Here is a 57,671-nt window from a genome sequence, read left to right on the forward strand (position 1 = left end):
GTCAGTATTGATGGCTAAAGCCATGAATAGACCATTATCGTCTGTGCTTCTCGGTGGCTTTGGTGACACAGGAACCGACAGAGGATCGGGTGAGGGCTCTCAAGGCACTATGCGCGAAACAACTGCTGATGATGTCGCTGTACAGCTTGTATACGCAGATAAGGTTGTTTTTGTACCAGGATTTGGGCTTGCTCAGGCTCAAGCGCAACGTGAGCTAGCAGATTTGGGACAATTACTTGAAGAACGAGGAATTGAAGTATCCTATGCGATTCATCCTGTTGCCGGTCGAATGCCTGGACATATGAATGTGCTTCTTGCTGAGGCGAATGTGCCATATGAGCAACTAGTAGATCTTGATGATATTAATCCTCAATTCCCATCAACATCAGTGTCTCTTGTCGTAGGTGCAAATGATGTCACAAATCCTGCAGCCCGCAAACCGGGAACAGCAGTTTCAGGTATGCCTATTCTTGATGTTGATAAATCTCAAAGCACAGTTGTTATAAAGCGAGGTCGTGGTCGCGGTTATGCGGGCATTGATAACGAATTGTATTTCGATCCTAATACTCAGATGCTTTTTGGTGATGCAAAAGCACAGTTGCAAAGCATTATCGCAGCAGTTAAGGAGCTGATTGCTGAGTAAAATCGCTTTGCGAAGTATGTGAAATAATACATGTGTGGTACGAAAATTAAGTTTAATTTCCGTACCACACATGTTATAAATTGCATAAGTGATATCCTGAGTTTTTATGGTATGAGTTGCTGTTGTTGTTTCATAACTTCTTCGCGGTAGTCAGGTAGCTCAGGAGTTGATAAATCACCTGTTAATCTATTGATTGCATGTGATAATGTGGTATCAGCATTCATCGCGGCTTGTGTAGCCTGATTCATATGAGTTTGTATATCTTCGAATTTTTCTCTTAATAATTCTACTCTAGCCATGTCGGGCTCACTCTCGGCTTCAAATCGTAATGAAAGTTGTGTAGCTCTTAAACCACGATTAGTTATGACTGCATCAATCTCTCCAGAAGACAGGTGAGGTAATTGAGCTTTCATTTGATTAATTGCATCGTTAATAGTTGAAAATATATCTGAGTCGATACGATTTTTAAGATTAGTCATGTCGTTGTGTAAGGTACTTACATCGGCGGCAAGTGCTTGACCAACATACTGAGTCTGTACAAAATCCATAACAAACTTCCCCTGAGCTGAAGTGGCTTCATGAGGATGCCTTTGGCGATATTCATCAATAATATTCTTCATCTGATTAAAATCAGGTCTCGTGGTAGCAAGACTTCCATCATCGTTCCACTGGTAACCACCCCACATATGTTGAGCAAATTCTGCCATTTCTATGGGGTTTACCCAGTGAGAATTTACTATGTGAAGTGTACCAACAACAGATAGAGAATTATCATATCCTTGCACGACGATGTCTTTAAAATCAATGTAATTGTGGATTTTATTATTTAATTTCCGTAAATTCTTCCGTTGAGTATCAGTCAAAGAATTGTAAACGTTTGGACCTTCATATACGTGAGCACTGTCGATACGCGAAGGATCAGCAACGTTAGCTAGCGCATATTGAGCATTCATAGATCCGAGCGAATGACCGTATATATCAAAATGTGCTCGAGGATGGTCGCGCATAATCTTATTGAGCTCGTCAGAAGCGGATTTAAGCTGTGGTGTGACTGCTTTCTTATGAGCACTGATATTCTTTGCTATGGGTAAATCGTTATCAATCCAGTCCTTCTTAGCGTTATCTGTAAAAGAGAAAGGATTCTTAGAACCTTGATAGAGTACTGTGTATTGGTTATCGGCAGTTTTAACGACATACATGTCTAAACCGGTTTTGTCATGGACTACTTTATCGAGAGTACCAAGAGTCTTTTTATCAGCACCTTGACCATATCGAACTAGCTTATGAAGTGAGCTCGGATTATCTAGACGACTTTCATATTCTAATCGTGCAATAAGTACATGATCAAATTCTGACACTTGTTTGTCATTTTGTATCAGCATCCTTGAAAACACCAAGATGAACATAAAGATCATCGGCTTTTGATGATAACCCCATTAAACTGATTTGAAGGTTATTGTCAGTTCCATCCTTAGTAAGAATCATATCCACTTGTAGTTCTGAATCATCATTTAACTCGATGGTGAACATAATACCTCCCATCGGATTGTGCTCAATGGTATTTGCTAATACTTTATATGATTTAATTTGTGCATCCTGGCTAAATGCGTTCGACTCAACAGATTTTAAATCTTGTTTTATAAGGCTTGTGCCTCTTGTGGTCCCATGACGATGCTATACATGTATGTCTGCTCGCTGAGTTGGAAGATGCCCACTGTACTGACCAGTCCTATAATGATGAGAATGATAACGGATAAGACGCGATGATGATGCGCGAAATATTTAAAAGACTGCATTATTACTCGCTTCTGTGATTATTTTTTTAACGTTTATATCTAATATTCTTCATTGTGGGATAACCCTGCAAACGGTATCCTCTTCCCACTTCCTTGAACATGACCCGTTAGCTTAAGTTATCAGATCAAAAATGTACATTTCTAGTCGGTTTTAAGTTGCTTATATAATTTTTCTACCTGAGGATATGTGAATGTTTCACGAACATAAAGTTCGCTCGCCTGGTTGTTCTTTTCAAAAGCAATGCCCATTATCAGGTTTGAATCGTTATTGAGCTCAATCCTCGCCATAATTCCTCCCATAGGGTTGTGTTCTATAGTTTTGGTGAGGACTCGGTATGATTTGATTTTTCCTTGCGGGGTGAATGCGTTGGGGTCGTCATTTTTTAACATGTCTTCGATAAGGCTTGTGCCTTGTGGTCCCATGACGATGCTATACATGTATGTTTGCTCGCTGAGTTGGAAGATGCCCACTGTACTGACCAGTCCTATAATGATGAGAATGATAACGGATAAGACGCGATGATGGTGTGCGAAATGTTTGAAAGCTTTCATTACTTACCGCCTATTCCATCAAAATCTGACAGGTATTTATTGATTTGTTGTTCGAGTTCCTGAGAGAATTTTCCATGAACAGCTTCACTAAGATGTGCTTTATCAGATGAGAGCTGATTCTTTGCGTTGTGGGCAAGCAAATGTGCTTCGGATTTGAATTTTCGAACCCGTGAATTGTAGCAGCGTTCAAGTGTATCTAAATAATATTTCAGAAGTTGGTGTTCTGCTTGAGTTAGCCCTGGTGGGATGTACGAGTTAGAATCATGTTCTGAGGAATCGTGGTTAAGATTAAGCGATGACATATTTACTCCCAACTTGTTGTAGCATGACGTGAATATTTAATTTCTTCTATTTCTCTCAATGAATTACGATAATCTCTCGTAATTTCATCTTCTTCGTCGTCAAGCTCATGAAGTGAGATGTGTATTCGCTTGTAGAGTTCATGCTGTGCCTCAGTAATGAGTCGAGAAACACTTCGTACATTATCAGCGCAATCGTTGTCACCGTATTTGTCGTTAAATGCTGTAAACGCCTCGACCGCAACAGTTAAATCATTGTATGTGCGAAAACGTTCAGCTAACAGAGCATCACGTTTTTCTTCGATAATAGCTTTGCGATTGTGATACTCAGCTTGTATATCGTCTTGAGTAAGCACCAAATCATCTCCTGATATAAACTTCATTCAGTTTATATCAATTGGTTTAATTTTTATAATTTAGTTGTCATTATGCGAACCAGGCAATTATTTTGTAAGTTCCGTACCTTTTGTTATGCTTATACACGTTGCTTTGGCGAGGGGAGAACTCCCGTAATCGACTTGGCCCATCAGAGAATTTCTTATGTTTTTCTCCGCTGGTTTTCGAGTGTCCCAAAGCCAGATTTAAGGAGAATATTATGGCAGATATCACTTTAACTGGTGAAGTTCGTGACGAGTTTGGTAAGGGTGCAGCACGCCGTATGCGCGTAGCAAACCTCATCCCTGCAACTGTTTATGCAGGTGGTGCAGAACCTTCCTTCATTAAGCTTCCTGCAAAGGAAACTACTCTTGCACTTCGCCACACTAACGCTTTGTTTGAGATTAAGTTCGGCAATGAGTCCAAGATGGCAGTTGTTAAGGATATTCAGCGCAACCCAGTTAAGCGTACCGTTGAGCACGTTGACTTCTATGAAGTTAAGGCTGGCGAAAAGATTGTTGTTGATGTACCTGTATTCGTAGAAGGTACTCCAAAGGGTGCAGCTGTTGCATTCGTTGATATTCAGGAAATGTCTATCAAGGCTGATGTAGCAAATCTTCCAGAGAAGATTGTTGTATCTGTAGACGGTCTCGTAGATGGCGATAAGGTTCTTGTTAAGGATGTTGTACTTCCTGAAGGTTCCGAACTTGCTATGGAAGATCTTGAAGAGCCTGTAGTGACACTTTCTGTTCCAGAAGGTGAAGGCGAAGCTGAAGAAGCTGAAGCTCCAGCAGCTGATGCTGAGTAATTAACGTAGTTTTTTTACAGGGCTCACATGGTACGATTTGTAACTTGTGAGCCCTTAACATACGTGACGGCTTATAAGAATCTATTCACTATGTGAAATATAGTGGCATTTACGCATGCAATGTGCGAAAGTAGTTACGGGCGTCACAAGCGCAAGAACAATGAAAAGATTTATCGTAATCGAGTGAAAATGACGAATACAAATCATCACGATTCTGAATATGTTAAAGAGTTGGCAAGCAAATTTACTGTTTTGCCTAATGAAAACCGTGCTGCTGATGCAAAGCGTGAGCAGCTGATTGATAAGCCAGCATTTGGACAGATTTTCTCTGATTCCATGGCACACATGACATGGACTGCAGGCGAAGGCTGGTCAGATCGACGCATTGAGCCATATGGTCCTCTCAAGATGGATCCAGGCGCTTCTGTTTTGCACTATGCCCAAACCGTGTTTGAGGGTTTGAAGACATATCGTCATTCTGATGGATCCTTATGGTTGTTCCGTCCAGATGCGAATGCTGAACGCTTCCAAAATTCTGCTACACGTTTGGAATTGCCGACATTATCTGTTGACGATTTTATTGGCTCCGTGGCAGCCGTAGCTCGCGCAGACCATCAGTGGGTTCCAACACGACATGACTATACGCTTTATATGCGCCCATTCATGTTTGCTTCCGAATCCTTCCTCGGCGTACGTCGCGCTAAAGAAGTGGAATACTGCGTTATAGCATCTCCTTCGGGACCGTATTTCCCTAATGGTGTGAAGCCTGTAAGCATTTGGGTTGAAGACACTTACTTCCGTACGGGTCCTGGTGGTACAGGTTTTGCTAAGTGTGGCGGCAATTACTCTGCATCTCTTGTAGGAGAGTATCGCGGTATCGAACAAGGCTGCGAACAGGTTTGCTTCGTTGATGCTGCAACAAAGACATACTTGGAAGAACTTGGTGGAATGAATGTTTTCGCTGTTCATAAGGACGGTCATCTCGAAACCCCAAGTCTCAACGGAAATATACTTCCAGGCGTAACCCGTCGTTCAATCATCCAGATTGCTCAAGATGAGGGACATGATGTCGTAGAAAAGATGATTAAGCTCGACGACCTGCTTGAGGACATCAAGTCCGGTGAAATTACTGAGGTATTTGCCTGTGGTACTGCAGCAATTGTTACACCAATCGGTCGCTTCAAGTCCGAAAAGTTTGACGTGGAAGTTAACAATCAAGCCGTTGGCGAATATACAGCTCATCTTCGTGAGCATCTCATGGGCATCCAATGGGGTGAAGTCGAAGACAAGTACAACTGGATGTGGAAGATTTCTGACTAATGAGTAGGATATTGAAATAGTTCACGTGCAAATATGGCTAGCTTCGTGATGAAGCTAGCCATATGCATATGTGAGTTCGGATTCATTGGTATAGTAATAGACGATATTAATGAGAGATATACAAAAGATATATATAATCTTTGGGAGATTGACAAGAGTGCAAAAAAGTTTCTCGAAAATTTGTCATACAGTTGCACAAGCTTTTTCCATAGCTGCGTGGAGTTTACAGACCTTCATCTTGTCCATCTTATTTTTCTTGTCGATCTGTTTCACGGTTACATTTAAGCGTCGCGGGCTTCAACTCGACCATATTACTGAGCGAGTTCATTATAATTTTCGCTTTCCATCTCAAATGTTTCTTTTAGGAACGATTGTCTTTGGACTTATACTTATCTTTTTTGCTGGGCAACTGTCTAAATTGCCTCGTCGAAAGATGCTCATCGCCTTGCTTATTTACGTTTTTATCGTCCAAATCATATGGATCTGTGCCCTGGGGCTGATTAGTTATGCATATCAAGATACACGAAGTCTTATTGATGCAGCGACTTTCCTCCTTAAGGGTGATGTAGGCAAATTTGATCCTGCATACTGTCCACAAGGCACTGTCGATTCATCCTGCATAGCTCGACATATTCCAAGCCCTCATCGTTATATGTCGTACTATCCTTTCCAAAGCGGGCCATTGCTATGGTTCGTCCTTGTATTTGCGCTTTTTGGCATCAATAACCTCATAGCATTCCAAATTGTTAACGTTATAGCGATTACAGGTCTTGTAGCTATACTGTGGCGTTTAGGTTCTCATCTGAAACTTAAGAATACTGGCTTTGCGGCGTATAGTCTTCTCGTAGCTACATGTGTTCCATTGCTTATGTTCTGTGCTTTTGTCTACCCAAATGCAGTTGGATTCGCGATTACTGTCGCCGGCATAGGAATAATTGCCGAAGCTGTTCGCATGGAGAAGACATGGAAAAGTCTGCTTACTCTTGCTATTGGATTTGCGATTAGCGGAATTGGTATTGTCTTTAAATCGACTTTCCAGATTATTATATTGGCAGCTATCGCGGCTATGGTGATTACGGTTTTGTATAATCATCGATTCTGGCAATTAGGTGCATCAATTATCTTTGCTGCTGGTTCATTTGGAATATCGAAGCTTCCTACTGTAATCGTTGAACACTGGACCGGACAGAACTTTGGTAAGGGATTACCAATGATTTCTTGGATTGCTATCGGTCTGGGGGAGAAAGAAGATCGAGGAGCAGGATGGTGGACTGGCTTTGCATTACGTGCTTTTAAAGAGACAAATAACAATTATGATGCCCAGGTCCATATTTCACGAGATTTCATTCATCAACGAATCGAACAATTTACATCTCACCCTGACGATGGCTTACGCTTCTTTACAGCTAAATTAAGCTCTGAATGGGCTGAACCAACTTTCATGACAGGATTGTATTCCAAGCAAGGCACGTCATGGCTGGGTTTCCACGGTTTAGCAAACTTTATTCTCACTGGTACGGGGACGCCATATGTAATTGCTTTTGAAAATATTTCGCAAACAGTCGTGTATTTATTTTCGATCATTGGTTGCGCTGCTTTTATGCGATCTCATGTACGTGATTTAACTCAAGGGGCTCGCTTTGCACAGAATAGATTTGTACAGAGCAAAACTACCGAAAATAATAGTAGTCTAATTCAACAGCGCTCTAGTTCAGAAGTCTTTACTCAATCCGTACTTTCTATATCATTTATTGGCGGATTTTTGTGCTTCACTTTGTGGGAAGCTAAAGGTATTTATACGTTACCGTTCTACATTCTTCTTTTCCCAATAGCCGCGCGTGGAATTGAATCATGTATTGATTGGGTGTCGAAAGACAAAATTCCTGAAAAGATTAAGATATCAGAGCATGAGTAACATGCGCATTGTTATTTACGTAGGATTTGATTATATAGGTATTTTTGACGGGTACTAATCGATAATTTTATGTAAGACGATTCTAGCAAGACATAAAAGTTGTCCCTCACACGCCGAATAGGCAAGTGAGGGACAACTTAAAAGCTCTAAGAATGAAGCTTACATTGCGTTGATAGCAAGAGCCAAAGCAGATTTGCGGTTTGCTGCTTGATTCTTGTGGATAACACCATGACCAGCTGCTTTGTCAAGCTTCTGAGCAGCTACTGCGAATGCTGCTTGTGCTGCTGCCTTATCGCCAGCTGCAATTGCTTCGCGGGTAGCGCGAACGGTGCGCTTCAACTGGCTCTTTACAGCCACGTTACGCTTATGTGCCTTCTCATTAGTGAGAACGCGCTTCTTCTGCGACTTAATATTTGCCACTTTTATTTCTCCAAACGTTTATTACACGGCATACAAGCCCTTATCATACCATGAGTCATGTAGAATTAAATGCAGCTAAGGAATAAAACATCAAGGAAGGCCCATATGCCGAACAATATGGCTCACAATCAGCCAGGATCAACAGACCAGTCGTTGATACGTAATTTTTGTATTATCGCCCATATCGACCATGGTAAGTCTACTGTCGCTGATCGTATTTTGCAATTGAGCGGAATCGTTGAGCAACGTGAAATGCGCGATCGTTTTCTTGACCGCATGGACATTGAGCAAGAACGCGGTATTACTATTAAATCGCAGGCAGTTCGCGTACCATGGGTTGTGGATGGAACGGAATATACCCTTGGTATGATTGATACTCCGGGACACGTTGACTTCTCTTACGAAGTTTCACGTTCCTTGGCGGCATGTGAGGGTGCTGTTCTACTTGTAGATGCTACACAAGGTATTGAAGCTCAGACATTGTCGAATCTATATATGGCAATGGATAACGACTTGGCTATTATCCCTGTGCTCAACAAAATTGATTTACCAAGTGCAGAGCCAGACAAACATGCTGATGAGATAGCCGGCCTTCTCGGTATTGATGCTAGTGAAGTTCTTCGCGTATCTGGTAAAACTGGTGAAGGTGTTGATGAGCTGCTTAATCGCATAGTTGCAGAAATCCCAGCGCCTACAGGAATTTCTGAAGATCCAGCACGAGCTCTCATTTTTGATTCCGTATATGATTCATACCGTGGAATTGTTACATACATTCGTATGGTCGATGGTGAGCTCAAGAATCGTCAGAAGATTCGGATGATGGGGTTGGGCACAGTTCATGACCCAATCGAACTCGGTGTTATTAGCCCGGAAATGCAACCAACAAAGGCATTAGGAGCTGGTGAGGTTGGCTATATTATCACTGGTGTAAAGGATGTGAGCCAATCAAAAGTTGGTGATACGATCACGGCAGAGAGCGCTTCAGCGCAACAGCCACTCCCTGGTTATCGAGATCCACAGCCTATGGTGTACGCGGGTCTGTTCCCAATTGATAATGCCCAATTCCCAGATCTAAGAGATGCACTGGATAAACTTAAACTAAACGATGCTGCTTTAGTGTATGAACCAGAAACATCGGTGGCCTTGGGCTTTGGGTTCCGTTGTGGGTTCTTGGGATTGCTCCATATGGAAATCGTATCAGAGCGTTTGCGTCGAGAATTCGGCCTTGACCTTATCTCGACAGCTCCTTCGGTAACCTACGACGTTACAATGGAAGATCGAAGTGAACATCATGTCACTAATCCAAGTGAATTCCCAGAAGGAAAAGTCCGCTCAGTTACAGAACCGATGGTTGCTGCCGATATTATCTTGCCAAAAGAATTCATCGGGGCAGTTATGGAACTTTGTCAAGATCATCGTGGAAACATGGGAACGATGGAATACATCTCGCCTGAACGAGTCGAAATGCATTACACCATGCCGCTGGCGGAAATTGTTTTTGACTTCTTTGATCAGCTGAAGAGTCGCACTAAGGGATACGCTAGTTTGGATTATCACGAATCCGGTGAACAAACTGCCGACCTTGTGAAGGTTGATATCCTTATTCAGGGAGAAACTGTTGATGCTTTTAGTGCAATCGTGCATCGTGATAAAGCGTATTCATATGGTGTCATGATGACGAAGAAGTTACGCGAACTCATTCCGCGTCAGCAGTTTGAAATTCCAATTCAGGCTGCTATTGGATCTCGAATCATTGCTCGCGAAACGATTCGTGCTTTGCGCAAGGACGTTTTAGCTAAATGTTATGGTGGCGATATTACGAGAAAGCGCAAACTTCTTGAAAAGCAAAAAGCCGGTAAGAAGCGCATGAAGATGCTGGGGCATGTGGAAGTTCCGCAAGAAGCATTTATTGCAGCGCTGTCTACTGATGAGCCAACAGATCGCGATACCAAAGATAAGATTCGCGCTGCTCAGAAAGCTAATTAATAGTGAACCATTTCCAGCTTCCTATGGAAGAGAAATCATTGTCATATGGTGTAGAGCAGAAAAAATCTACACCATATGAAGTATACGTACATGTACCATTTTGCTTACGTCGCTGCGGCTACTGCGACTTTAACACTTACACTGCAGTCGACCTCGGCGGTGGTGTAAGCCGAACATCGTATGCGGATATAGTCATACGAGAGATGAACATTGTAAAGCGCTGGCAAGAAGAGCACAATATCTTGGAACCACCTGCGCATACCGTATTTTTTGGGGGTGGCACGCCTACGATACTTCCCGCACATGACCTCGTGCGTATTTTACATGCGATTGATCAACTATGGGGGATTGAGCAGGGTGCGGAGATTACAACAGAGGCAAATCCTGATACAGTCGATGCGGATTATCTTAAGGAAATTTATGATGGCGGTTTTAACCGTGTATCTTTTGGTATGCAATCAGCAGTGCCACATGTGCTGAAAACTCTTGATCGCACGCATGATCAGGAAAATGTTATTTCAAATATTGATGTTGCCAAGCGCATTGGTTTACGGTCAAGTATTGATTTGATTTATGGAACTCCTGGCGAAAGTTTAGTCGACTGGAAAACTTCGGTACGAGCTGCGCTTAATCTTGACATTGACCATATCTCTGCTTATGCTTTGTCACTTGAGCCAAATACAAAAATGGGTCGAATGATCGCGGCAGGAAAATTGGAACAGCCCGATGATGACGATGAAGCCGTTAAATACGAAATTGCGGATGATATGTTTGAATCGTCTGGATTATCATGGTATGAGGTGTCAAATTGGAGCACACCGGGAAACGAATCTCAACATAATTTAGGATATTGGCATAATGTCGACTGGGCAGGGCTCGGTCCAGGTGCGCATTCGCATTATAATAAAGCAAAGATTCGATCATGGGATATAGCGCATCCAAAGATGTGGGGAAATTCCATACAAAATGATGAAATTCCTTGGGCAGATAGTGAACACATTGATGATCAAATGAATATTGAAGAGATGGCGATTTTGGGCTTGCGTTTGCGTGATGGTCTCAATATCGAGCAATTCGAAAGAGCTGCAGGTATGAAGATTCCAGAAGTTACTCTTGATGAACTTCTGCGCGAAGGATTAGCAACTCTATCGCATGGACATCTGATAGCTACAAGACGAGGGCGATTGCTTAACGATTCAATGATAAGTCAAATTTTATCGGCAGTTGGAATTTAAAAATCGCGATTCACGCCATTCGTCAAGGATTAACCGCTATACTAGGTGCAGGTTATTCGTGTAGACACTTGCGACTGAAAGAGCAGTTGTCAACAAAAGGGGAGTAAACATGGCTAACAGAGCAGAACGTCGCGCTCAGGCAAAGCGTCAACGTCGTGGTCAGGCAGAGCCACAGCCAGGAACAACACGCTCACGTGAGGGATTGCTTGATGAACAGTCTCTACAGGAGCGATCCGTGCGTTTGCAGAACAAGTCGAAGGGCGCTTGGGTTCCAACTAGTTCAACGTTACAGGCGGAAGATGACTCAGACGTAATTCCATCTGCAGATCCGAAAGTGCGTGCAGCAAGTAATGAACAACGTGCAACAAAGAAAGAACGCAAACTACGTGAGCGCGCCATGAAAGAACTCTTACGCGAGGAAAAAGAACGTGAAAAGGAAGCAGGTCGTTCTGCATTCGCGCGTTCTCCTCGATGGTGGGGATCTTTATGCGCGTGGGTAGTTGCTGGAATTTCCCTTATTGCTGCGATTGCATTCTTTGTTACTAATCATCATGCTCGTGGTGCTGCAAGCATTGTTGTTTTCGTTATAGCTCTCATTGCTTTGGCTATTATCGCCCGTACTGAGCCAGAGAATGAAATTGAGGAATTAGCTCGCCAAGATCGCATGGATGATATCCGTCAGGCTCAAAATGCTGGTCAGCGTAAAGCACAAGCGCATTCGTTGAGCTGGTGGGTACGTGTATTGAACTGGATATTAATTGTGGTGTCCGCTCTTGCATTTATGTCGTTGCTTTTCTGGACGGCATCTGTATGGGTTATTATGGGTATCGCAATAGCGTTTGGCGTAGGCGTGCTTAATCTGTTTATTGTTGCTCGACCATCTGATGAAAATCCTCATCTTGACCAGTACGGTACTGCGTTATAATATAGCGCAAACAAGCTTGGAGGCTGACGATTAACATCGTCAGCCTTATGTTTATATAACTGAGGCTTAAAACTCCTTTTCGATTTCAATTCATGAGTGAGGAACATATGAGCAATCCTTCAATCGTTACTTTCAGAGATGTCATGTTTCGCAGGCAGCGTCGTACGATTATTGCTGATGTCAATATAGATATCAAGCAAGGCGAGAAATGGATAATCTTTGGTCCAAACGGTATCGGTAAATCAACGATGATTTCGATGATGGCAACTCGTCTTTTCCCAAGTAGTGGAACTGTGGATATTCTTGGGAATCGTTTGGGTAAGGTGAATGTTTTCTCCTATCGACAAAAAATCGGTTTAGCATCTAACTCGCTTAATCGTGCTTTTGACCCCTTAGAAGATCCTCAAGATGCCATAGTGTCTGCTGTTAACGGGCATGTGGGAAATTGGCACAACGAATACACTCAAGAGCAGTATAGGAAAGCGCGCGAATTAATGAGTCGATATGATATCGAGTATTTGGCGGGTAAACAGATGTATAAGCTGTCTGAAGGCGAACGAACACGAGTGGGGATTTGTCGTGCATTGATGGCAGATCCAGAACTGCTTATTCTTGATGAGCCGACAACTGGCTTAGACCTAGGAGGTCGCGAATTAGTAGTGGACGCATTGCATGAATTTGCGCGTCTCGATGATGCGCAAAATTCTAGCGTAAGCCAAACTGCTGTACTCGTAACTCACCGATTGGAAGAAATTCCTCAGAGCTTTACTCATATTGCGATTTTGGGACGTTTAGATGATCAACGCACAGCACAGATAAATGCGGAAATAGGAAAGCCGGAGCAGATGAGTGCAGATGGTTATGAAACGTTTAATCCAAATCCGGGAAGTATCATTTTTACTGGTTCTTTAGAAGAAGGATTGACAGATGAACGGCTAAGTTCACTTTTTGATATGGATTTACACGTGGTTCATGAGAATAATCGGTGGGCAGCTTTTGCTCGTTAAGAAGCTTTGAGAAGTAACTATCCTAATACTTTAATTTATTTATTTAGTTGCATATTTGACGAACTAAATAAATAGGAGTATCTTAATGTCAAGTAAAAGAAAACTTAAGATTGCAAAGAAGAATTATGGATAGACGTCAAATATATACAAACTTGTCGCGTCTTGGTCACCAGCCTTCCTTTATCTTCGCAGCACAATTTGGTGTTAATCGCAACAATAGTATTGCAACTTTGCGGCTGCTCAATGAGAAAGGGAAACTGACTGCTGGGCAGATTGCACAGTCTCTGAGTATCACTCCCGCTAGTGTGACAAATATTATTAAGAAATTGGAGGCTGCTCATGTTGCTCAACGTATTAAGTCTGAAGAGGACTCACGAGTGACCTATGTGGTTATTACTGATTCTGGGAAAAAATTGTTGCGTGATACAAGTGAGGCATCACAGTCTATGACTGACGCGCTTTTTGCAGGTTTTAGCGACAGTGAGATTGATCAGTTGAACAGTTTTCTGGACAGGTTGTACGTGAATATAACTGATGAACAGTTTAGTTCGTTCATAAAATCGATTTTTGTTAGCGATGATCAATGGGATGCTATGGCACAATTGAGCACTCATTTTGAACGCGCTCGTGAAATCATGATGTCGTCACAAGATCAAGTTGAGTTTCGACAGAAGTACTATTCTGAGATGAAAAAATGGCATTCTCAGATAGCGCAAGTAGACGAATAGGCATAAACATTTAGTAAAGATAAGAAAGGTGCACGAATGCTTGCACTATGGAAAAAGTATCTGGGCAGTCATTGGATTGAAGTAAGTCTGCTCGTACTAGTTCAAATTATTCAAACAATTTTGAATCTATATTTGCCAAATCTTCAGGCAGATATTATTAATGACGGAGTTACAGCCGGAGACACCGATAAAGTGTGGAGCATCGGCTGGACCATGATGATAGTCGCTACTATACAAATCGTAGCTAATGTGATAGCGGTATATTACTCGACACGTGTCGCGATGCGTATGGGATATGAAATTAGACGAGATTATTTCTCTTCCGTGGAAAAGCTATCATTGCATGAAATTGAAACATTCTCTGCTGGATCATTAATCACACGAGCGACCAATGACGTACAGCAAGTGCAGCAAACTACAATGCAATCGATGCTTATTATTTTGCAGGCGCCGATTATGTTTGTCGGCGGTATCATTATGGCTGCCCGACAAGATGGCCCATTGACATGGTCTTTCGCTGTAATCGTACCAATTATTCTTATTTTCGTCGGTATTGTTATGAGTCAACTTGGGCCGTTGTTCAAGAAATTGCAAACGCAACTCGATAGCGTTAATAAGCTCATACGTGAACAAATTAGTGGTGTACGAGTAATTCGCGCATTTGTACGAGAAAAGACAGAACATGAGCGTTTCGAGGAAAGTAATAACACGTTATACGGCGTTGTACTGAACTTAGGACGTTGGATGGGTGTGGCCATTCCAATTATGTTCTTCATTATCAACGTTTCAAACGTTGCGATAATGTGGTTTGGCGGACATCGAATCGAATCAGGTGAGATGGGAATTGGTTCTCTTCAAGCATTTATTCAATATCTGATGATTATGCTTATGGGACTCATGATGGCAACTATGATGTCTGCTATGCTTCCACGCGCTGCCGTCTCTGCAAAGCGTATTAATGAAGTTCTTAACTCGCACAGCACAATTACGGCACCTGAGCATCCATATGTGAATGAAGATCCACAAGGAGTTCTGGAATTCAAGAATGTTTCATTCTCCTATCCTGGTGCTGAAGATCCAGTACTGAAAGATATTTCTTTTAGCGCTAGACCTGGTCAGACGGTTGCTTTTATAGGTGCTACCGGTTCAGGAAAGTCGACGATTATTCGACTTGCTTCACGTATGTTTGATGTAACTGATGGAGAAATATTACTGGACGGTCATAATGTGAAAGAGTATGATCCGCTGCAATTAGCTCGTCTATTTGCTCCTGTTCCGCAAAAATCGATTCTTTTTGCTGGTACTATTCGCTCGAATTTGCTCTATGGTAATCCAGATGCAAGTGATGACCAATTATGGGAAGCGCTTCGCATTGCGCAAGCAGAAGACTTCGTCAAAGAAATTCCTGAAGGTCTTGACGCACACGTTGCACAAGGCGGAACGAATTTCTCGGGTGGACAAAAACAAAGATTATGTATCGCTCGAGCTGTAGTACGACGACCATATATCTATTCGTTCGATGATTCATTCTCAGCTTTAGATATGGCGACCGACCGTAGACTTCATGAAGCTTTAGAGCCAATTACACGAAATGCTACACAATTGCTTGTTGCCCAGCGTGCATCATCTATTCGCCATGCGGATGTCATTATTGTGATGGAAGACGGTAGGATAGCAGGTCAGGGTACGCATGAGGAATTAATGCAAAACAATGATATCTATCGCGAAATTGTTGAATCTCAAGGGGGACAAGGTCCAGATATTGAATCCCTCAGTATAGAAGGTGAGGAATAGGATGGCGAGAAATTCTGTATCTCCTGTAGCGAAGAAGGGGCAACGTTCACGCACATTAGGGCGTCTCATTGGATATCTCTTCCATGAATCATGGCGAATGGCAGTTATGATTCTGGCTGGAATTGTCGGAGTTGCTTTAATCGTATTAGCTCCAAAAGTTCTAGCCCGCGGCACTGATGTTCTTTTCTCAGGAATCCTTGGATCGATGCTCAAGAATACGATGCATCTTCCAGATGGAACTCCTATGAGCACCGTTGTAGACATGCTCAAGCAGAACGGCCAAGGCAATCTTGCAACTATGCTGTCAAGCTACAACGTAGAAGTTGGCAAAGGCGTTGATTGGAATGCCTTCCTGCAAATTATTCTGATAACTGTAGGCATTTATGTACTTGGTATAATCTTTAGATTTATTCAAAACTTTACGATGGCTCGCATTACTACAAATGTAGTGTATCGTATGCGCAATGAGATTGCCGAAAAAATTGATCGCCTCCCACTGAGCTACTTCGATCGCGTACCTCGTGGTGAGGTAATGAGCCGAACGACAAACGATGTAGATAACGTGCAGCAGTCGTTGCAACAGATGCTATCAGAGTTCTTTTTCTCAATTTTCCAATTCATCGCAACAGTAATAATGATGCTGACAATCTCACCAATGCTTACCTTGATTGCAATGATTGTCATTCCTGTTTTGCTCCTTGTTATCTCTGGAATTTTGAAGCTCACTCAACCACAATTCGTTAAGCAATGGGATAGCACTGGTAAGGTTAATTCTCACGTAGAAGAAATGTTCTCTGGGCATATGGTAGTACGAGCATATGGTCAAGAGAGCAGAGCTGAAGAAGATTTTGATGAGTACAATAAAGATTTGTATAAGTCGAGTTTCTTTGCTTCATTTATGTCGAGCTTAATGAATCCACTTACTTCTTTTGCTGGAAATGTATCCTTTATTATCGTTGCAGTTTATGGCGGATTACGCGTTATTAACGGACAACTAACATTGGGTGATTTGCAAGCATTTACACAATACTCACGTCAAACTACTCAGCCATTAGGTCAGCTTGCATCTATGGGATCTATGCTTCAATCTGCGATAGCAAGCTCACAGCGTATCTTCGAATTCCTTGATGCCGAAGAAGAACAACAAGAAGATCCACTTACTCCTACACTTGCCTCACGAGTTGCTAAGAGTGGCGGGGTACAAGGACATGTCGAGTTCGATCATGTTGCGTTCTCATACAATGACAAGAACCCACTTATTCAAGATTTGTCTATTGACGCGAAACCAGGTGAGACAATTGCTATTGTAGGTCCAACGGGCGCAGGTAAGACCACTCTTGTAAATCTGCTCATGCGTTTCTATGAGATTAACAGTGGAAGTATTCGACTTGATGGTGTAAAGACGAATGAACTTACTCGTCAAGACTTGCGCAGCCATTTCGGAATGGTTCTTCAAGATACGTGGCTATTCGAAGGCACAATTAGAGATAATCTCTTCTATGGTGTACACGACAAATCCTTACGTACAGAAGATCGACTTCTCGAAGCTGCACGCGCAACTCACGTCGACGAATTCGTACGACGACTTCCAAATGGATATGACACGATTATGAGTGATGATTCATCTGAATTATCACAGGGCGAGAAGCAATTGTTGACTATTTGTCGGGCATATTTATCCGATCCTGATATCTTAATCTTGGATGAAGCTACGAGTTCTGTCGATACACGTACAGAGATGAAAGTACAAACTGCAATGAATACTTTGCGTACAGGACGTACAGCATTTGTTATTGCTCATCGTCTTTCAACAATTCGTGATGCTGACAAGATCCTGGTAGTTAATAAGGGTAATATCGTTGAGCAAGGAAATCATGATGAACTTCTCGCTCAAAACGGTGTGTATGCAAATATGTATAATTCGCAGTTTGCTGGGAAGTCGGAGGACAACTAGTACAGTAATCTGACATGTAAATCGTAAGATTGCAAACTAGACAGTGATAATAAAGGTGTTCTTATTGATAAAACTAAGCACACCTTTTCTTGTATGTATGTTCTTGTATGCATGGTTTTTCTATTCCGTGTCGTGGGAATGTTTTAACTCAGTATCAATAGATACAATGGTCTGAGTATCCTCTCATGTTTTGTCAGAGGAATTGGTTAGATAAGAATATTTTTCATAGAGGGAGCATATATGCCATATAAACGCGGCGTATTTACAGCTGGGGAAAAAGTGCAGCTTACGGATCGTAAAGGCAATATGCTTACTTTTCAGCTCACACCTGATGGAATTACTGATACTGCTCATGGCCAAATTTTTCATGCTGACATCATAGGCAGCGAAGAAGGGGTTAACATCGTCACACGAGTGGGTAGCTCAACTCATTATGCGGATACATATCGTGAGGGGAAACCTTGGAAGGCAAGCAGACGCATTGGAGGCTGGGAATATACCGTTATGAGACCGCGTCTTGCGGATTATATTCTCTCTATGCCTCGAGGTGCTCAGATTATGTATCCCAAAGATATCGCGACTGTTCTTGAACTCGGTGATATACGAGAAGGCATGCGTGTACTCGAATCTGGTGGCGGATCGGGAGCTATGAGCCTGCATATACTCGAATCCATAGGTGACAAAGGTGAACTGACAACTATTGAGCTTCGTACTGATTTTGCGAGAGTTTGTCAAGCAAATGCCACATTATTTTATGGGCAAGAACCACTATGGTGGAATATTATTGTGGGTGATTTTGATAATGAAATCGCGCAATGCGAGGATAATTATTTTGATAGAGTTGTGCTCGACCAGTTAGATCCGTGGAACCGTATTGATGAAGTGCACAGAGTTATTGCACCTGGAGGAGTTCTATCCTGCTACGTGACGACTACTACTCAACTGAGTAGATTGGTAGAAAAATTGGTTGAATCAGGTCAATGGACGAAGCCACATATTCAAGAAAGCATGGAAAGAAGCTGGAAAGTCGATGGTCTTGCTGTTCGTCCTGAACACAGTATGATAGGTCACACTGGATTCCTTGTCTTTTCCAGGGCTATGGCTGATGGTCAAAGTGCATTGAAGAAACATGAAAGACCAAATAAAGACACAACAACCGATATTGATGAGGTCGAACGTGATATTCAAGCACTTGAGTTGCGTGATATGTCAGATAAAAAACTTCGTAAAGTACTTCGCGACCTAGATTCTCAAATAAGCAAACTATAGTGAGAAGAGAGAAGCTGCGAGGCTACGTGAGTTTAGGAAATTTATATAGTATTTCCCACCTTTTGATAGGATAAAAACATGTCTGTGAATCTTACAAAAATTGGTAAAGAAATTCACCATTACGAATATATTCTGATACTGATGCGCCATGCAAAGACTGAGAAAAATGCCGAAAGTGATTCTGATAGAGAACTCACAGATAAGGGTCGTAAGCAAGCTAAAAGAGTCGCAAAAGCTTTAGACGGAATTAATCTTGTACCAGATGTCATGGAAATATCTGGTGCAAAGCGAGCGCGTCAAACAGCTGAACGTATGCTTAAAGTATTCGGTGATAAACCTGATGTAAGTTATCACAAGAAACTGTATACCGATGGTATGGATGAACTAGCACACATCATTCAGTCTCAAAAGAAAAAGCACAAGATTGTCCTTATTGTCGGACACGAGCCAGTGATGAGCGAAGGCGCACAATGGTGGTCGTCACGTGAAAACTCAGATAAAAATGGATTGTACGATGTGCTACAGCTTGGTCTTTCACCAGCAACTTTTGTTATTCTGGGGTCGAATAAGCCTCTTAATCAATGGGATCTTCACGAAGCGGAAGTGCTTGCAGTTGTTTCTCCCAAAGATTGTGAATAAATACTCTGTTAAAAAGTAATCGTATGGCTTGTATGATATGCGCACGATGAAAATACAACTGTAATTATCTAATCTACGTAGGCGAAGGCGAAATAGTATGGAACAGTCGGTAGTATCATCAGCTACACTTATCCGTGCAGGTTTTAATCATATTTCCCGAGCAATTAAAGATGCTGCTCGTCTCAATGATACTCTTGAAACGGCAAGAGCTAACGGATACGATTGTGCATGGTCAGTTACAGATTTCCTTGAATGGTCCCGGTATGCAGCAGATCCGGATAGCGCGTTATGGCATGTAGCTGATATTTCTCACAAGTTATGCTCAACTGAGCATGAAGGAATCGCTCAATTATTTTTTGGTGGGGATGAAGATGAGATATCGCGAGTCATAGCGATTTGTGGGGTTTCTGACTTTTTAGGTCGTTTCTTAACATCTGAAATATCATTACTAGCTGAGGTACTTGAAGGTGCCATGCCTCGTCTTGATATGCCCGTAGATACGCATGCAAAATATGATCAACAGGTTCAAACTCTGCGAATGACGTATTGGCGCAATATTCTCCACATAGTAGCCGATGATGCGATGAGTGCAAATCCATTGGATATACAGCCTGTAGTTTCAAAGCGAATGAGCACTCTTATAGATGCAACTCTACGTTCCGCTTTGATAATAGCTCAACAGAAAGTCCCCAATAGTAACGGATGTAAGTTTGCAGTTTTTGCTATGGGTAAATTAGGAGCTGAAGAGATTAACTATGTGTCGGATGTAGATCTTGTATATCTCGTAGACAAAACTGAAGATTTTTCTGGCGATTTAATAGCAGTAGGTACTCATATTGGATCGACTTTGCAAGCAGTATGCTCAGCAATAATTCCAGGAGTTACCGCGCCATCTTTATGGGATATTGATACCGCCCTTCGTCCAGAAGGAAAAGCAGGTGCTTTGGTGCGTACTGTTGAATCTGCAAAAGTTTATTACACAAACTGGGCTGAAAATTGGGAGTTCCAAGCGCTACTTAAGGCAAGATTCGTTGCAGGCGATGATGATGTAGCGCGTGATTTCGAAAATCTAATACATCCGCTCGTGTGGTCAGCTTCCTCACGGAAAAATTTTGTATATGATTGCCGTGCGATGCGTCGCAGAGTAGAAGAACATATCGCTATGGATCATAAAGACCGCGAGATAAAACTCGGTAAAGGTGGTTTGCGCGATGTTGAATTTACTGTACAGATGCTTCAACTCGTTCATGGTCGAACTGATGAACATCTCCATACTAAGAACACCCTTGAATCATTGAAGGTCTTAGCTCATCGTGGATACGTTAATCGTGAACAAGCACATGACTTATCAGAAGATTATCGTTTTTTGAGAGTTCTCGAGCATCGTCAGCAATTGTGGAATATGCGGCGAACTCATTTGTTCCCAAAGATTTCATCAGGTTCCGACTCTATTGATATATTTACTCGAACACGACGTATCTCAGACATTGAGCTAGCTCAGAATTCTGATATCTTACGTTTGGCGCGCTCGCTATCTCTTACACCACGTCAACTTGTTGAGCGTTTTGATTCTGTACGCCGTCAGGTTCGACAGTTGCATATGGATATTTATTATCGTCCAATGCTTCCAAATATTTCTCAGATGAGTGATGATGACATTACCCTGACTGAGGAAGCGATGCGAGCACGATTTGAATCAGTAGGTTTTGCCGATCCAGAAGCAGCTATGCGCCACGTACACGTTCTTACTTCTGGAATATCTCGTTCAAGTAGAATTAATCAAATATTGCTTCCAACTATTCTTCTATGGATAGGGAATGGACAAAATCCTGATATGGGGCTCATGATGTGGCGGCGATGGGTCGAAACCTATGGGGGATCTGGACCGTACCTTGGATTCTTGCGTGATTCACCGACTGCTTTGAAGAGAATGTGCCATGTATTGGCAAATTCGCGTTATCTTAGCGATGCCATCATGAAATCGCCTGAATCTGTGACATGGCTTGGTGATGAATCATTATTAGCACCACGTAGCAGCGAAAGTTTGCATAAACGTACCGACATGATGCTCCAACGGTTTGCCGATTCACAAACAGAGTTTTCTACTCTGCTCAGAGCTTTAAGAAGACGCGAAATCGAGCGTGTTGGTCTCGGCTGGATGAGCTCAGTCATATCATCTCAAGATGCCTTGAAAGCTATGACACGCGTGTATGATGTCATTATCGATGCGGCTCTTGAATGGGCAACTGCAAAAATTTGTGCTGATGAGCAGCTCGATTTTCCATTGTCACGCATGGCAGTTATCGCGATGGGACGATATGGGGGAGAAGAAATTAACTTTTCTTCTGACGCTGATTTAATGCTCGTGTATGAAGCACATGAGGGGTCAGAAGATATCGAAGCGCGCCAATTTGCACAAAAGCAAGCCGAATTACTACGTGAAGTCTTATCTGGATTTGCTGGAACCGAACAAAAACTTGATCTTGATATGGATCTTCGCCCTGAGGGTAAGAATGGTCCTATAGTCCGTTCATATGCTTCGTATAGCGAGTATTACGCGTCGTGGTCGCAAACTTGGGAAAAGCAGGCCCTCCTTCGTGCACGTTTTGCTGCCGGGGATAAAGAGCTCGGACAAAGATTTATTAATGATATCGCTAATCCAATTCGATATAACTGCGGTAAATTAACTGAGCAAGAAATCAATAGTATCCAAAAACTCAAGGCACGCATGGAATCCGAGAGATTGCCTCGTGGCGTGAGAAATGATCGCCATATTAAGTTAGGAAAAGGCGGTTTGTCCGACGTAGAATGGACTGTCCAGCTTCTTCAGCTCCAATACGCTTATCAATGGGAAGAGTTACAAACAACGCATACTCTTGATGCTTTGGACATTTTAGAAAGACGAGAAGTGCTGTGCCAGCATGATGCGAAAATACTTCGACATACGTGGAAACTGTGCACAGACCTGCGCAATGCTTCATTCTTGTGGTCGGGAAGAGTTTCACAAGCAGATATCATTCCTGATGATTATTTTGACATGGGCGGTATTGCTGTATGCCTCGGGCACAGTGCTCATCGCGGTCTCCAATTTATGGACGACATTATCAGAACTATGCGAAAGTGTCGTGAGGTAGTGAACCGCTTATTCTATGGAGCATAAGAGTTAAACGAATGTGCTCTATATACGATGTGGTGCTGCTTAAAATTACGGTTAAGCAGCACCACATTTCACTTCGCTAAAAATGCTGTGAAAGATTATAGACCGGAATCAGATTGCATAATAAATACATTGTGACGCATAGAACGAGCCTGATCGCGTGTAATTTCTTGATTATCAAGCATCGTTCTAATGGTTTCGAGCTCAATAGCATATGCTTGGGAAAGAACACTATTGAATTCGTGAAGCATAGCATCTGGATTTGGCATATTTGGGTTAGCAATAGACGGAGTTTGCAAACTTTGGATAAGAGAGCGTAATTCACTGACTAAAGTCGAACCTACAATCGGTGAGACCTGATCGTAATTGATAAGTGTAAACTCGTGATGGATTGCATCTTGGAACATTTGAAGCTGAATACGTGTTATGAGTGAACGTCTATACTCCATGTTTTCAGAACGTGTTGTTACGGAAAGAGTACGTTTCCATGTAAAACGTACAGTAGCACGTGCAGAGCGCAACCACCCTACGAGTTTGAGTCTTAAGAAGTAAGCGCGTGTATGGATACGTTGTTTCCATCCCGAGCCTTCATATGACAATGCGAATTCAATTGGTGCAAGTAAACGCTCACACACATCTCTGTATTCTGGATGATTTTTAGCATAATTTTCAAGCCACAGACTTTGCCATTGACGCATTTCCATACGAGCAGCGTGAAGATGATTGAGCTCATCTTTAGTCATTACTGTTCCGCGTTGACGTGCGATACGTGAATAATATGAGCGCATAACAGCTTCAATAGCTACATGCTGTTCTGGGTTAGCCTTGTGCATGCGAGAAATTGCCATTAATGTACGGTTGAGCATCTCTAAGTTTGCGAGCGCGAACTTGTGTCCATCTTCATCTTCTTCAGGAGGAGCAAGAATTGGGACAACTATATTTGCTAAAAGTAGCGAAATTATGATGTACAGAGCAGCAATGAATAACGACGCTGTTCGTACGGGAAAACCGGTCATGGTATCAAGTTGAGATGGAAGGCTGAATGCCAAGATAAGAGAAATTGTTCCCTTAGCTCCACCAAACGTCATGACTGCAGCTGAATGCCAGCGCTCTTTTGTCATCTTTCGACGTTTACCACTATCTTGAGATTTGGTAAGCCTGAGCATAGCGGCTATCCATATAAAACGAAGAGCCAGAAGCACAATGCATAGGATGATAGCGGTGACCACAAGAGCCCAAGTGTTGATACGTTCGCTTAAAAGAGTCTGACGCATTGCGAGAGGAAGCTCAATTCCAAGCAAAACGAAAACTGAACCGTTCAGCACGAAGGTGAATACTTCCCATACTGCAGAAGACACACGATTAATTTCAGCTAAATCTTCCCCCACACCAACTCGATGATATGCAGCAATTAGTCCAGCGACAACGACAGCAATAACGCCTGAAACATGAATCTCTTCGCCGACCCAGTATACGAAGAACGGGATCATTAATTCTATGAGAATGCGGTTTGTTGTCGTTTCAAGACGAACTCGTCGCATCCAGAAAATAAGACGGTTGAAAAGAACCCCAAAAATGGTTCCTAAAAGTGCTCCGCCTAAGAAGCTATATATAACGTTACCCGTAAAAGCGACAGGGGAGAATTGACCAGTGAGGAGCGCAGCGATCGCAAATTGGAAGCTTACGATGCTCGCTGCATCATTAAAAAGACTTTCAGTGGATAAGACAGCATGCTGTCTAGGAGTTAATTGAGCTTCAGATCCAAGCTGGGCAACTGCTACAGCGTCAGTTGGTCCTAATGCAGCACCCAAAGCAAAGCCAGCAGCTAGTGGAATGACAGCGAGAAATAGTTGAAGAGTGTAACCCGAAATAAGAACAGAAAGAAGAACTAAACCAACTGCAAGCGATAAACTAACACCTAAATTATTGCGCAAACTTGAACGCGATGTCTGAACAGCTTCACGATACAAAAGAGGGGCAATGAACAGCAGTAGAAAGAGCTCAGAATCAATATTAATAACAGGTAAGCCGGGTACGAAGAACCAAATAACACCAAGAAGAATTTGCACAAGCGGCATTGAAACACGCGGTATATATGGACTTAACAAAGATGAGATAACGACAGCAATGCCAATTTCAAGTATGAGCAAAAGTGACTGCATAAGGTGAGGGTTTCTTTCCACATTAAGCTTATGTTTTCCTCTCTAATGATAAAGGACAAAATGACAATACGCTCTCAAAAAACACGGTAAATGATAGATATGTCGTATTTTTGCTTTAAACTTGTTAAGGTCACAGCAAAAAAGCAGTGCCCTTCGTATATCGGAAAGGCGTGCCAATGTCTGCACAACTCAGTTCTTCCCTTAAAGGGATGAGCATCGTAACTCTCGATGATTTATCTGTTCCGCAACTTAACGATTTAATATTAAAAGCTCTTTATATTGATGGGCATAGAAAAGAAGTGGCACATACATGCGATGGTCGTGTATTGGCCACTTTATTTTATGAGCCATCAACGCGAACTCGTTTGAGCTTTGAAACGGCGATGCTTCGATTAGGTGGTCAGGTTATCGGCTTCGCAGGTGCAAGCCAGTCCTCAGCTGCTAAAGGCGAAACTATTGCTGATACGCTTAAAACGGTTTCTAATTATGTCGATGTTGTCGCTATGCGCCACCCTAAGGAGGGTGCTGCATTGGTCGCCTCTCAGGCGGTAGACACTCCTGTGATTAACGCTGGTGACGGTGGGCATATGCATCCAACACAAACATTGGCAGATATTTCAACAATTTTCAATCGCTTCGGACGATTGGATAATCTCACTGTCGGTTTGTGCGGCGATCTTACTTTTGGTCGCACAGTTCATTCATTGATTGAAACATTGTGCCGTTTTGGAAATATTAACTTTGTACTCATCTCACCAGATGAATTGCGTACACCTCAGTACGTTCTTGATCGTATTAACGATACGCCATCATGCTCATATGTTGAAGTTCGAGATATGACCGAGGTTATCGGCGACTTAGACGTACTGTATATGACTCGCGTACAGCAGGAACGCTTCTTTAACGAAGATGATTACTTGCGCTTACGTGACACATATATTCTTGACATGGAAAAACTATCTGCTGGTAAGGAAAGCCTTGCAGTTCTTCATCCATTGCCACGTGTAAACGAAATCGCTGTGGATGTTGACGATGATCCACGTGCAGCATACTTTGAACAAGTTAAAAATGGCATGCTTATGCGTATGGCTTTGCAATGCTCTGTTATTGGCGATGAATTGCCAGGATATGATGCAGATAAGATGGAAGAAGAGGTGAACAACTAATGCAAGTTACAAGTATTACTCACGGTATTATTATCGACCACGTACCAGCTGGACGCGCACTGAAAGTTCTCGACTTCCTTGGAATAGATCCACGAAAGACACGCCTTGCTTTGATTATGAATGCTGAAAGCCAAAGCTTTGGTTCAAAAGATATCATTAAGATTGAAGGCGATGTCGTAGTAGATCTTAATATTCTGGCATTAGTTGCACCAAGCGCAACTGTTAATATCGTTCGCGACAGCGTCATCGTTTCTAAGGAAAAGCCAACGCTACCTCTTCACGTTACTAATGTGATTAAGTGTTCAAATCCTCGTTGCGTAACTTCAACAGAACGTGGCATTAAGCAACAATTCCATCTTGTGCGTGGACATGAAGATGCTCGAGGAATGCAATATCGTTGTGATTACTGCGATGAAGGAGCAAAGCTGTAATTGATATTTTTGAAAATTTCGAAAGTATCAATTATGTAAATATATAAATTAAAGTCTGCCGATACGTGCGCTGGCATACCACTGGCATAATTATGGGAGAGATTCTATGACAGTAGTTTTGAATGATATTCGTATTTGGGATACACAAGAACATATTACGGTTCGTATTCCAGACGGAAATGAGGATGAACTTATTTTAGATGCCAGCGCATGGCAGATTGCTCCGGGATTTGCTGACCCACACGTTCATTTCCGCGATCCTGGTCAGACTGATAAAGAAACTATGGAAAGCGGCGCATTAGCTGCAGCTCATGGCGGATATACAAATGTTCTTATTATGCCTAATACTATTCCGGCATTAGATGGTATTAGTTATGATGGTGTAAACGCCCTTGAAGAATTAGAAAACCGACACAATCTTCCTGTTCGTTATGCGTTGTGTGCATCGGCATCGAAAGAACGTAATGGTGAAAAGCCAAGCGAATATGATGATTGGAAGGACGCTCTTCGAGGAGGAGCCGCTGGGTATAAACATCCCGTAATTGCGGTATCTGATGATGGCTCGGCAGTGACAAATTCTACGCTTGATACTGTTGTTCGCAATTGCATTCAAGCAAACATTCCTTTCATCGATCATTGCGAACATCATACAACTGGTGTAATGAATGAAGGTGCCATCTCCCGAAAACTTTGCCTTCCAGGAATTCCTGCCGAAACTGAACTTAATATTGTTGAACGCGATATCCAAAAATGCCGTGCTACAGGTGTTCATTTACATCTGCAGCATGTTTCTACTGCAGCAGCTTTCGAAGCGGTGCGTCAGGCAAAGAGTGAAGGAATTAACATTACATGTGAAACGGCACCTCACTATCTTGCCTTGGATGATAGCGCTGTAGAAGAATATGGCACGTATGCAAAGATGAATCCTCCTTTGCGCTCAGCTGCGGATAGGCTTGCAACACTTGAAGCAGTGTGTGATGGGACAGTGGACCTCATTGCTACTGATCATGCTCCGCATACAGTGGAAGAAAAAGCAGCTGGCTCTCTTGATGCAATGATGAGTGCTCCCAATGGAATCATTGGTTTGGAGACTGCGTATCCTGTACTTAGACATGTACTTGTAGAAACTGGATATATTGATGATGCGCGACTTATCGAGCTCTTATCGGTGGAACCTAATCGTCTAATGGGTGCACAAAGTTTCGATATCGCTGATTTTGCACATTCTCATGATGGAATTATCGATTTTGATTCGGCCGATATTCATATGATGAAGACTCCTGAATTATCACAAACAGATATAGAGGGGGAGCATCCGGATGTCGTTATCTTAGCTCCTGATGAGTCTTGGACTATTGATTCATCTGAATTTGCATCTCAAGCCCGAAATACACCTTTTAATGGCTGGGATGTGCGCGGACGAGTTGTAGCAACAATTTGCAATGGTGAACTCACATATTCGCGCTTTGATAGCTATAGTGATTAAGGAAATTTTTCATGCGACAACTCATTGAAGCAATTACCCGTACCTCAAATCCAAGTGTTGTAGGACTTGATCCTAAGCCATCACTTCTTCCAAAAATTCTTCTTCGCAATGCGAAGAGCCCGCAGGATGTAGCCCAAGCGTATTTTTCTTTTAACACGGCGATTATTGATGCAGTCTACGATATCGTTCCTGCTGTGAAGCCGCAGATCGCGATGTATGAGTCATGGGGCGAAGCTGGTATTAATGCTTATACTCGAACGAATGAGTATGCGCGTTCACGTGGGCTTTATGTGCTGGGCGATATCAAGCGCGGAGATATAGGGAGCACCGCTCAAGCGTATGCGTCGCATCTCAATGGAACACCGAAAATTGAAGGTATGGAACCTGTAGATGTGTGGCATGAAGATGCTGTTACCGTTAATCCTTATCTTGGAATTGATGGCATTGAGCCTTTCATTGAAGCCGCACAAGAATGTGATAAAGATATTTTTGTGCTTGCTAAGACGAGCAATCCAAGCTCAGCAGACTTACAAGATCTCACTATCGCTAACACGAACTTGACGCTTTCCGAACATGTAGCTCTCTTACTCGAACAATGGGGAGAGACAACTCGAGACTCTCAGTATGGATACTCTCGAGTTGGCGCGGTTGTGGGAGCAACGCATCCAGTTATCGGAGCCAAATTACGTGAACTCATGCCACATACTTTCTTTCTCGTTCCGGGATATGGTGCGCAAGGAGGAACAGCTCGCGATTTACGCGGTCTATTTGACAGTAATGGTATGGGTGCACTCGTAAATTCATCCCGTGGAATTATAGCTGCATGGCAAAAAGCTGAGGATATTCCTGAATTTAGCAGTACCGAGCAAGCATTAGATTTTGTTGCACATTATGCGCGTGAAGCAGCGCTCGCTATGAAAAACGATATTACCAATGCCTTGTCTTAATTCAAGGAGAATAATGCAATCCGAAACGATGAATACGACTTTTATAAAGACGAATCCAGAAGGTAAAAACTACCGACCATCAAGACGAACAGTCGAAATTGTAGGACATGAGCTCTTAACACAGGATATCGTACGGTTAACTATTAGCGATGAGTACACCGCACAACAAGGTCAAGCAGGGCAATTCGTAAATCTCTACAGCAAAAATCCTTTGCAAATGTCACCTCGCCCGTTTGGTATTAGCGAAATTCACGGCGACAAAGTTAGCTTTATTTTCGCTGTAGTAGGACGTGGTACTGCAGAATTTCGAGATATGAGTGTGGGCGATAGAATTGATATCCTCGGTCCACTTGGAAAACCGTTCGATGTAAGCAAGACCGGCAGATATTTATTAGTTGCTGGTGGACTTGGCATTCCTCCAATTTTGCATGCCGCTCAGAAACTTTCTCAGCGAGATGACGCGCAAGTAACCACAATGTTTGGATATCGAAATGAACATTTTGCCGATTCTTATGTAGATCAGTATTGTGATGATACAAGAAGTATTGATAACGCGCAGGGTAATGTTATCGATTTATTAAATACTTGGATACAAGAGAACGACGTAAAAGATCTCAAGAGTAGAGCAGAAGATATTCATATCCTGACATGCGGTCCTGAGCCAATGATGAAAGCTGTGGCTGCATGGGCATGTGAACATAATATCGATACGCAATTAAGTCTCGAAGAGCGTATGGGCTGCGGATACGGAACTTGCGTAGTATGCATTACGCCAACAATTCACGGTAATCAGAAGGTATGCATTGAGGGGCCGGTATTTACTCGCGAAGAATTGGGGTGGAAATAGTGTTTGATGCAACGCAAGAATACACGTTTACGCATGGAACGGTAGTTGCCGGAGTTCAATGGAAAAGTCCGATTGGTACGGCAGCTGGTACCTATAATCTTGATGCCTGCTCGGTTTATTACAATCCTGCGGCCCTTGGGTCAGTATGTACTAAAGGTGTCTCACCTGTGCCATGGGAGGGCAACCCTGCTCCACGTACTGCGGAAACGCCTGCTGGGACGGTTAATTCCGTAGGCTTGCAAAATCCTGGAGTAGACCATTATCTAGAAGATGATCTTCCTCGTCTTAAAGCTATGGGGACTACAGTTATATCGAATGTTGCCGGACATAGTGCTGAAGACTTTGCATATGTAGTAGAAAAGCTCGCGAAGACAAATGTAGATATGCTTGAAATTAATGTGAGCTGTCCAAATGTTAAAGCGGGAACATCGTTTGCGAAAGACCCAGTGGCACTCGCGAGTCTTGTCCGTCAGCTTCGACCATTGACTGATAAGCCGATGATTTTTAAACTTTCGCCAAATGTCAGTGATATAGTTCCCGTTGCTCAAGCAGTAGTAGAATCTGGAGCAGATGCTGTTTCATTAATTAATACATTCGTAGGCATGCGAATCGATACTCGAACAGGTAAACCGATTCTTGCCAATGTAACGGGCGGCGTATCAGGACCAGCTATTCATCCTATGGCAGTTGGTATGGTCTATAAGATTCGTCAAGCTTTCCACGATTTCCCAATTATTGCAATGGGCGGAACCTCTAGCGGGGAAGATGCATTGGAGTTTCTTTATGCTGGTGCAAATGCTGTAGAAGTGGGATCTGCGGCTCTTGTCGATCCTGCTGCTCCCGTGCGTATTGCATGTGAACTGGAAAGTTTACTTGATGAGCGTCCTGAATTAAGTGAAGCCCTTTCCGTAGGCAAAAATTGGATTAATCGTAACGAATAATAAACGAGAATTTTGTATCAACTAAGGAGTTCTACGATGTCTTTAACCCATGATTTTACAAAGTTTCTACTTGAGTGTGAAGCATTAAAATTTGGTAGCTTCACATTGAAATCGGGTCGTCAATCACCATACTTCATTAATGCAGGCTCATTTAATGATGGCACTCGCATATCTGCTCTTGGAAAGTTCTACGCTCATACTATTGTTGCTGCTCAAGAAGTCGGTAAGTTAGGGGACTTCGATACAGTTTTTGGACCTGCATATAAGGGGATTCCACTTGCTGTTACTACTTCAATGGCCTTAAGTGAAGAATCTGGCGTACCGATGGGGTATACCTTTGACCGTAAAGAGGTGAAGGACCACGGCGACGGTGGCATGTTCGTTGGCACTCAACTACGTGATGGAATGAAAGTTTTGCTCGTTGATGATGTTATGACAGCTGGGACTGCTGTTCGAGAAGTTGTTCCTAAGCTAAAGGCTGCTGCGGACGTAGAAATTGTCGGTCTTGTGCTTTCCGTCGATCGCATGGAGAAAACGAAAGACTCTGATAAGTCAGCGGTACAAGCTGTGGAAGAAGAATTTGGCTTCCCTGTGCTTTCAATCGCGAATATACACGATATCATCGAGGCCGCTCGTGAACTAAGAAACGATGATGGTAGTGCTCTCATAGATGAGGAACGGAACGCGCATATCGAAGAATATTTTGCGAAGTACGGTGCATAAATAACTTCAGTATTATATCTAACTTTTGTGTGGTGAATATATTAATTTATATTCACCACTTGGTTTATATGGCACCATTTTCTGTGTATATGTATTTCCAAGTCTTGTTTTTCCCTTGTGAAACTAATGCGTAGTATCGCTTTCTCGATGAAGAACTTATACCGGTTGATGGTGAAGGAGAATAACGTTCGAATATAGAAATTGCTGCTATATTCTTGTCACCATATTGGTTAGCAGCTTTAGCTAGCTGATAGGTGTTTTCGTCGATATGCTCAATTTGAGCAGTTCTTCTGTAATAGGCTATGTCACTTTGAGCTATGCTAGCGCTAAAGGATATGTCTACTTCAAAGTCTTGAGGTTGAAAACCGCTATGATAAGGATCTCTTATTTCGGGTAAGGCATTGATTTGTTCACGAGTAAAATGCGATGATTCAGAAATGGATACATGAATCTCTGGTTTGGGAAAGGATAATTCATAGGGGAAAAATAGACGTGCCAGAAGAAATAGCAAGTATATACATATACAGACAAGAACGCTAACGAAGATTTTCCTCGTTACGTTTAGCCAAGAACTCACTTTTAATGAAAAGTAATGGTTGCTCATAACAGTCCTCAACACTTTCGTTGTGCTAATAGCTAGTATGGTACAGCATGGGGGGGGAGTAACACTCATATATGTGGTAGCGATAAATAGCTTCTATGAATAGTATGAAAACGTGGGAAATAGAAGACTATACATGCTTTATGCATCAATGATCATGAGAAAACTACTTTGTTTATAGGCTTAACTAGAGTAGTTTAAACGAATATTCAAAGGAAACATGAGTTTTTCTATCGAGAGAAGCGAACAATTATGACAGACAATATAGTAGGGATTCTGGTAGTTATTTTCATTGTTATCGATTTAGCAGTATCTGTTCCTTGGTTTATTATCATGCTAAATCGAACTAAGAAAAATAAGAAAATACTTGATGCATCTCGTGATGAAAAAGCAATTGTGAAGGTTTTAAATCCTGAGGGGTTGAGAATAAACGATTTAATCTTTCGAAAGTACCCATATACTTTGGAAGTGGCCGATAATCAATCAGCGCAGGATAATTCTAACTCGGTTCTTACTGTTGCCCTGGATGAAGGAACATACTCAATAGTTGGGAATTTTACAACCCAAAAACAAGACGATTCTGAGACGCCAGTTCGGGTCCTTGGTATGGGGATTGAATGTTCATTAGAAAAGGGGCACGAATATTGGACTGAATTATATCTTGAATCCACAACAGAACGTCGCAAGAGGCATAACGATACTCGCGAAGTCATCGGCGTCGACGAGCTATCTTTCGAAATGAACGACAAGAACCTAACAGCTTATCTTATTATGTACAAGGAGAAATAATTCCTCATTTATGTGGTCTAATAGGTTTTATGTGATTTGGGGTATCTCATAGAGATACCCCAAATCACATTCATAACGATACTAAGCCTCAATCGTCGTATATCCGTGTTTAATAACGACTTCTTTCAGCTTCTCTAAGTAAGTTTGTGCAGCATGTGAAAGATTAGCACGTTCATTCGTAATCCAGCCGACGAGCATTTTCTCATCGGTATCGAGTGGGACGGTAACAATTTTTTCAGTGTTCAAATCTTCGTTGTCGATTCCTGAAGAAATTGTATAACCATTTAATCCAACGATGAAATTCAAATTAGTAGCACGGTCAGTTACATTAATTTGTTTGGAAGCATACTGTGGCCACATAGCTTCCTCAGCAAAGTAGAAGCTTCCTTCTTCACCCTGCTCGAATTGGATGAATGGGTATGGTTCCAAATCCTTCATGGTCAGACGTTCACGGGATGCAAGAGGATTTTCACGGGAAATAAAGACATGCAAGTTAGCGTTGAAAAGTGGGTGGAATTCCAAGTGCTTTTCTCGCAGAAGTTTATTGATAACGTTTCGATTGAAATCTGAAGTATAGATAATACCAATCTCTGAACGCATGTTTGCGACAGATTCAATGATTTCGCGAGTACGATCTTCTCGAATCGAGAATTCATATTCATCTGAATCAGCGGAATTAATCATCTCGACAAAAGCTTCTACAGCAAACATATAATGCTGAGTAGATACCTGGCACAACTGCTTGCGTGGCTTTGTATGCTTATATCGCTGAGTCATAAGCTCAGTTTGATCGAGAATCTGACGAGCGTACTGTAAGAATTCCACGCCGTCAACGGTCAATGCAATACCTTGAGAAGAGCGAGTAAAAATTTCAATGCCCATCTCTTTTTCGAGATCTTTAACAGCAGAGCTTAAGGCTGGTTGTGAAATATACAATGCGTGAGATGCTTCATTCATCGATCCGCATTCGACGATTTTAACAATATATTGAAGCTGTAAAAGAGTCATAAGTAAAGGATACCAACCATTTCTTACAAGTAATCGCTATGATTATTTCAGTATGGTGTTACTCCAACGCTACCAAATCCAAATACGAGTCATTCCACAAATCTTCATCACCATCAGGAAGAAGTAAAACTCGTTCAGGATTTAGCGCTTGGACTGCACCCTCATCGTGTGTAACAAGTACGATTGCGCCTTCGTATTTAGAAATTGCATTAAGAATTTCGTCACGCGACGCTGGATCGAGATTATTCGTAGGCTCATCAAGCAAAAGCACATTTGCCTTAGAAGATACAAGAGTTGCGAGCGCGAGTCTTGTCTTTTCGCCACCTGAAAGAACACGCGTAGGCTTATATACATCGTCGCCAGAGAATAAGAAGCTGCCTAAAATTGTGCGAATCTGAGTATCATCCAGTTCAGGAGCTACGTGCTGCATGTTTTCCAAAAGCGTCGCATCGTTGTCAAGAGTGTCATGCTCTTGAGCAAAATATCCGACTTTCGCACCATGCCCAAAAATGACTTCACCAGTATCTGGCTGATCCTGACCAGCGAGAATACGCAGGGTAGTAGTTTTACCAGCGCCGTTATATCCGAGAATTACCACGCGCGAGCCTTTATCCACAGCAAGATTAATCCCAGCAAAAACGATGTTAGAACCGAATGCTTTAGAAATATCCGTAGCTTGAATAGGAGTTCTACCACATGGAGCAGGAGTTGGGAAACGCAAATCCGCAACTTTTTCTTTCTTCTGCATCGGTTCGGTAGATTCCAAGAGCTTTTCTGCACGACGAATCATGTTTTGAGCTGCAACTGCTTTGGTAGCCTTAGCATGAAGACGAATACCTTGCTGCATTAATCTCTCAGCCTTCTTTTGAGCTACTTCGCGCTCGCGACGACGACGTTCTTCATCTACTGCTCTCTGCTTAAGATATGCTGCCCATCCAAGAGAGTACATATCAATTTGTGTACGTTGTGCATCCAAATGCCATACCTTATTAACAGTTTCACCGAGAAGTTCGGTGGAGTGGGATATCACAAGGAATCCACCTGCATAGCTTTTAAGATATTTCTTAAGCCATTCAATAGAGTCAGCATCAAGGTGGTTAGTAGGCTCATCAAGAATGAGTGTATCTGCATCTGAGAAGAGAATGCGTGCTAATTCAATTCGACGACGCTGCCCACCTGAAAGTGTGCCAAGCTGACGTGGAAGAACTTCCTGATCAATGCCTAAGCTTTCTGCCATAACGGTTGCATCTGATTGCGCTGAGTATCCATCGGCATTTTCAAAATCCTGCATAGCCTTGTCATAGCGGCGCATCGCTTTTTCCATGATGTCAGGATCTGGATTAGTCATATCGCGCTCAGCTTTACGGATACGACTGACGATGGCAGCAATGTCACGTGCGGACATAATACGGTCTAAAGCTGTTTGCTCGGGGTCTGCCGCATGAGTGTCCTGAGGAAGATAGCCTAGCTTGCCCGAATAGCTAACTTTTCCAGCAGATGGAAGCATATCCCCAGTAATAACACGTGTAAGAGTTGTCTTACCTGCACCATTACGACCAACCAAACCAATACGATCGCCCGCGGATACGTGAAAATCTGTAGGGGCAAGAAGCTGTCTTGCTCCAATACGAATTTCTAAGCCCTGTGCTGAAATTGCCATAAAACCTCACTTAAAACTGATTCGATAGTAATAGAAACACACGAAAATGGTTAATCATTGTGAAATCTTTCATGAGAAATACTATTTCTACGCTATTCGAAAATTTGTTCGAATAGATTGATACGATAGATTTTATAAAAATGAGCATGTAAAGAAGGAATACCGTGGGAAAGACGACTGAAACCGATACTAAACGTGCGACGCTCACAGGGAAGAATGCAATGCAAGACACTATTATTGAAGATCTTCATGATTTGCCTCTTGATCATAAAATAGTTATTCAAGGTGCACGTGAGCATAATCTAAAGAATGTTGATTTAGAAATCCCACGCAACAAAATGGTCGTCTTTACTGGATTATCAGGTTCAGGAAAATCGTCCCTAGCTTTCGACACTCTTTTTGCTGAAGGTCAGCGTCGATATGTGGAATCATTGTCTGCTTATGCACGCCAATTCCTTGGACAGATGGATAAGCCCGATGTCGATATGATTGATGGACTGAGTCCAGCCGTATCCATTGACCAGAAGACCACTAATCGTAATCCACGTTCTACAGTAGGAACTATTACAGAGGTTTATGATTATCTACGTTTACTCTTCGCTCGAACTGGCATTCCACATTGTCCAGTGTGCGGTGAGCTCATTTCTGAACAGACTCCACAGCAGATAGTGGACTCTTTAATGAGCCGTCCAGAGGGCACGCGTTTTCAGCTTCTAGCCCCTGTAGTTAAGGGACGCAAAGGCGAGTTTGTTGAGCTCATTGAGACATTGAGATCAGATGGTTATGCTCGCGCAATTATCGATGGTAAATTACAACAGCTCAATTCAGAAATCAGCCTGAAGAAGCAAAACAAACATACTATTGAAGTAGTTATTGATCGTCTTGCGGTAAAAGAGGGGATGCGCCAGCGATTAACGGATTCAGTAGAAACTGCTTTACGTCTCGCTCATGGAGTAGTTATCGCTGATTTTGTTGATTTGGATGAGAAGGATCCGGATAGACGTAAGCCATTTTCTGAGAATAGAAGCTGCCCAAATTCGCATGAGCTTGAGTTGGATGAAATTGAACCACGTACGTTCTCATTTAACGCTCCGTACGGGGCATGCCCAGAGTGTACAGGAATCGGTTTTAAGCTTGAAATCGACCCTGAACTCATAGTCCCAGACCCTTCAAAATCACTTCGCGAAGGAGCAATAGAGCCGTGGAATGGTTCCAAAACTCAAACACAGTATTATCAGCATTTGCTTGAAGGACTCTCTGACGAACTCGGCTTTAGCATGGATACTCCGTGGGAGAAACTTGATAAAGATGTTCGTCATGCGGTCATGTATGGTCACGATTTCAAAGTCAAAGTAAGCTATCGAAATCGGTGGGGTCGCATGCGAGAGTATACCTCTGGCTTCGAGGGAGTCGTAAGAGCTCTCATGCGACGTCATGATGAGACTGATTCCGAAGCCATGAAGCAATATTACGAAGCATACATGCGCGAAGTCCCATGCCAAGTATGCCAAGGACGACGACTTAAGCCAGAAGTTCTAGCTGTGACCGTCGGTGATGAATCCATCATCGATGTGTGTGATATGCCAATCGTGCGCTCGCTTGCATGGGTAAAAAATCTTAAACTTGAAGGATCAGCAGCGCAAATTGCTACAGAAATTCTCAAAGAAATTCGTGCGCGCTTAGGCTTCCTTAACGATGTGGGCTTGTCTTATCTTACGCTATCTCGAGCAGCAGCAACACTTTCCGGTGGGGAAGCACAGCGCATTCGATTAGCAACTCAAATTGGTTCAGGTCTTGTTGGTGTAATGTACGTTCTAGACGAACCGTCTATCGGTTTACACCAGCGCGATAATGAAAGACTCATTGGTACACTTCATAATCTACGTGATTTAGGCAACACCTTGATTGTTGTCGAACATGATGAAGATACAATCAAGACAGCTGACTGGCTTGTAGACATTGGTCCAGGAGCAGGCGAACACGGTGGAGAAATTATATTCTCTGGTCATGCGGACCGAATTACTCAAGCTCAGCGTTCCATTACAGGTGCTTATATCAGCGGGAAACGTAAGATCGCTGTCCCAACTAAACGTAGGCGCGTGTACAAGACGAAGAACCTTGAAGTCATTGGCGCTCGGGAGAATAACCTCAAGAATATCAACGTCAAGTTCCCGCTCGGTGTGCTCACAGCGGTCACAGGCGTCTCGGGCTCAGGAAAATCGACTCTCGTCAACTCCATCCTCTACCCAGTGCTAGCAGATAAGCTCAACGGCGCTCGAATCGTTCCGGGTAAGCATACCCGTGTCGAGGGAGTGGATCAGGTTAAAAAGGTGATTCATGTCGATCAGAATCCTATCGGCCGTACACCACGATCCAATCCTGCAACATATACAGGTGTGTGGGATAAGATTCGTACTCTTTTGGCAAAAACTCCAGAAGCACAGGTTCGCGGATACGGTCCTGGCCGATTCTCCTTTAATGTCAAGGGTGGAAGGTGTGAAGCCTGCCATGGTGATGGAACAATTAAGATTGAGATGAACTTCTTACCTGACGTTTATGTTGATTGTGAAGTGTGTCATGGAAAACGATACAACCGCGAAACTCTTGAAGTGAAGTATAACGGCAAATCAGTGGCGGATATCTTGAACATGCCTATTGAAGAAGCAGCACGTTTTTTCAAATCCTATCCGTCAATTTCTCGCTATTTGCAAACTCTAGTAGATGTGGGTCTTGGATATATTCGTTTGGGACAGCCAGCACCTACACTATCCGGTGGTGAAAGTCAGCGTGTCAAGCTTGCTACAGAGTTACAGAAGCGCTCAGATGGTAAAACCGTTTACATCTTGGATGAGCCAACAACAGGTCTTCACTTTGAAGATGTGAACAAACTCATGACTGTACTTCAAGGATTAGTAGACAAGGGTAATACGGTAATTGTCATCGAGCATAATCTTGACGTAGTGAAGTGCGCTGATTGGATTATCGATATGGGTCCTGAAGGAGGAGACGGTGGCGGTACAGTCGTCGTAGAAGGTACACCAGAGTCAGTGGCAGCAGACTCCGACAGTTGGACTGGAAAATTCTTGCGACCGATGCTGACACGGTAAAAGACACGCGCATGATGTACGACTTCGCGTAAACCTATCTGTCTTCACGTGCTCGAATCAACTTAAACACGTGCTCGGATTTACGCGAAGTACTTTACGTGCAGAACGAAACAACACGTTATAGGTAATTGGTAATTGATGATTTGTAAGGGGTGAGTGCTGGTGAGTTCGATGATTGAAAAACATTCGCCGAATCAATGGCGAAAGACTGCTCGAAAAATGGTAGAAGACTATCATTCTTCTGCAGAAAATGAGATTAATAGCTTAGATTCGACTTCGCAGCATTTGACTGCACAGCGTTCATTTTCACAGCAATCACCTTCAACGCATACACCTATAAAAAATCCGCATTTAACAGAAACGGACGATTCTTTAGATAGTATGCCGCTTAGTAATGGATATATCTCGAATAATAAGAGTGATAATCAGACTACTAGCTTCATTCGTACAGAGGAATCAAGTACTAAAGCGGTTAATGTAAACGGCGCTCCTTTACTAGGAGATAGTAGAGATCTCTTCCGCCCTAAAACATCAGATATTCCAACCAATCCTGGAGTTTACAAATGGCGAGATGGGGAAGGGCGTGTTATTTACGTTGGTAAGGCTAAGAACCTACGTAATAGACTTACTAATTATTTTCAACCATTAGAGCGCTTACATCCGCGAACTCAAAATATGGTCCTGACTGCACGAAGTCTTGAATGGACTGTAGTTGGTACCGAACTAGAATCATTGACTCTAGAATACACATGGATTAAAGAATTTGATCCACGATTCAATGTAGTTTTCCGAGATGATAAGACTTACCCATATGTTGCTATTTCGGTCAAAGAAGAAATCCCACGCGTATGGGTAACTCGCAACAAAAATAATCGTAAAGCTCGCTATTTCGGACCGTACGCCAAAGTATGGAATATGCGTCAAACATTGGATTCCATGTTACGTGCATATCCTGTACGTACCTGCAGCCCATCAGTTTTAAAGAAGGCACAGGAGACGAATAGACCATGCTTGCTCGGCCATATCGGTAAATGCGCAGCTCCATGCGTGGGGCGTATTTCTGTTGAAGAACACCGAAAGATGAGTGAACAACTGGTTGCAATTCTTACAGGACGGCTTGGCTCATCATTTCGTAAACAGCTCGAAGAGCAAATGAAACAGGCTAGTTCTGATCTTGAATTTGAGCAAGCGGCTAAATTGCGCGACCGTATACAAGCTCTAGATTCCGTACTTGAACAAAATGCTGTCGTTTTCTCAACGGATGTTGACGCAGATATTATCGGAATTGAAACTGATGAACTTGAAGCGAGCGTCCATACTTTCTTTGTACGCGCTGGAACTATACGTGGTGAAAGAGGATGGTCAGTTGAACGAGTAGAAGATATTTCTGACGCTGAATTACTTGCTGACCTCATTACACAGGTATATTCCGCAGCTATTGAAGAAAATGCAACCGAAGACGATACAGTAGTTTCGTCAGATTTAACAAATACACAAGCTGTGAACATTACAGAAGATACGTCAGAAAGCAGTTCTCCGCGCCAAAACAAAGAAATCGATGACGGCATTTATGAGGAACAGAGCAAAACTGCTGATACCAGCAGAGAAACTGCTCGTGCAACGGTAGGCTTTACCGATGAAAGCACCATAACTTCTGGCTCTTCTTCCATCTCCGTCTCACAAAGTCGAAATGCATTAGCGCCGACTCAGCAAGTCACAGCACGAGATTCTGTGAGCAGAGCTCAGGCAACGCGCTCTCGACATGAACGTGAGGATACTACAGGCAGAAATGATCTTCTTTCTCCTATATCGCCTATTCCTCGTGAAATTATCGTACCTTTTGCTCCCGCCCGCCAAAATGAACTCGAACGATGGCTTTCCGATATTCGCGGATCTATAGTCACGATTCGAGTTGCAGAGAGGGGAGAGAAGCGAACTCTGCTCGAGCGAGCGCTTGCGAATGCGAAGCAAAGCCTTCAGCGCTCTAAGCTTAGTCGTGTTACTGATTTAGCCGCACGATCTCAAGCCTTGAATGATATTGCAGATGCTTTGATGCTTGATAAAGCTCCTCTTCGTATCGAGTGTTACGATATTTCAAATGCTACCGGCGGATCATACCAAGTCGCGTCCATGGTTGTATTTGAAGATGGAATCGCAAAGAAGAATTTTTATCGTCATTTTGCTATTCGCGGCGATGACGGCAAAGGTGCAATTGATGATACTTCTGCGATTTACGAGACTCTTACTCGGCGCTTTAAGCATGGCAATGTTTCTGGAGATACAGGTGACAGTATCGAGGATGAGGAACGCCTGAAAAATGTAGGCGATACAGTCTTGTCTCAGAATGCGCAAGAAATCGTACAACAAGATACCAATCGGCGTCGGTTCGCGTATAAGCCAAATCTGATAGTTGTAGATGGTGGACAGCCACAAGTTAAAGCAGCACAAAGAGCACTTGAAGATAGTGGTGTAACAGATGTTGCTGTATGCGGATTAGCGAAGAAGCTTGAAGAAGTGTGGGTTCCTGATGATGATTATCCTATAATTCTCAAGCGTCAGTCTGAAGGTATGTATTTACTACAACGAGTACGTGACGAGTCACACCGCTTTGCAATTACGTATCATCGTAAAGTCAGACGTAAAGGAGCACTACGTTCTGCACTTGATGAGATTCCAGGAATTGGCCCGAATTTCCAAAAGAAACTCTTGAACCATTTCGGGTCTGTGCGTGCTATGCGTGAAGCAAGCTACGAAGATTTCTTAGAAGTATCAGGAATTGGCGAATCCAAGGCAAAGATACTCTTTGAAAGCTTGCACAACCAACCTCAAAAGGATACAAAATCGGATAGTAACTAATAAACTGTACTTATTGGCTACGCCCCTCACCATGCTGCCTAGAGTTTCACACATCAAAAAGTGATTCAGGATAATGAGACAGTAGTGTGAATACCTCTAAGAAATGGTATCCTTACTTGGTAAGCATATTGAATAGAATGCAAACAGAAGACTACAGTAAAGATAAGCTAGAAATATGACTAATCATCATGCAGCAGTATTAGGTTACCCTATTGGGCATTCACTTTCACCTGTGCTCCATAACGCAGCTTACGAAGCACTAGGCTTAAGAAATTGGTCTTATGATAAGATTTCTGTCACCGAAAATGAACTGCACGGTTTTTTTGAAAGTCTTGATAATTCCTGGGCGGGCGTGAGTATGACTATGCCACTCAAACAGGAGGCTCTGAGCTTTGGAGATATGGGTGACCTTCATGTTCAACATTTAGGTGTAGCAAATACAGCTGTATTTGATTGGAATATGAAGAATGGTTCTCATAAGAACATGCCACATATAACGTTGTATAACACCGATGTTGATGGCATATCAATGACATTTGCTGATGAATTCAGACTCGTTGATCTTACTCATAAACGTGTATTAATTCTTGGATCAGGTTCTACTGCAATGTCTGCGCTTGAGGCATGTATCGAAATGAACGCGACTCACATTACTCTGTGCGCGCGTGATATTAATCGAGCGCAAGAGAAGGTCAATACCATCATCTCCATGTATCCTCAAGAAATAAGTGTAAGCATTCGACCGTGGGAATATGCATCTCAAGAGTGCGTTGCAGCAAATGTAATTATCTCCGCAGTCACCGCTCACGCTACTGATGATATCGCGAAAGAATTAATTTGGCTGCCGTATAGGCGTATTTTTAATAAAACGTATCTGCTTGACGTTATCTATGATCCGCGGCCTACAGCACTTATGACAGTTATTTCGGCTGACGGGGGACACGTACGTGGCGGAGAACATATGCTATTGAGACAGGCAGTGGCTCAAGTCGCATATATGACTCATACAACTGTTCAAGATGTGATGAATATCGCGTTTACAGCGATGAAAAAAGCTCTTTTTGAGAAGCTCTAGAGATAAGCTATAACTATGGAAAAAATCGATGCCATTGCTCATACAAGTGGTAATGAAGGTAACCGTACCGAGGATTTTGAAGTTCTTCTGATTACGGGAATGTCTGGAGCAGGTCGTTCGCGTGCTGCGGACAGTATCGAAGATATCGGATGGTATGTTGTTGATAATTTGCCTCCAAAACTACTCATTCCGCTTGTTGATATGATGACATCCTCAGGGTCAAAAGTTCATAAACTCGCTGCTGTGATTGATGTACGTTCACGATCATATTTTGACGATCTATCGCAAGTTTTAGCACATCTTGATGATTTGGGTGTGAAAACGCGAATCATTTTTCTTGATGCTAGCGATGATGTTCTTGTCAAACGCTATGAATCAGTTCGTCGTCCGCATCCTTTACAAAATGGTCGCCGTTTAATTGATGGTATTACGGAAGAGCGTGAACTTCTTAAAATTTTGAAGGATCGTGCCGATGTCATTATTGACACTTCGCGAACGAGTATTCATCAATTATCAACGCAATTATATGAATCACTTGTAGGAACTGGTCCGACTACCGTAAACGTCCACATTTTTAGTTTTGGGTTCAAACACGGCGTACCATCGGATGCTGATTTTGTGCTTGATGTGCGCTTTTTACCAAATCCGTATTGGGTTGCCGAGCTCAGAAATCTCACTGGTCTAGATAAAGCGGTGAGTGAATATGTGCTTAATAGTAGCGGAGCGCGCGAGTTTCTTGATGCATATGAAAAAGCGTTAACAATTGCTATTGAAGGATATGCTCGCGAAGATAAACACTTTGTAACAATTGCAGTTGGTTGTACCGGAGGACAGCATCGATCAGTTGCGATGAGCCATGAACTTGCGCGAAGGCTGAAATCTCATAATCTGACTGTTACGGTATCAGCTCGCGAATTAGAACGAATGACTCACAATTAAGACATTTACGTGGATTATTTTACGTGGATTATTATGTAAAATTTTAGCTGATGGAATTATTCTTTCACTCTATCCACGGCTATCGTTAGACTAAAAACTCGGATATTCTGCTTTCACAGCTTCAAAAGGAGGCGCCGTGTCACTGCTCGACGAGGTCAAAAACGAACTCGTATCTATTACTGATGACTCTTCACTTGCTAAGCAAGCTCAGGTTTCTACTATGCTTCGCTTTGGTGGAGGGATTCAGGTAGTCAAGAACATTCCGATTGTTTTTGGACAGTTCACTAGTAAATCAGCGGCGCAATGGCTCCAATCAACGATTCACGAGCTGTGGGGGTATGACGCTGAATTGCGTCAAGCATCGTCATCATTGCCTTCAGGTGAATCGGTAGAATATTTCTTGGTTGCTGTCACTCGTGATGGTAAACGTTTAGCTTTGCAGACGGGGCTTCTTGATCAGCGTTCACGCGAAGTACCAGGTATCGCACCTGCACATGTACAGGGAAATATCGCACAGGTTAAAGCTGCTTGGCGCGGAGCCTTCTTAGCTAAAGGTCGCCTAAGCAATCCAGGAAAATCAAGTCTTATGGAGATTGTGTGCCCTAGTGTAGAAGCTGTAAACGATTTAATTCTTGCAGCACGCCGTCTTGGTATTACAGCTAAGCCACACCGCGTCAATAGTTCTGTCCGAGTTCGACTAACCGACCCTGATGTTATCGAACGTATGCTTATACTCATGGGTGCTACGACGACTGCTCGTGAATGGAGCGGTAAGCGTGTAGAAGGCGAAACGCGTGGAAAAGCAAATCGTCTTGCTAATTTTGATGATGCGAATATGCGTCGTAGCGCTAAAGCAGCAGTAGAAGCGAGCCAAAAGGTACGTAAGGCATTTGAAATTTTGGGAGATGACATTCCAGAAAATCTTCGCGCGGCAGGTCAGCTTCGACTTGATCATGGTGATGCAAGCCTTGAAGAGCTTGGTCGTCTTGCCGATCCTCCAATTACAAAGGATGCAATCGCTGGCAGAATTCGACGTTTGCTGCAATTAGCAACAAAAGTTGAGAAACAGCGCGCGGCAGCTGCAGAAAAGAACTAAACTTCATAAGTGGTGGAAAAAGAAAGGAAGCTAATGAAGACTCTTAAAGATTTGGGAAATGTAAGCGGCAAGCGTGTGCTCGTCCGTGCTGATTTTAATGTCCCACTGGATGGAACTACAATCACCGACGATGGTCGTATCCGTGCAGCTTTACCTACAATTAATGCATTGCGTGAAGCAGGTGCCAAGGTGATTCTTATGGCTCATCTTGGTCGACCAAAGGGGCAGGTTGTACCAGAACTCAGCCTCGCACCAGTAGCTGCTCGTTTGAGTGAGCTTATCGATGCACCAGTAGTTTTGGCATCTGATACTTATGGCGAAGATGCACAAGCCAAGGTTGCTGCTATGAAGGACGGCGACGTAGTTCTTCTTGAAAACGTTCGCTTCAATCCAGAAGAGACATCTAAGGATGCTGAAGAACGTGCTGCTTATGCGAAGAAGATTGCTGCTCTTGGTGAAGCATTCGTGTCTGATGGTTTCGGTGTAGTTCACCGCGCACAGGGTTCAAACTATGATGTAGCAACTGACCTTCCAGCCGTAGCTGGTTTGCTCGTAGAGAAGGAAGTAACTGCACTCTCTAAGACAAATGATCCTGAGCGTCCATTGACAGTAGTTCTCGGTGGTTCTAAGGTTTCAGACAAGCTCGGAGTTATCGCTAATTTGCTCAACAAGGCAGATCGCCTCGTTATCGGTGGCGGTATGGTCTTTACCTTCCTCAAGGCTAAGGGTTATGAAGTAGGTAAGTCCTTGCTTGAAGAGGATCAGATTGAGACAGTAAAGGGATATCTCGCCACTGCAGAAGAAAAGGGCGTAGAAATCGTTTTGCCTGTTGATATTCTTGCAGCAGATACATTTGCTGCGGATAGCCCATATGAGGTTGTGCCTGCAGATGCAATTCCAGCTGATAAGATTGGTCTTGATATCGGTCCAGAATCTCAGAAGCTCTTCCACGATAAGATTGTCGATTCCAAGACGGTCGTATGGAATGGCCCTATGGGCGTATTTGAGTTTGAGAACTTCGCAGGTGGTACTCGTGCAGTAGCACAGGGCTTAATTGACGCTACAGCAGAAAATGGTGCATTCTCAATCGTCGGTGGTGGAGATTCTGCATCCGCAGTACGTAACCTCGGATTTGATGAGAGCAAGTTCTCTCACATCTCCACAGGTGGCGGTGCTTCTCTCGAATTCCTCGAAGGCAAGACACTTCCTGGCTTGAGCGTTCTCGACTAGGTTCACGGCGTAGTCTTTACTAAGGATTACTCGATTAAGATATTAATAATAGAAGGCAGTTTCTTTGTTCGCGCAAATCTTGTGCAGCGGGATAACTGCCTTCTTTCATGACTCCTCGGCAAGAGAATCATTGTATAACGGTATATATGTACTGTTAATCTTGGTTTTAGGAATAAAGAAATGAGTGGTGAACAATGTCGCAGCGAATGCCATTAGTGGTGGGTAATTGGAAGATGAATTTAAACCACCGAGAAGCTACTTACTTTTTACAGAAATTAGCATGGTTACTTCGTGATGCACATTTTGATTATAAAGAGTGCGAAATCGCAATCCTTCCACCATTTACCTCAATTCGAAGTGTACAAGTCCTTGTAGAGGCTGATAGGCTCAATATCAATTACGGTGCGCAAACAGTTTCTGTGACCGCTCAGGGGGCGTTTACAGGCGATGTGTCTGCAGATATGCTCTCATCGTTGGGATGTAAGTACGTTTTAGTTGGTCATTCAGAGCGACGTCGTTATTATGCAGACGACGATGCTAATCTAGTGGATCAGGTTCGTGCAGTATTAACGGCAGGCATGACTCCTATCTTGTGTGTAGGCGAAGGATATGAAGAACGTAGAGAGGGGATAGAGCTCGACTATGCTGTAGGGCAAGTCGATGATATTACCCGAGACATCTCTGAAGAAGATGCTCAAAAAATGATTATCGCTTATGAGCCAGTATGGGCAATTGGCACCGGGCTTGTTGCAACACCTCAGTCAGCCGAAGATGCTGCGCAAGCTATCCGAACGCACTTGACACGTGTTTATTCAAAGGAAACAGCTAATAAGGTCAGAATTCTCTATGGCGGATCTGTTACCGCCTCAAATGCTACATTACTGATGAATGAAGCACGAAATATGGATGGATTCCTCGTCGGAGGAGCTAGCCTCGAACCTGAAGAATTCGCTACCATTATTCGATTAGCAAGTAAAGCCGCTAAGAATAGATGACAAATTCGTGTCTAGAAAACTTTAACTTTTCGCTAGCTTAAGGTATTCTTTAAATAGCTTTTATGGGAGGTGTAATGAACTGGTTGTTCGTTCTCAAGGTAACGCTCGAAGTCTTCGTAGTACTTTTGAGCATCATGCTTACAGCTCTTATTCTTATGCATAAGGGTAAGGGTGGCGGTTTATCCGACATGTTTGGTGGCGGAATTTCTGCAAATGCTGGTACATCTGGTGTTGCAGAGCGAAATTTGAACCGCATCACGGTGGTAGTTGCATTGTTGTGGATTGCAATTATCATCGGTCTTGACTTCATGGTCAAGTATGGCTTAGGTGCATAAGGGCACCAATAAAAACTTTATATGAGAACTGCGGCTTAGCGCCTGATGCTAAGCCGCAGTTCTCATATAAGAAAAGAAATATAATAATTCGTGATATTAGTCTAATTATGGAAAAGTAAAAGTCACGATTAAAGCAATTGCCTAGATAAGAGTATAAGCATTCCTCAAGTTGACTTAGGAATTTTTCACGTATGATAGTTATCACTTTTATAAACGGGTATTTAAATTTTCTTTACCCGGCCGGAACCACGATAAGAGCGTTACTCGATATATTATTAGGTCTTTAATTAGGTCTTTTATTTCGATACGAAAACCTTGAGATTTTGCCCATTTTAAGGATAAAGTAAAGGTTGGCTATCTTCACGGGGAAGAAAAGCCAACCTTTACTTTATCCTGTTGTATTTTGCCTTATCTGAGTCGAGACTACGCAGACCTGACCACAAATAAAACGTGATACACGCTATGCATTCACGCGGTCGATACCAGCCTGAACATCAGCGATTACGGAATCCCAAGACTTGATGAATGCAGCAACACCGTCAGCCTCAAGCTTGTCAGTTACCTGCTTGATGTCGATGCCAAGCTCAGCAAGCTTGTTCATTACTGCGTGGGATTCTTCGTAGGTGCCCTTAATAGAAGGAGCGCCGTTACCCTGTTCTGCGAGAGCGTCAAGGGTCTTTTCAGGCATAGTGTTTACTACGTCTTCAGCTACGAGTTCGTCAACATACTTAGATGGGGAGTATGCTGGGTTCTTTGTACCTGTGGAAGCCCAGAGTGGACGCTGACGCTTTGCGCCTGCTGCTTCGAGCTCTGCCCATGCTGGATCATTTGCGAACTTGTTTTCGAAGAGTTCATATGCGATGCGTGCGTTTGCAACAGCAGCCTTACCTTCGAGAGCCTTAGCTTCTTCAGAGCCGTTCTCTTCGAGGAGCTTGTCTACTGCAGAATCAACGCGAGATACGAAGAAGGATGCAACAGAAGCAATCTTAGTCAAATCATGACCATTTGCATGTGCCTGCTTAATACCTTCGATATAAGCATCAATTACCTGCTCGTAACGCTCAATAGAGAAGATCAAGGTTACGTTTACAGAGATACCCTTAGCGAGAGTAGCAGTAATTGCTGGCAAACCTTCAAGAGTTGCAGGAATCTTAATCATTGCGTTTGGACGGTTTACCTTTTCCCACAATTCTATTGCCTGCTTTTCAGTGTTCTCAGTATCGTGTGCAAGACGAGGGTCAACTTCAATAGAAACGCGACCGTTAACGTAATCAGTAGCTTCTGCAATCTCGCGGAAGATATCTGTTGCATTACGTACATCGGTGGTAGTGAGCTCGCGGATAGCGGTCTCTACATCTACCTTGCCGAGCTCCTTAAGCTGTGCATCGTAAGGACCTACCTGGCTCAAAGCCTTCTGGAAGATAGATGGGTTAGTAGTAACACCTACAACGTTCTTGTGAGCGATGAGGTCCTGCAAAGAGCCAGACTCGATACGAGTACGGCTCAAATCGTCGAGCCAAATAGAAACGCCAGAGTCGCTGGTCTTCTGAGTGTGCACATTCTGTGTCATTATTTTCCCCTTTATTGTGGAGTTAATTAAAAGGGCGGCAGTACAAACTTACCGCCCTAAAACTTGAGTTAAGCGCGAGCTGCAGCGATAGAAGCCTTAGCTTCTTCAACTACGTGCTCAGGAGTGATTCCAAGAGCAACCATGTTCTCAGCGCCGCCGCCCTGAAGGCCGAAGGACTCAATAGAAACAGCCTTACCATAAGAACCAAGGTACTTGTACCAAGAAAGGGCAAGACCAGCTTCTACAGATACGCGAGCCTTAACAGCTGCTGGGAGTACAGATTCCTTGTACTCATCAGTCTGCTGCTCGAACCATTCCATAGATGGAACAGAAACAACGCGTGCCTTAATACCTTCAGATGCCAAAGTCTTAGCAGCTTCAACAGCATGCTGAACTTCCGAACCAGATCCCATAAGGATTACATCTGGTGTACCGTCGGTATCTACGAGAACGTAAGCACCACGCTTTACGCCATCCTTTGCCTTTTCAATTGTTTCAGCAAGGGTAGGAACGTTTTGACGAGTCAAAATCATTGCTACAGGTGCAGTGGATTCACGCTCAAAGTTGTAGCGGTATGCTTCAGCAGTTTCGAACTCATCTGCAGGTCGTACAACTTCCAAGTTAGGAATAGCACGCATAGAAGCAAGATTTTCTACAGGCTGGTGAGTAGGACCATCTTCACCTACAGCAACAGAATCATGAGTCCATACATAGAGGTTAGGAATATTCATCAAAGCTGCAAGACGAACGGTTGGGCGCTCATAGTCGGAGAACATAAAGAATGTTCCATTGAATGGGCGAGTATGAGAACCAAGGATAATACCGTTAGTGATAGCACCCATAGCAAGTTCGCGTACACCGAAGTGAAGGACGCGACCGCCTTCGGATACGTTTGGCCAAGTCTTGGTAGCAAACTCAGCAGGCAAGAAGGAAGGAGCTCCCTTAATAGTGGTGTTGTTTGATCCACCCAAATCAGCGGAGCCGCCCCAAAGTTCTGGCATTACAGCTGCAATTGCGTTAATTGCTGCACCAGATGCCTTACGTGTTGCAACTGAAGCACCAGCAGTAATACCTGCTTCGAGCTCATCAATTGCCTTATTAAAATCTGCTGGAAGATCGCCAGCAGCGAGACGATCGTAAAGCGCAGCCTTATCAGGGTTTGCAGCACGCCAAGCATTGAACTTTTCGTTCCACTCTTCGTGTGCCTGTGCACCACGATCAGCTACCTTACGAGCGTGAGCGAGAGCTTCGTCATCAGCTGGGAATGCAACTTCAGGATCGAAGCCAAGTACCTTCTTAAGCCCTGCAACTGCTTCAGAACCAAGCTTAGAACCGTGAGAAGATTCATCGTTGGTCTTGCCTGGAGTAGGCCAAGCAATCAAAGTGTCAACCTTGATAAAGTGAGGACGATCAGTTACCTGTTCAGCCTTGTGCAAAGCAGCAGCAAGAGCTTCAGTATCTTCCTTGTAAGAACCATCAGGCTGTACGAAGGAAACTTCGTCGGTGTACCAACCCTGAGCCTCAAAACGCTTCAAAATATCTTCAGAGAAGGTCAAGTTAGTGTCGCCTTCAATCTGAATGTGGTTAGCATCGAAAATAACTGTCAAGTTACCGAGCTTCTGACCACCAGCAATAGATGCTGCTTCAGCAGAGATGCCTTCCTCGACATCACCTTCACCGCAGATAACCCATACCTTATGGTCGAATGGAGAAGTACCTGCTGGAGCTTCTGCATCAAGAAGATTACGCTGATAGCGCTGACCCATAGCAAAACCAACTGCAGAAGCAAGACCCTGACCAAGAGGTCCTGTAGTCATCTCAATACCAGGAGTCAAGCCATACTCAGGGTGACCAGGAGTGCGAGTACCCATAGTACGGAACTTCTTCAAGTCATCAAGAGTCAAATCATAACCAGAGAAGTACAACTGTACATACTGGGTCAAAGAAGCGTGACCGCCAGAAAGGATGAAACGATCGCGACCTTCCCAGTTAGGATCCTTTGGATCATGCTTGATGAAATGCTGATAAAGAGTGTAAGCAATTGGAGCCAAGGACACAGGTGAACCTGGGTGACCAGAGCCTGCCTTCTCAACTGCATCTGCTGAAAGAACCTTAGCGAGCTTTACTGCACGCTCGTCAAGTTCAGTCCATGTGAAATCGGACATGTAGACCAACTTTCCTTCCATTAGGTAAAGTTGCTTCACGCTCAACATAGTGCGATTAGCAACCCGTTTACGCATTTCATAGTAATAAGGCATAAAGACCTTTGCTGGCTTATTTCAGCCATTCGGCGCGCATACCCTTCATATTTATTCCGACGATTATTATTCTGTATTACTTACTAATAGCTGCTTCGTCATATTCGAGATTTCTCAAGACTAGATATCAAAAAGATACTCAATCTTAACGTAGAAACCTCATCCTACGTTCATTACCAGCGATAATACCCTCGTAGTGCTTAAATTAGGTGTTAGAAATCCTATTTTGATCAAGACAAGGTAGAAATAGATGGCAGATTATTACGAGACTCTTGGCGTTTCTCGTAACGCAACAGATGATGAAATAAAAAAAGCATATCGTAAGCTTAGCCGTAAGTATCATCCAGATATTGCAGGTCCGGAATTTGAGGATAAATTCAAAGAAGTAAATACTGCTTACGATGTCTTGAGTGACCCCGAAAAACGTTCAATGTTTGATCAAGGCGTTGATCCTATGTCGCCTAATGCAGGTGCAGGGGCTGGTTTTGGTTCAGCAGATTTTGGCGATATCTTTAGCACATTCTTTGGTGGTGGTTTCGGATCCGGTTCAGGACCAATTCCACGTACCCAACCAGGACGCGATTCGCTTGCTAGCCTTAATGTGGAGCTTAAAACAGCTGTTTTCGGTAATCGTGAAAAGCTTAATGTCACTATGTATGCTGTCTGCGATACGTGTCATGGAAATGGTAGTGCTGATGGAAGTGCTCCAGTAACATGTCCTCAATGTAATGGAAGCGGATCAGTACAGCGAGTTGTCCGTACGATGCTCGGTCAGATGATGTCTAGTCAGCCATGCGAACGTTGCGAAGGACACGGTACTATCATTGAAAATCCGTGCGCATCATGTCTTGGGCAAGGGCGTGTCCGTAAGCAGCGCACTATCACCGTTTCAGTTCCAGCAGGTGTGGAAGATGGCACCCGTTTGCGTTTGCAAGGTCAGGGGGAAGTCGGAGAAGGTGGCGGTTCTGCGGGAGACTTGTACGTTGATATCTCTGTTCGTCCAGACGAAACTTTCACACGCGATGGAAGTAACTTGCATTGTTGGATTCGTGTGCCAATGACGTGGGCTGTGCTTGGTCATGAGACTCATATCTCCACATTCGATGGAGACCGTACATTATCTATTCCAGCTGGATCACAACCTGAAGATACCATTACGCTCGATAATTTAGGTGTAACAAAGCTTAATCGCGAGGAACGTGGAAACCTTATCGTCCACCTTGAGGTGAGTATCCCGAAGAAGTTGAGTAATCAAGAAAAGAAGTTAATTTCTGACTTTGAAGGGCTCAATAAAGAATCACAGCTCAAAGATAAGCCACAACAATCTTCAAAGAGCATTAAGCAAAATCGTGGCTTCTTTGAAAAACTACGTCACGCTTTTTCGTAAACTGCATGAAATGTAGATACTGACAGATATAGAAGGTTGCTGTTTAAGAAAGCTGGTGGAATCCCTAGAGCATAAGGATTCCACCAGCTTTCTTTAACGAGACTATATTTATAGAACTTTATAGAAAAGAGTTATAGAGAGGTAAGCAACTGTTTGCACATTGACCTATATTGACTTATATACCCTCCGCCGAAAAATACACAATGTCCTGCAATTGGGTAGAGCTGCCAAAGCGTACGTCGTTCTTCGAATCCTTTCTTAAGTGGATGAACTGTTTGGTATCCACGAAGTATGTCACTCATAAAACTCATACCAAACAGAGACAACATAGACAAGTCTTCTTCGCGGTGTCCACCATGAGCAGCAGGATCGATGAGTACTGCCTCAACACTATCCAGAGGAGTTCCATCACTTGCAGTACTAGTCCACATGACATTGCCGCTCCACAAATCTCCATGGACACGTGCAGGCTTATCCTGTCCAGCCGATCCAAGCAAATCAGGAAGGGCATTAGACACACGTTCAGTTAATTCTAAGTCAGCAGAAGTTAAAAGTCCTCGCGAAATTCCAAGCTTAACCATAGGAATTAGCCGTCCTTGTGCAAAATAATCGACTACATTATTCCATTGTCCGGTATCCATAACGACCGGATCTTGCAAAGGACCAAAATAGCACTTACCAGTGTAATGATCAGGAGCTTGCCCAAAATAGTCTGCCCCAAAATCATGCATATGAGCTAAGTCTCGACCAAATTGATACGCAGCATCTGGGGTGGCGCTAACAGCTGAAATTCTTTCGATATCGAGAAAATCTGATCCACATGATTCAACGTCTACAACGCGTGGACCTCCGTGAACTTGCGCTTCCTTAAGCCACATAAGTCCCTTAGCTTCACATTCGAAAAAACCTTCAGGAGCGAAGACTCGTGTCTTACGATGTATAGCTTTGCTACTCATAACAGTATTTCTCCTTTGCGTTCCTATTTCTTTATATTCTATAGCACAAAGGCGGTTTTAGTGTTTGTTATCACACTTGATGGTTATGTTAATGATTGCAGCGACTACTAGAAACCGTCAATCGCATAGGGGGGGGGAGGTAGAATGAAAATACTAAATAAACGAAAGCGTGTCATCTATCCGTAACAAAAAATGCGATACGTGGAAACATTTAGAAGCGTACTGTAAAGCACGCAATTAAATATTAGAAAATAAATATATCGAAAAATCAAAGAAACGAGGAGCAGGACATGAATGCACGCGAAATACTCAACGATCCCTTCTTGAATAAAGGTACTGCATTTACCCAAGATGAACGTGAACAGCTCGGTCTCGTAGGTATGCTTCCTCCTCAGGTGCAAACGATTGATGAGCAGTCTGCTCAGGCTTATGCGCAAATGAAGACAAAGACCAGCGATCTTGAAAAGCGCTTATTCTTGATGGAAATTTTCAACACGAATCGCACATTGTTCTATCACATGTTCTCTCAGCATGTTGAAGAGTTCAACCCAATTGTTTATGATCCAACAATTGCTGAAACTATTGAAAACTATAGCAAGCTTTTCATCGATCCTCAGTATGCAGGCTATCTTGATGTCAATCACCCAGAAAATATTGAAGCAACGCTAAAGAATGCAGCAGGAGATCGCGATATTCGCCTTATTGTTGTTACCGATGCAGAAGGTATTCTCGGAATTGGCGATTGGGGCACAAATGGTGTTGACATCTCAGTCGGAAAACTTATGGTTTATACTGCGGCCGCAGGAATTGATCCAGCAACTGTTCTGCCACTTGTCATTGATGCCGGTACAAACCGTCAAGAATTGCTTGATGATCCTCAGTATCTAGGCAATCATCATGAACGTATTCGTGGTGAGAAATATTACGATTTCATTGATAAGTTCGTACAAACAGCCGAAAATCTTTTCCCTAAGCTTTATCTACACTGGGAAGACTTTGGTCGTGGAAATGCTGCAAATATTCTTGAAAAGTATCGCACTCAGATTCCTACATTTAACGATGATATTCAGGGGACTGGTATCGTAACTCTCGGTGGAATTTTCGGTGCTTTGGATATTACTGGCGAAAAGCTTACTGATCAAGTGTACCTGTGCTATGGCGGTGGTACCGCAGGTGCGGGTATTGCCTCTCGTGTTCTTCGTGAAATGATGAGCGAGGGTTTGTCTGAGGAAGAGGCATACAAGCGTTTCTTCATGGTTGATAAGCAAGGTCTGCTCTTTGACGATATGGATGATTTGACCCCACAACAGCGTCCATTTGCTAAGAAGCGTTCCGACTATGACAATGCAGACAAACTCACAGATCTTCTTGAGGTTGTTAAGACAGTAAAGCCAACCATTCTTGTTGGCACCTCGACACAGCCAAATTCCTTTACAAAGGAAATCGTTGAGGAAATGCTTAAGATTACCGAACGTCCAATTATTTTCCCAATTAGCAATCCTACTAAGCTTGCAGAAGCCAGTGCAGAAGATCTCATCGCATGGTCTGACGGTAAGGCATTCGTTGCAACAGGTATCCCTGCAGGAACTGTTTCATATAACGGTGTCGATTACATTATCGGTCAGGCAAATAATGCTTTGATATACCCAGGACTAGGTCTCGGTATGCTTGCCTCTGAGGCATCATTGCTTACTGATGAAATGATCGGCGCTGCAGCTCATTCCTTGAGTGGCATTGTAAATCCTGGCGAGCCAGGAGCACCGGTCTTGCCGCCTTTCAAGTATGTCGCTGATGTATCCATCAAAGTTGCTGAAGCTGTTGCTAAGAAGGCTCAAGAACAGGGATTGGCTCGAGCTGAAGAAAAGGATATGGCGAAGGCTGTACGCGACTTCAAGTGGTATCCAGAATATAAGTAAATCGTTGATGTAACACTTAGCACCATTAATGCGTCACGTAGAAAAAACTTTCGTTTTAATCTCTATACGTGGCGCTTTATGGTGTAATCACAACTCTTTAAAGCGTTTATCGCTTTTACCTACTTAATTTATACCAGTAGATTTTCGAAAGAGGCATCATGAATATCGATGTGCTATTAACCTCTATTCAAAGCATTATTCCTATTATTGTTATTATTGTGCTCGGATATTTCCTCCAAGCTCGTGGTTGGTTTGGTGAGGAATTTGCTCCAAATCTTTCACGTCTTATTATGAATGTAGCTTTGCCTGCATCAATCTTCGTATCCGTATTGAAATATTTAACCCTTGATAAGTTAGTTAGCTTATCAAGCGGCTTGGTATACGTGTTTGCTGCCTTTGTGGGTACATATATTCTTGCTTTCCTTGCTGTATGGATTTTCAAAGTTCAACCAGGACGCCGAGGAACAATGATTAATACGTTCGCTAATGCGAATACTATCTTTATTGGCCTGCCACTTAATATTGCATTATTTGGCGATAACGCTCTTCCATTCTTCCTCGTGTATTACATCATGAATACGATATCTACGTGGACACTCGGTGTTTATCTGATGACTTCTGATAGTAAATCTGGTAAGAAGCAACAGACAAAGTTTAATTGGAAGAAACTTTTACCGGCTCCTCTGGTAGGCTTCCTTATTGCTCTAGTATTCCTTCTCGCACGTATACCAGTCCCTGACTTCGCAACTAATACACTGACCTATATAGGTAACTTGGTAACACCATTGTCATTAATTTACATTGGGATTACTTTACAAAAAGCAGGTTTAAAGACTATTCGTTTCGATCGCGATACTATTATTACTCTTGTTGGTCGATTCATCTTGGCACCAGCATTAATGTTTAGTTTGCTTTACTTTACAGCTCATGGTATGCCTACCACTGAATTTAACACCTTTGTCATTCAGTCAGCTGCACCAGCTCTTGCTGTTCTGCCAATCTTGGCAAACCAGGGTGATGGTGATGTAGAGCTCTCCACAAATATTGTCACGATTAGCACGATTTTGTTCGTTATTGTAGTACCAATTGTTATGACTTTATTGGGCTAAACATTACAGGACCAGCGTATTATACAGTGGTATAGGTTTTACTATTATTTCGAACTTATACCCATATGTGTCTTTTCAGTTATGGTCACCGCGTTAATCATTATCTCAATATGAAGGAGAGTTCTCTTTGCGATGCTATTTTTTTATCATGCATATAATCTAAATAAAAGCGTGTTTTAAAATATTTAAAACTATACTGTGTTATATAGCTATGGCAGCTATATAACACAGTATAAAGAGGGTTACAATGAAGAATTTGCGAAACCAAATTGTGAAGGTAAGCGCATTTCTCTCAGCAGTGGTGCTGTGCGCCTGCGCTGTTACGTTTAGTCAAGTTGCGTATGCACAAAAGATATCTGATGACGAATACGTAACCATAGTTAATGATTTACGCAGATCATTCGGATATATGTATTCGTTTGATGATTTAGATTCACAAATTAGGCAGGTTACTAAGGAAACAGGGAGACCGAAATTATCTGTGGCCCAAGAAGCACTTACATTGTCTCGAAAATATGAAACTGGCAATGTTGGCTCAGACACCGATAGAGAACAGAATAGTAGTAAGCATAATGATCTCGATATCGCGCATAATCCAGGGGATGTATTTGTCTCAGAAGGGAATAATACATTTGGTTGGAATCATGGACATGCCGGGATTTTTGTCAGAAGAGAAACCATAATCGAAGCTGTTGACCGTGATCACAATGCTCATGAAGTGAGTCGGAAGAAATCAGTTGCATGCGGTCGAGCTCATCTACAGTCTGTTAGAACTTCGCAAGCAAATAGAGATAAAGCCGTCAGAAGAGCACGCAGTTACATTGGTCGTGGGTACAACACCGACGTAATTCATACAAATCGAAATGATTGGGGAGAACTCAATTGTAGCCAACTAGTCTGGGCAGCCTACATGTATGGAGCAGCTATAGATTTAGCACCAAAGGATAACTTTGTGTTCCCATATAGCATACGTGATTCATATCTGACAACTACATATAGAACTATCAACGTTTGATGTCGCTGGGGTGGATATGAAGACGACACGTTCATTTAATGTTATTGTATCCGTTTTTATCGCCTTCTCTATGCTCACTGGGTGTTCTAAGGCAGTAGAGAGGACACTTTTGGGAGGTAGAGAAGACGGATATAGTGTGGCGTATAACGTGGACGGAGCTGCTCTTAATGGTAAGAAAGTTGACTTATCACAAGTAGTAGCAATAATACCACTCTATGAGATTGCAAATAGTTCAGCATATGCC

General features: G+C 43.0%; 48 protein-coding genes and 1 pseudogene (1 of these 49 running past the window's edge). 35 read left to right on the forward strand and 14 right to left on the reverse strand.

Annotated features, from left to right (window positions below):
* Window positions 1-643: NAD(P)(+) transhydrogenase (Re/Si-specific) subunit beta (locus EJ419_RS01095; protein WP_165496186.1), on the forward strand; the 643-nt coding region annotated here is incomplete at its 5' end.
* Between the two features lie 104 nt (window positions 644-747).
* On the opposite strand, the gene EJ419_RS01100 is transcribed toward EJ419_RS01095, so the two are convergent.
* The 6 genes from EJ419_RS01100 to EJ419_RS01120 form a co-directional block, all read right to left on the reverse strand.
* On the reverse strand, window positions 748-2,001 hold the full coding sequence (locus EJ419_RS01100) for an Mbeg1-like protein (protein ID WP_165496187.1): 1,254 nt from the start codon (window positions 1,999-2,001) through the stop codon (window positions 748-750).
* A gap of 7 nt (window positions 2,002-2,008) precedes the next feature.
* A complete protein-coding gene (locus EJ419_RS08545) occupies window positions 2,009-2,284 on the reverse strand; it encodes a DUF1310 family protein (RefSeq protein WP_131283219.1) in 276 nt (91 codons plus the stop codon).
* Entirely contained in the window at window positions 2,281-2,439 is a 159-nt protein-coding gene (locus EJ419_RS08290) for a hypothetical protein (RefSeq protein ID WP_165496188.1), read from the reverse strand. The genes EJ419_RS08545 and EJ419_RS08290 overlap by 4 nt, the downstream gene beginning before the upstream one ends.
* A gap of 141 nt (window positions 2,440-2,580) precedes the next feature.
* Window positions 2,581-2,991, reverse strand: coding sequence for a DUF1310 family protein (locus EJ419_RS01110; RefSeq protein ID WP_131283085.1), 411 nt, complete (start codon window positions 2,989-2,991; stop codon window positions 2,581-2,583).
* Complete coding sequence (locus EJ419_RS01115) at window positions 2,991-3,293, reverse strand: hypothetical protein (RefSeq protein ID WP_131283086.1); 303 nt, start codon at window positions 3,291-3,293, stop codon at window positions 2,991-2,993. Before EJ419_RS01115 ends, EJ419_RS01110 begins: the two co-directional genes overlap by 1 nt.
* A 2-nt stretch (window positions 3,294-3,295) precedes the next feature.
* Window positions 3,296-3,673, reverse strand: coding sequence for a hypothetical protein (locus EJ419_RS01120; protein ID WP_131283087.1), 378 nt, complete (start codon window positions 3,671-3,673; stop codon window positions 3,296-3,298).
* 212 nt (window positions 3,674-3,885) lie between these two features.
* On the opposite strand from EJ419_RS01120, the gene EJ419_RS01125 reads away from it, so the two are divergent.
* The 3 genes from EJ419_RS01125 (at window position 3,886) to EJ419_RS01135 (ending at window position 7,708) form a co-directional block, all read left to right on the forward strand.
* Window positions 3,886-4,473, forward strand: a complete 588-nt coding sequence (locus EJ419_RS01125) for a 50S ribosomal protein L25/general stress protein Ctc (protein ID WP_131283088.1) — start codon at window positions 3,886-3,888, stop codon at window positions 4,471-4,473.
* Window positions 4,474-4,662: 189 nt separating this feature from the next.
* Window positions 4,663-5,793 carry a branched-chain amino acid aminotransferase gene (locus EJ419_RS01130; RefSeq protein ID WP_131283089.1) on the forward strand — a complete coding sequence of 377 codons (1,131 nt, stop codon included), beginning with the start codon at window positions 4,663-4,665 and terminating at the stop codon, window positions 5,791-5,793.
* A 352-nt stretch (window positions 5,794-6,145) separates the two neighbouring features.
* Window positions 6,146-7,708, forward strand: a complete 1,563-nt coding sequence (locus EJ419_RS01135) for a hypothetical protein (RefSeq protein ID WP_240680292.1) — start codon at window positions 6,146-6,148, stop codon at window positions 7,706-7,708.
* A 159-nt stretch (window positions 7,709-7,867) separates the two neighbouring features.
* Here the strand turns inward: EJ419_RS01135 and rpsT are convergent, their stop codons facing one another.
* Window positions 7,868-8,128 carry a 30S ribosomal protein S20 gene (gene rpsT / locus EJ419_RS01140; protein ID WP_131283090.1) on the reverse strand — a complete coding sequence of 87 codons (261 nt, stop codon included), beginning with the start codon at window positions 8,126-8,128 and terminating at the stop codon, window positions 7,868-7,870.
* 105 nt (window positions 8,129-8,233) lie between these two features.
* On the opposite strand from rpsT, the gene lepA reads away from it, so the two are divergent.
* The 10 genes and pseudogenes from lepA (at window position 8,234) to EJ419_RS01190 (ending at window position 22,825) form a co-directional block, all read left to right on the forward strand.
* Complete coding sequence (lepA, locus tag EJ419_RS01145) at window positions 8,234-10,114, forward strand: translation elongation factor 4 (RefSeq protein WP_420836905.1); 1,881 nt, start codon at window positions 8,234-8,236, stop codon at window positions 10,112-10,114.
* A 23-nt stretch (window positions 10,115-10,137) separates the two neighbouring features.
* Window positions 10,138-11,349 (forward strand): radical SAM family heme chaperone HemW, encoded by a 1,212-nt coding sequence (gene hemW, locus EJ419_RS01150; protein ID WP_131283222.1) that lies wholly within the window; start codon window positions 10,138-10,140, stop codon window positions 11,347-11,349.
* Window positions 11,350-11,458: 109 nt separating this feature from the next.
* Window positions 11,459-12,274, forward strand: a complete 816-nt coding sequence (locus tag EJ419_RS01155) for a hypothetical protein (protein ID WP_131283091.1) — start codon at window positions 11,459-11,461, stop codon at window positions 12,272-12,274.
* A gap of 143 nt (window positions 12,275-12,417) precedes the next feature.
* A pseudogene (locus EJ419_RS08550) lies at window positions 12,418-12,912 on the forward strand (ATP-binding cassette domain-containing protein); the annotation flags it as partial.
* Window positions 12,913-13,406: 494 nt separating this feature from the next.
* On the forward strand, window positions 13,407-14,009 hold the full coding sequence (locus EJ419_RS01165) for a MarR family winged helix-turn-helix transcriptional regulator (RefSeq protein WP_131283093.1): 603 nt from the start codon (window positions 13,407-13,409) through the stop codon (window positions 14,007-14,009).
* A 36-nt stretch (window positions 14,010-14,045) separates the two neighbouring features.
* Complete coding sequence (locus tag EJ419_RS01170; RefSeq protein ID WP_131283094.1) at window positions 14,046-15,803, forward strand: ABC transporter ATP-binding protein; 1,758 nt, start codon at window positions 14,046-14,048, stop codon at window positions 15,801-15,803.
* Between the two features lies 1 nt (window position 15,804).
* Entirely contained in the window at window positions 15,805-17,757 is a 1,953-nt protein-coding gene (locus EJ419_RS01175; RefSeq protein WP_131283095.1) for an ABC transporter ATP-binding protein, read from the forward strand.
* Between the two features lie 240 nt (window positions 17,758-17,997).
* Window positions 17,998-19,026 (forward strand): tRNA (adenine-N1)-methyltransferase, encoded by a 1,029-nt coding sequence (locus EJ419_RS01180; RefSeq protein ID WP_131283096.1) that lies wholly within the window; start codon window positions 17,998-18,000, stop codon window positions 19,024-19,026.
* Between the two features lie 78 nt (window positions 19,027-19,104).
* Window positions 19,105-19,665, forward strand: coding sequence for a SixA phosphatase family protein (locus EJ419_RS01185; RefSeq protein WP_131283097.1), 561 nt, complete (start codon window positions 19,105-19,107; stop codon window positions 19,663-19,665).
* Window positions 19,666-19,762: 97 nt separating this feature from the next.
* Entirely contained in the window at window positions 19,763-22,825 is a 3,063-nt protein-coding gene (locus tag EJ419_RS01190) for a bifunctional [glutamine synthetase] adenylyltransferase/[glutamine synthetase]-adenylyl-L-tyrosine phosphorylase (RefSeq protein ID WP_131283098.1), read from the forward strand.
* A gap of 95 nt (window positions 22,826-22,920) precedes the next feature.
* On the opposite strand, the gene EJ419_RS01195 is transcribed toward EJ419_RS01190, so the two are convergent.
* A complete protein-coding gene (locus tag EJ419_RS01195) occupies window positions 22,921-24,984 on the reverse strand; it encodes a cation:proton antiporter (protein WP_131283099.1) in 2,064 nt (687 codons plus the stop codon).
* 176 nt (window positions 24,985-25,160) lie between these two features.
* On the opposite strand from EJ419_RS01195, the gene pyrB reads away from it, so the two are divergent.
* The 7 genes from pyrB to pyrE all read left to right on the forward strand — a co-directional run bounded on the left by pyrB (window position 25,161) and on the right by pyrE (window position 31,525).
* Window positions 25,161-26,150 (forward strand): aspartate carbamoyltransferase, encoded by a 990-nt coding sequence (gene pyrB / locus EJ419_RS01200; protein WP_131283100.1) that lies wholly within the window; start codon window positions 25,161-25,163, stop codon window positions 26,148-26,150.
* Window positions 26,150-26,581, forward strand: a complete 432-nt coding sequence (locus EJ419_RS01205; RefSeq protein WP_131283101.1) for an aspartate carbamoyltransferase regulatory subunit — start codon at window positions 26,150-26,152, stop codon at window positions 26,579-26,581. The genes pyrB and EJ419_RS01205 overlap by 1 nt, the downstream gene beginning before the upstream one ends.
* Before the next feature lie 106 nt (window positions 26,582-26,687).
* Complete coding sequence (locus tag EJ419_RS01210; protein ID WP_131283102.1) at window positions 26,688-28,067, forward strand: dihydroorotase; 1,380 nt, start codon at window positions 26,688-26,690, stop codon at window positions 28,065-28,067.
* Window positions 28,068-28,078: 11 nt separating this feature from the next.
* Entirely contained in the window at window positions 28,079-29,014 is a 936-nt protein-coding gene (gene pyrF / locus EJ419_RS01215; RefSeq protein ID WP_131283103.1) for an orotidine-5'-phosphate decarboxylase, read from the forward strand.
* A 13-nt stretch (window positions 29,015-29,027) separates the two neighbouring features.
* Complete coding sequence (locus tag EJ419_RS01220) at window positions 29,028-29,861, forward strand: dihydroorotate dehydrogenase electron transfer subunit (protein WP_240680294.1); 834 nt, start codon at window positions 29,028-29,030, stop codon at window positions 29,859-29,861.
* Window positions 29,861-30,802, forward strand: a complete 942-nt coding sequence (locus tag EJ419_RS01225) for a dihydroorotate dehydrogenase (RefSeq protein WP_131283104.1) — start codon at window positions 29,861-29,863, stop codon at window positions 30,800-30,802. The genes EJ419_RS01220 and EJ419_RS01225 overlap by 1 nt, the downstream gene beginning before the upstream one ends.
* A 36-nt stretch (window positions 30,803-30,838) precedes the next feature.
* Window positions 30,839-31,525 carry an orotate phosphoribosyltransferase gene (gene pyrE / locus EJ419_RS01230; protein WP_131283105.1) on the forward strand — a complete coding sequence of 229 codons (687 nt, stop codon included), beginning with the start codon at window positions 30,839-30,841 and terminating at the stop codon, window positions 31,523-31,525.
* A 64-nt stretch (window positions 31,526-31,589) separates the two neighbouring features.
* Here the strand turns inward: pyrE and EJ419_RS01235 are convergent, their stop codons facing one another.
* Window positions 31,590-32,129: a hypothetical protein gene (locus tag EJ419_RS01235; RefSeq protein ID WP_131283106.1), complete on the reverse strand. Its 540-nt coding sequence runs from the start codon at window positions 32,127-32,129 to the stop codon at window positions 31,590-31,592.
* A gap of 249 nt (window positions 32,130-32,378) precedes the next feature.
* On the opposite strand from EJ419_RS01235, the gene EJ419_RS01240 reads away from it, so the two are divergent.
* Complete coding sequence (locus EJ419_RS01240; RefSeq protein ID WP_131283107.1) at window positions 32,379-32,915, forward strand: hypothetical protein; 537 nt, start codon at window positions 32,379-32,381, stop codon at window positions 32,913-32,915.
* Window positions 32,916-32,996: 81 nt separating this feature from the next.
* Here the strand turns inward: EJ419_RS01240 and EJ419_RS01245 are convergent, their stop codons facing one another.
* The gene (locus EJ419_RS01245) at window positions 32,997-33,923 is read right to left on the reverse strand and encodes a LysR family transcriptional regulator (RefSeq protein WP_131283108.1); all 927 of its coding nucleotides are present in this window, start codon (window positions 33,921-33,923) and stop codon (window positions 32,997-32,999) included.
* 58 nt (window positions 33,924-33,981) lie between these two features.
* A complete protein-coding gene (locus EJ419_RS01250; protein WP_131283109.1) occupies window positions 33,982-35,583 on the reverse strand; it encodes an ABC-F family ATP-binding cassette domain-containing protein in 1,602 nt (533 codons plus the stop codon).
* A 221-nt stretch (window positions 35,584-35,804) separates the two neighbouring features.
* Here EJ419_RS01250 and uvrA point away from each other — a divergent pair, with 221 nt between their 5' ends.
* From uvrA to secG, 8 genes are all read left to right on the forward strand, one after another.
* On the forward strand, window positions 35,805-38,690 hold the full coding sequence (uvrA, locus tag EJ419_RS01255; protein WP_131283224.1) for an excinuclease ABC subunit UvrA: 2,886 nt from the start codon (window positions 35,805-35,807) through the stop codon (window positions 38,688-38,690).
* A 171-nt stretch (window positions 38,691-38,861) separates the two neighbouring features.
* Complete coding sequence (uvrC, locus tag EJ419_RS01260; RefSeq protein WP_240680295.1) at window positions 38,862-41,546, forward strand: excinuclease ABC subunit UvrC; 2,685 nt, start codon at window positions 38,862-38,864, stop codon at window positions 41,544-41,546.
* A gap of 175 nt (window positions 41,547-41,721) precedes the next feature.
* Entirely contained in the window at window positions 41,722-42,621 is a 900-nt protein-coding gene (locus tag EJ419_RS01265) for a shikimate dehydrogenase family protein (RefSeq protein ID WP_131283110.1), read from the forward strand.
* 15 nt (window positions 42,622-42,636) lie between these two features.
* Window positions 42,637-43,560: an RNase adapter RapZ gene (gene rapZ, locus EJ419_RS01270; RefSeq protein WP_131283111.1), complete on the forward strand. Its 924-nt coding sequence runs from the start codon at window positions 42,637-42,639 to the stop codon at window positions 43,558-43,560.
* A gap of 136 nt (window positions 43,561-43,696) precedes the next feature.
* On the forward strand, window positions 43,697-44,656 hold the full coding sequence (gene whiA / locus EJ419_RS01275; protein ID WP_131283112.1) for a DNA-binding protein WhiA: 960 nt from the start codon (window positions 43,697-43,699) through the stop codon (window positions 44,654-44,656).
* A gap of 33 nt (window positions 44,657-44,689) precedes the next feature.
* Window positions 44,690-45,886: a phosphoglycerate kinase gene (locus EJ419_RS01280; RefSeq protein WP_131283113.1), complete on the forward strand. Its 1,197-nt coding sequence runs from the start codon at window positions 44,690-44,692 to the stop codon at window positions 45,884-45,886.
* Window positions 45,887-46,080: 194 nt separating this feature from the next.
* Window positions 46,081-46,881, forward strand: a complete 801-nt coding sequence (gene tpiA / locus EJ419_RS01285; protein WP_131283114.1) for a triose-phosphate isomerase — start codon at window positions 46,081-46,083, stop codon at window positions 46,879-46,881.
* An 83-nt stretch (window positions 46,882-46,964) separates the two neighbouring features.
* A complete protein-coding gene (gene secG / locus EJ419_RS01290; protein ID WP_131283226.1) occupies window positions 46,965-47,216 on the forward strand; it encodes a preprotein translocase subunit SecG in 252 nt (83 codons plus the stop codon).
* A 460-nt stretch (window positions 47,217-47,676) separates the two neighbouring features.
* Here the strand turns inward: secG and tal are convergent, their stop codons facing one another.
* Complete coding sequence (tal, locus tag EJ419_RS01295; protein ID WP_131283115.1) at window positions 47,677-48,786, reverse strand: transaldolase; 1,110 nt, start codon at window positions 48,784-48,786, stop codon at window positions 47,677-47,679.
* A 68-nt stretch (window positions 48,787-48,854) separates the two neighbouring features.
* Window positions 48,855-50,951, reverse strand: coding sequence for a transketolase (gene tkt, locus EJ419_RS01300; RefSeq protein ID WP_165496189.1), 2,097 nt, complete (start codon window positions 50,949-50,951; stop codon window positions 48,855-48,857).
* 343 nt (window positions 50,952-51,294) lie between these two features.
* Between tkt and dnaJ the strand changes: the two genes are divergently transcribed.
* On the forward strand, window positions 51,295-52,431 hold the full coding sequence (gene dnaJ, locus EJ419_RS01305; protein ID WP_131283116.1) for a molecular chaperone DnaJ: 1,137 nt from the start codon (window positions 51,295-51,297) through the stop codon (window positions 52,429-52,431).
* Between the two features lie 131 nt (window positions 52,432-52,562).
* Here dnaJ and EJ419_RS01310 read toward each other — a convergent pair whose 3' ends face one another.
* Complete coding sequence (locus EJ419_RS01310; RefSeq protein WP_131283117.1) at window positions 52,563-53,387, reverse strand: fructosamine kinase family protein; 825 nt, start codon at window positions 53,385-53,387, stop codon at window positions 52,563-52,565.
* A gap of 257 nt (window positions 53,388-53,644) precedes the next feature.
* Between EJ419_RS01310 and EJ419_RS01315 the strand changes: the two genes are divergently transcribed.
* The 4 genes from EJ419_RS01315 to EJ419_RS01330 form a co-directional block, all read left to right on the forward strand.
* Window positions 53,645-55,303 carry a malolactic enzyme gene (locus EJ419_RS01315; RefSeq protein WP_276320051.1) on the forward strand — a complete coding sequence of 553 codons (1,659 nt, stop codon included), beginning with the start codon at window positions 53,645-53,647 and terminating at the stop codon, window positions 55,301-55,303.
* 158 nt (window positions 55,304-55,461) lie between these two features.
* Window positions 55,462-56,412, forward strand: a complete 951-nt coding sequence (locus EJ419_RS01320) for an AEC family transporter (RefSeq protein WP_240680296.1) — start codon at window positions 55,462-55,464, stop codon at window positions 56,410-56,412.
* Window positions 56,413-56,659: 247 nt separating this feature from the next.
* Entirely contained in the window at window positions 56,660-57,427 is a 768-nt protein-coding gene (locus EJ419_RS01325; RefSeq protein ID WP_131283119.1) for a hypothetical protein, read from the forward strand.
* A gap of 16 nt (window positions 57,428-57,443) precedes the next feature.
* Window positions 57,444-57,671 carry the 5' end (the start) of a hypothetical protein gene (locus EJ419_RS01330; RefSeq protein WP_131283120.1) on the forward strand. It continues 1,131 nt past the right edge of the window, so the window shows 228 of its 1,359 coding nt (coding positions 1-228); it begins with the start codon at window positions 57,444-57,446; the stop codon falls past the right edge of the window.

This window comes from Alloscardovia theropitheci (assembly GCF_004332295.1).
Lineage (GTDB): Bacteria > Actinomycetota > Actinomycetes > Actinomycetales > Bifidobacteriaceae > Alloscardovia > Alloscardovia theropitheci.

Excerpts from the sequence above, each read along its gene's own strand:
- EJ419_RS08290 (WP_165496188.1), bottom strand. The coding sequence starts at position 2,439 with ATGCAGTCTTTTAAATATTTCGCGCATCATCATCGCGTCTTATCCGTT.
- EJ419_RS01110 (WP_131283085.1), bottom strand. The coding sequence starts at position 2,991 with ATGAAAGCTTTCAAACATTTCGCACACCATCATCGCGTCTTATCCGTT.
- EJ419_RS01115 (WP_131283086.1), bottom strand. The coding sequence starts at position 3,293 with ATGTCATCGCTTAATCTTAACCACGATTCCTCAGAACATGATTCTAAC.
- EJ419_RS01120 (WP_131283087.1), bottom strand. The coding sequence starts at position 3,673 with ATGAAGTTTATATCAGGAGATGATTTGGTGCTTACTCAAGACGATATA.
- EJ419_RS01125 (WP_131283088.1), top strand. The coding sequence starts at position 3,886 with ATGGCAGATATCACTTTAACTGGTGAAGTTCGTGACGAGTTTGGTAAG.
- EJ419_RS01130 (WP_131283089.1), top strand. The coding sequence starts at position 4,663 with ATGACGAATACAAATCATCACGATTCTGAATATGTTAAAGAGTTGGCA.
- EJ419_RS01135 (WP_240680292.1), top strand. The coding sequence starts at position 6,146 with ATGTTTCTTTTAGGAACGATTGTCTTTGGACTTATACTTATCTTTTTT.
- lepA (WP_420836905.1), top strand. The coding sequence starts at position 8,234 with ATGCCGAACAATATGGCTCACAATCAGCCAGGATCAACAGACCAGTCG.
- hemW (WP_131283222.1), top strand. The coding sequence starts at position 10,138 with ATGGAAGAGAAATCATTGTCATATGGTGTAGAGCAGAAAAAATCTACA.
- EJ419_RS01155 (WP_131283091.1), top strand. The coding sequence starts at position 11,459 with ATGGCTAACAGAGCAGAACGTCGCGCTCAGGCAAAGCGTCAACGTCGT.
- EJ419_RS01165 (WP_131283093.1), top strand. The coding sequence starts at position 13,407 with ATGGATAGACGTCAAATATATACAAACTTGTCGCGTCTTGGTCACCAG.
- EJ419_RS01170 (WP_131283094.1), top strand. The coding sequence starts at position 14,046 with ATGCTTGCACTATGGAAAAAGTATCTGGGCAGTCATTGGATTGAAGTA.
- EJ419_RS01175 (WP_131283095.1), top strand. The coding sequence starts at position 15,805 with ATGGCGAGAAATTCTGTATCTCCTGTAGCGAAGAAGGGGCAACGTTCA.
- EJ419_RS01180 (WP_131283096.1), top strand. The coding sequence starts at position 17,998 with ATGCCATATAAACGCGGCGTATTTACAGCTGGGGAAAAAGTGCAGCTT.
- EJ419_RS01185 (WP_131283097.1), top strand. The coding sequence starts at position 19,105 with ATGTCTGTGAATCTTACAAAAATTGGTAAAGAAATTCACCATTACGAA.
- EJ419_RS01190 (WP_131283098.1), top strand. The coding sequence starts at position 19,763 with ATGGAACAGTCGGTAGTATCATCAGCTACACTTATCCGTGCAGGTTTT.
- EJ419_RS01195 (WP_131283099.1), bottom strand. The coding sequence starts at position 24,984 with ATGCAGTCACTTTTGCTCATACTTGAAATTGGCATTGCTGTCGTTATC.
- pyrB (WP_131283100.1), top strand. The coding sequence starts at position 25,161 with ATGTCTGCACAACTCAGTTCTTCCCTTAAAGGGATGAGCATCGTAACT.
- EJ419_RS01205 (WP_131283101.1), top strand. The coding sequence starts at position 26,150 with ATGCAAGTTACAAGTATTACTCACGGTATTATTATCGACCACGTACCA.
- EJ419_RS01210 (WP_131283102.1), top strand. The coding sequence starts at position 26,688 with ATGACAGTAGTTTTGAATGATATTCGTATTTGGGATACACAAGAACAT.
- pyrF (WP_131283103.1), top strand. The coding sequence starts at position 28,079 with ATGCGACAACTCATTGAAGCAATTACCCGTACCTCAAATCCAAGTGTT.
- EJ419_RS01220 (WP_240680294.1), top strand. The coding sequence starts at position 29,028 with ATGCAATCCGAAACGATGAATACGACTTTTATAAAGACGAATCCAGAA.
- pyrE (WP_131283105.1), top strand. The coding sequence starts at position 30,839 with ATGTCTTTAACCCATGATTTTACAAAGTTTCTACTTGAGTGTGAAGCA.
- EJ419_RS01235 (WP_131283106.1), bottom strand. The coding sequence starts at position 32,129 with ATGAGCAACCATTACTTTTCATTAAAAGTGAGTTCTTGGCTAAACGTA.
- EJ419_RS01240 (WP_131283107.1), top strand. The coding sequence starts at position 32,379 with ATGACAGACAATATAGTAGGGATTCTGGTAGTTATTTTCATTGTTATC.
- EJ419_RS01245 (WP_131283108.1), bottom strand. The coding sequence starts at position 33,923 with ATGACTCTTTTACAGCTTCAATATATTGTTAAAATCGTCGAATGCGGA.
- EJ419_RS01250 (WP_131283109.1), bottom strand. The coding sequence starts at position 35,583 with ATGGCAATTTCAGCACAGGGCTTAGAAATTCGTATTGGAGCAAGACAG.
- uvrA (WP_131283224.1), top strand. The coding sequence starts at position 35,805 with ATGCAAGACACTATTATTGAAGATCTTCATGATTTGCCTCTTGATCAT.
- uvrC (WP_240680295.1), top strand. The coding sequence starts at position 38,862 with ATGATTGAAAAACATTCGCCGAATCAATGGCGAAAGACTGCTCGAAAA.
- EJ419_RS01265 (WP_131283110.1), top strand. The coding sequence starts at position 41,722 with ATGACTAATCATCATGCAGCAGTATTAGGTTACCCTATTGGGCATTCA.
- rapZ (WP_131283111.1), top strand. The coding sequence starts at position 42,637 with ATGGAAAAAATCGATGCCATTGCTCATACAAGTGGTAATGAAGGTAAC.
- EJ419_RS01280 (WP_131283113.1), top strand. The coding sequence starts at position 44,690 with ATGAAGACTCTTAAAGATTTGGGAAATGTAAGCGGCAAGCGTGTGCTC.
- tpiA (WP_131283114.1), top strand. The coding sequence starts at position 46,081 with ATGTCGCAGCGAATGCCATTAGTGGTGGGTAATTGGAAGATGAATTTA.
- tal (WP_131283115.1), bottom strand. The coding sequence starts at position 48,786 with ATGACACAGAATGTGCACACTCAGAAGACCAGCGACTCTGGCGTTTCT.
- tkt (WP_165496189.1), bottom strand. The coding sequence starts at position 50,951 with ATGTCCGATTTCACATGGACTGAACTTGACGAGCGTGCAGTAAAGCTC.
- dnaJ (WP_131283116.1), top strand. The coding sequence starts at position 51,295 with ATGGCAGATTATTACGAGACTCTTGGCGTTTCTCGTAACGCAACAGAT.
- EJ419_RS01310 (WP_131283117.1), bottom strand. The coding sequence starts at position 53,387 with ATGAGTAGCAAAGCTATACATCGTAAGACACGAGTCTTCGCTCCTGAA.
- EJ419_RS01320 (WP_240680296.1), top strand. The coding sequence starts at position 55,462 with ATGAATATCGATGTGCTATTAACCTCTATTCAAAGCATTATTCCTATT.
- EJ419_RS01325 (WP_131283119.1), top strand. The coding sequence starts at position 56,660 with ATGAAGAATTTGCGAAACCAAATTGTGAAGGTAAGCGCATTTCTCTCA.